The sequence below is a fragment of the Vibrio sp. J383 genome, from assembly GCF_023503985.1.
Lineage (GTDB): Bacteria > Pseudomonadota > Gammaproteobacteria > Enterobacterales > Vibrionaceae > Vibrio > Vibrio splendidus.
This window is the reverse complement of the sequence record NZ_CP097294.1, coordinates 227,284-284,954: the sequence shown is the minus strand read 5'-3', so window position 1 is coordinate 284,954 and position 57,671 is coordinate 227,284. Positions and strand designations below refer to the sequence as shown.

Sequence of the window (57,671 nt, the reverse complement as noted above, 5' to 3'; positions counted from 1 at the left end):
CAAGGTTGTTGCATCGCGGCTTGCAGGTTGACCCCTTTTGCCAAAGTGGTGACTAAGATCCCCGTCATGGCATAGCTGGTCGCCATACCCAAAACGTAAGAACTGGAGAGTGCCGCGCCTTTTTTGCCTGTCATCGCTTTTTCGCCACCGATGATGCTAGCCAAAATCGGAATCATCGGCAGTACACATGGCGTTAGGGACAAGCCTAGACCAAGTAAGAAGAACACAAGAAGCGCTTGTAACTTACCGGCTTGAGATAGGAACGAAGATAAGCCATTCGTATCCTCGCTGATCTCACCTAGGGTTTGATATAGAGAGTTTGATGGCTCCTCAATTAGGGTTTCAGCTACGGTTTCGAGCATAGGTAAATCGAGCTCTAACTTTTGCGGCAGATAACAAAGTCCTTTGTCTGCGCAGCCTTGATAACGCACGGTGAGTTTGCCACTTCCCGAGTAAGGAACAGTAACGGTAACGGGCTCGTGAAATACGATGACGTTACCAAAGTTAGGATCCTCTTTCTCTTCACCTGGCAGTGAATAACTCGGTTCTAACGTAGATAATGACGACTCACCTTTGAACGAAAATCGAGATTGATACAGGTAGTAACCCTTGTGGGTATCAAAGCTGATTACCGCGCCTTGAACTGTGGCTTCCCAAGATACGGGGAAAGCTTCTTCAACAGGAAGAAACTCGTTTTCTTGAGCATGTAACAATCCGCTAAACAATAAAATTAACGTAAGTAGGTAGCACTTCATGGATGAAGGAACTCCGTGTTTTGGTGAATGTGTAATTGATCGTCGATGTAGATAACAGCGCTATCTTCAGGTACTGATATGTTGGGATTCAATGTCAGTGAAGTACTGAGCACGCCGGCTTCCAATGTGGACGACGAGATAGCGGTAACAGAAAGGATCTTCTGCTCGACATCTTGCTTTGACAGAATATGAGAGGTGGTCTTGTCACCAAATTGCACTTGGCGTTCACTGTGAGCTGAGGTCGTGAGCGCTGCGTTCGTTAACGGAACGGCGAAAAATGGGGTCTTGTTGTCTCTTGGATCTAATACAGCAATGTTAAATGCCGAGCCATCCGGTTTGGTGCCTAACGCATAGATGTCACCGCCAAAATTCACTAACATCGACGTCGCGCCGAGTTGTTTTCCGATCGCTACGGCTTGGTCGACGGCGTACTCTTTGATGACGCCGCCAAAGTCGAAGCGAGTACGGGAATCAGGGACGTGTAGCCTTGTCCCTTGTAGAACGACGGCCCCTTTTTGATCCATTGTCCCTTTCAGCTCCCACGCTTGCTTACCCAAAGCAGAAGACAAGGCTTGGAAAGCATGGCTGTGCAACATCTTCGGCTTTTGTTTTAAAAGATGTTTGATACTGCCGACCGTGGTATCAAAGGTATCGAACGTCAGTTGACTTAATCGGTCGAGATGTTGAAAAACCTCGGCAGATTCAGAATCGAGTTCGACATCACATGACGCTCTTTGATTAATGCATTGTGTTAACCACGAGTCGTTGCAGTAGAAGTTATATTTGTCTTCTAATCGGCGTGTGTTTTGCTCTATCTCAGTCGCTATTGCTGTTGCGCTTGCCTTTGGAAAATTAGCCAAATCCATCGACAAAATTTGCACTTCACACGGTACGGTCATGGCATGAAAGCGATGTACAAAGGGCAGGTTAGAACTCATAGGTTGCTCCAACAGCCCACCACTGTGCTTCAAAACCGTTGCTTTGTTCGTAGTACGCAGCAAGCGCATTTAAGCGTAATTTCTTATGTACCTTGATACTCGCCCCCAGTTCATAAGCATTAGCTGTGAAGTTGCCTAAGCGAAGGTCTGAAGTCGCGTAGCCTGACGATGCAAAAGAAGGATCCGCACTACTTGGGTCGCGATAGAAATCGGCTGCATCTTGCGTGTACCAAAAATAGCCCGGTGCCAAGGTTAACCATTCACTCACTCGCCAAGATAATTTGCCGCCTAACTGGTGAGACATTACGCCCCAATCATCCATAAACCATTTGTATCTTGGTCGTATTTTTAGACTGTCGGACAATGAGTAAAAAGCTTGGATATTAATACCGCCAGAGAGTCGCGTATCCGGTCGAGAATCTTGTCCCAAGAACACTTCATCATCATCGATCTTTCCGTCGTCGTTGATATCGACTTCACGCAGAACCGTTAAATAGTGATTGCTCAAATAGCCACTACGGTAACCCGTGTAAGCAGTAAAAATGCTGTATAGATTCGGCGTGAAGGTTTGTGATAATCCGGCTTCTAAACTGCCCGTGAAAATGTCTTCCCAGCTCTGGCTGTTTGATGAAGCCAACGAGTATTTGCCGAACGCTTGAGTCTGATCGAAAAGGGCAGAGCCACCTAGACTGTAAGAGCGGTTTTTAGTGCTATCGGCATAGACCAAACCTTTGGCATTGATACCAAGGCTTTCGTAATCTTCTTCTTGAGAGGCGTTACCACCGAGAGTCCATTCATTACGTAAGGTATCGCGATAGGTCGCGCTTAAGCTGATGGATTTTCTGGTGTCTTCAAGGCCTACTTTTTGGATTTCATAGCCACTGCGGTGAGGATCATAGCCTGCACGAATAACCTCGTCGGTTTTATTCTGTGCTTGTTGAGTTTTCAGGGCGCGGTTTACCTGATCGGCATTGGAAGCAGGAGGTGTTGTAGGCCCCCATGCTGGAGAGGCGCCTGAAACACTGTCGTAGCTTATCTCTGCGTTGAGTGTCCAATCTAAGCCGATACTTTTCTCGATCGAAACCATGGTGTCATTGGCTGATACTCTGTCATCGTATTCCTCATAGCTAAGGTAATGAACAGAGATATGATCTTCAGCTAATGCCACGTTAGCCACTGCCGCTGCACTCAGCAGCGTAATTGGTAATTTTTTCATTTTTTTCTTATTTTGTTTTTTTAAATACTGATTTGTTCGTTGATGGATCGGTTAGTTACAACCACAGCCACCGCCACCAACACCACTGCCGCCGACGGAACCTTGTTTGTAAGCGAACACCTTTTCAGAAAAGACGTCGAATTCAGGCACCGTGCCACCGGGTTTCATCTCTTTTTGAGCCAATGTGCCTTTTTCCCAAGGCTTTACGGGTTCAATACCAAGGAACTCATCAACGAAAGCCAAAGCAGAAGGTTTGTTACTCTCTTCTGGTGCTTTCTGTTCGATAATCAGTTGCTTTGCCTTGGGTTTAACCATTTCAATGTTTCGTCTGGTTGCACGTTTTGCTTCTTGGTTTGAATAATCACCGCCACTTGAATAAACGGTGCTGGAGATGATCTCCTCTTCAACGAGAGGACCTTCGTTTTTGTCAGTGGCTTGCTGCTCAACGGGCTTTTTGCCCAGACCACTGAGGTCGAGTTCTAGCGTGGCATTAGCCGTCATTGGAATAGCGAGTAGCCCAACAAGGGTGACTTTGATTAGCATTACAGTGGCACTCCCATCTTGGTGAGGTCGTCAGTAATCACGTCACTAATGTGGTTAATGGCACCAAAACGAATCTTGATAACCTTGCCTTGATAGATGTAGTAAAGCGCAGGCATGCCGATAGGTTTAAATTCTGCGATCAACGCTTGTTCAGGGTCGTTAACAACAGGGAACTCCAGTCCGAGTTGTTTTTGAAACTCCAAGCCAACCTCAACATCTTCATCCACATCAACGCCTTTAAACGTGACGCCTGTGCCTTTGAGTTCGGTGTAGAGTTGATTGACTTCTGGTAGCTCTTCGCGGCAAGAGACGCACCACTCTGCAAAGAAGTCGATAATGGTCAGTTCATCCTTGTTAAGTTGCAGTTTCTCGATAACGTCTGGTGATAAAGAATCGCCTTCTTGATAAGCCAATGCAGGTAAAGAAAGGCACAGCGCCAATAGCGTTAGGGCTCGTGTAAACATGTTTTTCTCCATATTGTTTTTAACTTGTTTGTTTTTAATTCAATGCTTAAATTCAGGTGTTTCGAATCAAACGCTTTGTTTGGATTAGCGAGTGAGTTTGATGGTTGCCGAGTATTCAACCGCTAAAATATCGGAAAAGTACTCGTTGAGTTGAGCCGTGCTGGTGGCACTAAACACGCGTTGTGGATCCCCGGCACAGTTCTCGAATTGAGCGATTCGAGAAGGGCTGACGCCATAGCCGATGAAGTTCATTTCGATGCCATATTGATTGATTGCGGTAGTACAGAACCCGGCGTTAACCAGTTGGTCAAACGTGTCTCCTTCGTCAGCACCGTCGGTGAAGAGCACTAGCTTTCTTCTGGTTTCAGGTACTGTGCTGACGTTGATTCCCCATGCTTGTTGCCAGCTAGGGATCAGTTGTCTCACTCCCCATAACAAACCGTGAAAAGAGCGAGTACCGCCATTTGCTGTTAGGCTGTTTATCGAGTTTTGGACGCGAGAAAATACATTGGTCAACGGCAGCATTGGCGAATCTTGATTGCAGTCGCTTAACCACTTACTCGGTGGTGTAAATTTCACTGGTCGCTCTGAGTGAAGCGTTGCGAGGTTATCGACGGTCAGTGCCGCAGAGAAATTGCCATTACGATAGCTAAGCCCATCGATACAGTAGATTCCGGCTGCTTCTTTGGATAACCAAGGTGGGCGCTGCGCTGAAACTCCAGAGTCGAAAGGAACGATTGAAATTCTTACTGAGTCTAAATCGTTAGCGTTCTTACTCTGAGATTGAATCGTATTCAAGGCATTGGATAAAATGGATTTCAACGACTGGATGTTTGAACCCATCGACCCAGACACATCAAGTACTAAAACCAGCTCCGTTGGAATCGAAGATTGCTTGCTTTCAACCACACTTTTATAACCACCACCCGTCGCCGTTACCTTGGTTGCATAGCTCTCATATTGGAAGTTGGGCAGTAAGGGTGACAATGAATAACCTAGGCTAATACGGCATTCTGAGCCTATGATTTCTGGTTCTAAGCCACTCACACCTTTTAGGGTTGGCTGATAGTACTCTTGGTAAGCCCGCATCATTGGGAGTGTGGCTGTATCAGCAAAGGCACAAGCTAATGCGGCAGAATCGGCGGCTTGCGCTGCTCGGTTTGAAACCATTACTTGAGCCGAGATCATCAGGGTGCCAACGGCAATGAAAAGCGCTGGAAACAGTAACGCCAAGAATGAAATGGTCATGGAGCCTTGCTGTTTTTTAAGCGCAATGCTGCCGAATATTGGTTTAACCATAATGCTTTCCTATCACGGCTGATGAACTTGAGAGTGTTTTAGGAAGATTGAGTCGCTTGTAGTCAAACGGTGTATTCACACATAAAGTGAGTTGAACCAAGGTGGATGGTCTTCCAACTAACGCAGGGTCGCCGCTACCCTCAACGATAAGTGTCTCTAGTTGATCGATGGGTGTGTACTTTTGACAGATGATCCCGGCATGGATGTGCTTGTATTCCCAGTTCGAAGCAGTGGTATCAAATACACGGCTTTCAAGTACCAACCCAATATCGCTGCGCTTGATGTCTTGCGGAAGATAACGTTCGGCGAGATCGAGAAGCTGATCCTTTAACGTATTAGGTAATCCGTTTGGGCCTTGCTCTGGTTTCAGTTGCGTTAGTGAAACGGCGTTGACTAGGTTATATGTTACGTTGTCGAGCTGAGTCTGTAGGTTGAATAAGCGGTAGGTAGCAACAAGCCCCCACAAAATGATCATGAGTGCGAGTACAACGAAGGGGAATTCAATCGCTGCTGAACCCGCTTGTTTTTTTCGAGGTGTTTTATTTGTTGTCATAACTAACCAGTACCTTTCTTTTCAAGGTTGTCATGTTGCCGATAGACTCAGAAAACTGAGTTGATAGATTAGGTAATAAGGCAAATGAAAATGAGTAAGACACCTTGTACTCGCCTAACACTGCTCTGCTTTTGGATACCGGTTTCTCATTAACTAAATCTGAGAAGTTTTCGGCGTATAGCGGCGATGGATCCAAGACGAGCTTGCTCTTATCTATCAGTGGGAACTTTGCGATAGTCTCGGCAAACGCTTGGTCTGAAATAGGACTAATCGGCCGTGTCTTGGCCTCACGAACACCCGCATTAACGGCTACATCAAGGATGATGTTGACTAGCAGCAGACGGCAGATCTCAAAGAAACCGATGATCAGTATCAGGAACGGTACCACCAACATTGCAAACTCGACGCTCTGCGCACCTTTTTGACGAGAGAGCATCACAGTTCTCCTTGCTCAGTTTTAGCAGCAAGCTCTTGGTAATACAGACTATTGTTGGCGAGCTCAGGTTGAGATAGATGTGCACGAGCGATACTTTTCGCGGACGCACTGTCTCCAGAAAGCGCATAAGCCAGTGCTAGATTGAGTTGCAGTTTTACGCTCGCTTCACCTCGGACAAAGATCGGGTGCAGAATTCGAATCCCTTGCTCTGGTTTACCATCGAGTATCCAAGCCATGGCTAAGTTGTTGCGATACTCATTACTGGATGGCATCAAGCTGAGGGCATGAGAGTAAGATTCACGCGCTTTTGAATACTGCTTATTGAGCGAGTAACTTACGCCTAAACTGTTGTGGGCGACATCATCAGTTGTAACTAATCTGACAGATTCTTCGAGTGCTGATGTGGCTTGTTCAAGCTCACCAAGCGCCAACCACGCGCGGCCAAGTTCTCTGTAAATCGCGCTCGATTGATTAAGCTCGATACCGTGCTTTAGATAATGCAGTGCCTCATCATAACGACTGGCTTGATTCGCAGCGGACCCCATTAGCAATAGTAACTGTGGGTCATCAGGCTTCGATATCAGCATCTTTCGGTACAGATCCATGGCACTTTCTGGTTTGCCATTCATCAGTGCAACCTCGGCGACTTTCATATCTTCAGAGGTCTCTTTTTCAACGTTATTCGTTGACTGACAGCCAACCAAAACCAGCGCTAAACCCAAGAGAATAATCTTGTTCATAAGCCCCCCAGAGTTTGTTTAAGGGATAACATGATTGGCACGACAATAATGCCCACGACAGGTAGCATGATGAAGACCACTAAAGGGAATGACATCTTGGCTGGTATTTTTCCTACCCACTCTTCAAGCTCTAAGAAGTGATATTGGCGGCTATCAGAGGCAATCAGCTTTAACGCTTCAGCGAGAGGCGTACCGTATTGAAGCGCTTGATTCATGGTGGTCACAATATTGTTGATGTCAGGAAGCTGGACTCGTTTGTCTAGGTTTGAAAGTGCCGTTTGTGGTGAATCAAGAACCGATATCTCAGTCGCAGTGAGTAGCCATTCACGTGACAATGCTGGAGAGATAGCACGCATCTCTTCACCGACACAGCGAAATACCGCTTCGAGTGTTAGACCTGATGCGACACATACCACCATCAGATCGACTGCATCAGGAATAACGCGGCTAATTTGCATTCGGACTTGGTTCACGCGCCAATCTAGAATGCGGTCGAACAGGATGCCAACCACAATGGCGATTGCGATACATTCGGCCACAGAGTTCATGTTAAGCACTTGGATTCGAGTGACATACCAAGCAATAGATCCCGTCACCATCGTCAGTAGTCTTAAGCCAAGAAAATAGATCTCTGCATTAGGACTCAACCAGCCAATGAGGATTAACTTCTGGCGTCGTGGTTTTGCACCTTGGAAGCGCCATTTGCTAGAAGCGGTCGTGTACTTAGAGGAGTAGCTCGATACGCGAGTCAGTCGCTCAGCGACAACATCTCGTTTGAAAGAAGACAAGTGTGCGACAACTGTCAGTAGTAATGCGCATCCCAACAGAAGCAAGGCAACATACATCATGATGAGAACCTTTTGTTACGAGTCAGAGCGTTCAAAATGAGTGTGCCTGAGCTAATACTAATGATGGCGTAGGTCAGTACACGCTGTCCCGACTCTGTGTTGAACAATTGGATTATCATGGTGGGTTCCATCAAATAGATACCACCCAATAACCCCAAGGGTAAGATAGAAAGAAAGAGGGCTGTCATACGAGGCTCCGAGGTTAAGCTCTTGACCTTTTTTCTCATCGCTCGATTGTCATGCATGGTTCTGCTTAAGCTTTGAAGAATGTCGCGCAGTTGGCCACCATTGGATTGATTCAGGATTAACGCGACCGAGAAGTAGCGGAAACTGCTGTAAGGAAGGCGAACGCATGCATCATCGAGGCTTTGGCGAAGGCTTAAACCGAGCGTTAAGTTATCGCGAATATAGGAGAACTCACGTCCTAATAGCCCTGGTTGGGTTTCTGACACTTGTTCAATCGCTTGTGGGACTGAGAGCCCCGCAGCCACCGCTCTAGAAATTAAGCCAAGTACATTGATGATGCCTTGTTCGAACTCTTCTACCTGCATTTTTCGGCGGTACATCACCAAGGCACATGTGCATACAAACCAAAGTCCAACAGCGGCGAAAAGTTGATGATGCATTGCCAGCTGGGGAAACAACATGTGGCCAGATGCAGGGAAGCCGATAGCTGATAAGGCAATAAAGTACTTATCCCAAACTGGCAGCAATGCATTCATTCGTAAAAAGAAAGCATGCAGTTTGTTGCTACGCTGGTGGTTGGTTTTTTTGATTGAAACGTCAGCTGTAAGCGAGCGTTGACCACGACCCACCAACAATAAGCGCTTATTGACGATGGCTTGCTTTGAGCTCAACTTGATTAACCCGATCGCGATAAACAAAACAAAAACAGTGAGAACTAGGATCATCAGGCTTCAAGCTCCATCGCTACTCTTAGTTGAGCATCGAGTTGGTGGTATTTGGCTTTTTCATTGAAGCTTGGTACGCACTTAGCACTCTTATATTCGCCAATCAGGTTGCCTTGTTGATCTTCCGATAAAGGTTTGAATCTGAACAAGTCTTGAGTGATGTATTGTTCTCCTTCTAACCCTTGCACCTCGGTGATCGAAACAATGCGTCTTTTGCCATCACGCATTCTTTCGACTTGTATAACCACATCGATGGTGTCTGCGATTTGGCGGCGCAATGAGAACAGAGGCAGAGTCGCTTGGCTCATCATCAACATGTTTTCCATCCGAACGAGTGCGTCAGTCGCCGAGTTTGCGTGCAATGTACACAGTGAACCATCATGGCCGGTGTTCATTGCCTGCATCATCTCAAAGGCTTCATCGCCACGAACTTCTCCTAAAATGATACGATCTGGTCGCATACGTAGAGAATTTCGCACCAGTTCTCGCTGGGTAATTGGTGTTAAGCCTTCGGCATTGGCTGGGCGAGTTTCAGCACGTACAACATGAGGTTGCTGTAGACGCAGTTCTGCGGTGTCTTCAATGGTAATGATGCGTTCTTGAGGTGAAATGCTAAAAGACATCGCATTGAGCAGTGTGGTTTTACCTGCACCAGTGCCTCCCGCAACAAGCACATTAAGGCGTGAGCGAACAATAATATCGATAAGTTTAACCATCGATTTCGACATTGCACCAAACTGAGCCAATTGGCTGAGTGTTAGCTTATTCTCATTGAATTTTCGGATGGAAATGTAGGTTCCATCAAGCGCTAGCGGTGGGATCATCACATTGACACGGCTACCATCATCCAATCGAGCATCGACTAATGGATTCGATTCATCGATTCTTCGCCCGACCTTGCTGACGATGCGTCGCGCTAGGTTGAGAAGTTGTTCTTCATTGCGAAATTGAACGGCCGTTTTTTGCAATTTTCCTGAGCGTTCTACGTAGACTTCACGGTACCCATTGACCATGATGTCGGTAATGCCTTGGTCTTCAATTAAGGGCTGTAGTGGACCTAATCCTAGAAACTCATTGAGCAGTTGTTCTACTGAGTGAGCGACGTCATTGTGACCAAGTGGTAACTGCTTAGAGACCACGATATCTGACACCATTTCGGCAATTCTAGCTTCAAGATCGGGTGCACTTAAGCTCACTACAACCGATGGGTCGATCGCCTTGATGACCTCTTCATGAATCACATGATAATGCTCACGAACCGAAGGTGTTGATGTTAGGGCTTCATGTTTTCGAGCTCTATTCGCTTCAATCGGATCTATGGCTTGTGTGTTCTGACCAAACATTATGCGCCTCGCTTCCAAAAACGGCGGCTGCCTTGTTGCGGCTCACCAGTGACTAGTTCAAGTAGAGAGTTAAACGCGAGCTTCACTTTCCTATTGCCTTTATGGGCAGGCTGACCAAGCGATGACTTGCTCAGGAAATGGTTAGGCAAAAACGGGATCACGACGTCTACGGATGTGCCGAGTGATTTCTTCACATCATTGACCGAAATAAGGGATGCGGAATCGGACTTACAATGGTTCAACACCACAATGGTTTGTGAAGCCGCTTGGTTTTGAAGTCGTTTGATTATCTGACCGGCATTGCGAATGGAGCTGAGTGTAGGCTCCACTACAATGATTCGGATATCGGCACTTTTAAGCGCTTCAAAGCCAACCTGGTCACGCAATGAATAGGTCGGGATGTCGATCAGTAAGTAGTCTGAACTTTGCAGGCAGAACTTTGTAAACTGATCGAATGCACTCTTTTGTGGCCAAAATGGTGTGGTGTCTAAAGGTAGATAACCGGTAAAGAGCGTGTGCTCGGGTGACACACTGATCCCACTGCGCTCAAACACGAGAGGTTCTAATCTTTCTGGGTATTGTAAAAGCTCTACCAACGCCGTGTTGCCTTCGACATTGAGTAGCAAATCCAAATCACCCATCGAAAAATCGAGGTCCATACAAGTTACTCGTTTATCGAGTTCGGCAAGCTGCTGCGATAACGTCGCTATAATGGTGCTGCTTCCTGAGCCACCTTTTGCACTGACAATGGAAACGATTTTTTCATTTCGTTTTTCGTTGTTGAGTTGCAAAGCAGCAAAGGAGACGTGTTCAAGATCTTGTGGTGTCACAGGGTTGACTAAATAGTCACTGGCACCGGATGCGAGCATTCCACGGTAAGCAAAAATTTCGGTTGAATGACCAATCGCGATAACTTGGCACCCAGTACGTTGTATTAAACGTTGCACAACCTGTTTCGACTCTGGCAATTCGCTATTCAATACATCGAGGAAGATGGTTTTAACGTCATTCTTAAGTACCTCTCTCACCACGTCATCTTCTTGATTCGAAGAGGTTGTGATGTTGTTGATACCGAAATCATTCAGTGTGTATGTGAGCGCTAATGTATCGAGTTGCTCCGATGCCGCGATCAGTACCGTTAAGTTGTGTACTTGATTCATTGCGAACCTCCTAGCGTGGTATTCGAAGAGCCAGAGTTTGTCTGTTGGTTTTGTGCTGGTGGCGCAAAGTAGTTATCGATGCTAGACACCGCTTTTTGTCCTTGTGCACTGTCGATGGGCTGACCAACTATCAGGTCTTTTGGATTTGCGACCATTTGCGCCAGTGCATTGGCATTCGCACAGCCAAAATTGCGCTGAGTACGATAAGCGTTGAGTGTGGTTCTTGGTGTTTTACCCGCGTCACATGCCGTTACTTTGGCACGATAAGATTCAACAAAAATCGTGATGTCGCCTTTACCTTGCGCCGCAGTGTCTGACACTGAAATTTGCGAAGGGTAGAGGCCTGACTCGATCAGACGAAGCCTAACTTTTTCACTTTGGCCTTCTCCTTTCTGAGTCGTATTTTCAATCTTGACCATTAAGTTGGATAGCGTGCCTCGGCGAGCAATAAAGTCAGAGATATCAGCTTTCTCTTGAGCCGATAACGTTTTACCCGACAGTGTTAAAGTCAGCTTGTTTGTCACGGACACCACATCCACAGAAGGTTGTTGGGTTGTAGGCGTTGGCGCGCAACCCGCAAGCGCAAAGAGAGCGGGCAGTAATAAGGATAATTTGTTCATGATGCCCTCAGTAGTAGAACCCGTTGTCACCCAGTAAGCGAGGCTTCTGGTTGTCGGTATAAGTCGCTTTATTATTTGATGTTTTTTGTTGCTCTCTTGGCCATGCCAGTAAACGTTCAACATCGCTCAATGGGATTAAGCCATCGGTTGGGAGTGGCATTGAGTCCGAACGAGCTGGCTGAACTAGGTAAGCCGTTACAATGATGATCAGCTCTGTTTCTCTACGAGTGAATTCAGTCGAGCGGAACAGGCTACCGAGTACTGGTATCTCACCGATGAGCGGTACTTTTTGTAGTTGTTCGATGTCTTCCGATTTCAATAGCCCACCTAAAGCAAAGCTCTGCCCACTTGCCAATTCAATGGTGGTGGACGCACTGCGAGTGGTAAAAGAAGGGAAGTTAGTTCCGTTTATCACTTGTTGGCTCTCGATTGAGATGTTACTGACCTCGGGATTTACTTTTAAGCTGATACGGTTTTGACTGAGCACGGTTGGGGTGAAGTTCAGTTTTACACCGAAATCCTTGTATTCGATTTGAGTGGTGTCAGCCGTAATCAGTGGCAGCGGTACTTGCCCACCAACCAAAAACTCCGCATCTTCGCCTGACATCGCGGTCAAGTTAGGTTCAGCAAGCACAGACATCATGCCGTTGGTTGCTAGCGCATCAATCAGAGCAGTAATGCTCGGCTTGCCCCAACTACTGACATTAGGCAGCTTTGAAAATGAAAATTGCCCCACACCGCCAGCGATTGAACCCCATTTGATGCCCAACTTATTGGATACATTTCTTGAGACTTCAGCGATTTTTACACGAATGTTGACCTGATTTGGCATGGTGACAACCAATTGATTGATCAGCTCATCATCATTGAGTTGAGTCTGCTGATTTTGATTGGTTGAACTACTGCTGTTGTTACTGTTTCCCTGTGAATTCGAGCTCTCTTGTTGTTCGGTAGAACCGACAATAGGGGATAAGTAGCCTTTCGCGAGCGACACGATATTGTGTGCCATCATCGGAGAGGGAACGCGTCCTTTAAGCCATAACTTTCCGCCCAGAGATTCCGCGTTGACTGACGCTTCTGGGAACTTGTTTTTAACCAGTTCATTGAACTCGCGGCTGTTATGCGTGACGCGAATCTTGTTGGTATAAATCACGCGTTCTTGTTCATTCAAAACGGTGATCGTAGCGCTGCCAGCTTGCTTACCGAATATCATCACTTTGGTATTGGTTAAGGTTTGGTAATTAGCGATATGGGTGTTAGAGATGAAAATGGATTTCGCTTTTTCAGGTAAGCGAATCATTCTCGCCTCATTGATCGTCACATCAAATGTTGATGCTGTAGATGCAAAAGAGACACATAGGCTTGATAGTAGGAGAACACCCCACCAACGACAGATGTTAGCCATTGTTATCAGCTCCAGTTTTATTATTGACGGTTTTACTTTCGGCTCTAAATTCCACCAAACCCACGTCAGGTAATACCTGAGTTGTGTCTGGAGAAATGACTTTCAGCGTCACGGCATTTGCGTGTTGAGGTTGATCTTGAGCCTCGTTTTGCCCGCGTAATACAAGCGTTAACTTTCCTAATTGTTTCGCAAGTACCACTTGGTTTGCTTGCTCGGGTGTCACTTCTAAAGAGACACTGCTGTCGTCAGGGATACCATTTTCGAAACCATTAGATTCCCGAGCCTTTTGATAAGATTCTGCCGTTTGCTTGTTATTAAATGCCAAGACTCTTGCGTCATGAACTATCGTTGTAACGTACAATCCTTGAGATGAATTGCCATAACGAAGTAGCTCACCATCTTGTGAACCGAGTAGGAGAATATCCACTCTGTCGCCCGGCTCAATGAAGCCTGAATTAGACGTGACTTGATCGACAGGGACTGAAATCGCGCGATAGCCTGGTTGCAACTTCAATGAAAGCGAGTAGCCACCTTCCGGCTCGGTAATGTCTGCTTTCGACAATATCGAGTCTTTGACGAGTTTGGTGCGTGCTAGCCCTGACATCGTGTGGTCGGCAGAAATATCTTCCGGTGTCACGTGGTCGATGTAGTTCTCCAACTCTTGCTGTGGAACTTCTTTCCATCGGAACGAGTTTGGTGTGTAGGCTTGACCTATCTCGATAGTGCGAGTTGGAACCAGCACTTTGACCGTTTGCTTAACGGCTTGTTGAGAAGAGGTGGTCGCAGACTCGTTATTAGTTTGACTTAACAGTAAAACGGATAATCCGAGCACCGAGCAAAATAACGACAGCAACATGAGTCGCTTGGCAGTCATAACTATTCCTTTAATTTACGGTAAACGGACTTATTCTGATTCTTGAGCTTCTTTGAGCTGATCTACGACAGTTTGGTAAGCGCCAGTAATGGCTTCGGTTAGATCTCCATTTTCTCCGCCTACAAAATTAAGCAAGACCACAGACATTGCTGCTGCGAGGATTGCGTATTCGATAGCGGCCGCGCCGCGCTGCTTTTTCTTGTTCAACATGTTGTTATTTCCTAGATGAAAGCAGCCTCAGCTGAGGCTGCTGTGGTAATAAGTAATGGTGTCGTTAGTCTGCAACTAATCGATATAGATAAGCTGATGAATAGCTCGCGGTAGACACGTCAGTCTCCGTCATGGTTGTCATATTTAACCCTTTGAAGCGGCCATAAGGTGCAGGGTCGCTGGTGATGTAGTAGCCATAGCTACCACCAGTTGCTTCGTTGAACTCAAACACTTCGTTGTTAAGTGGCAATAAGCTATAGAGTTCAGCTTTTGTCGGGTAACGCCAATTAGCTTTGCCACAAATACTCTTGGTATTTTGTGCTGTGATAAGAGGGGCAATATCTACGTATTTCTTGAAACGGCTACTATTACCTCGAGAGAAGAGTTGCCAAACCAAGTTGCTGTCTGTGTCTTGAGCACACACTGCATTTTGTCGGTTGGTTACTACCGTTCCTTGCGCATTTAGATACTGATAATTAGCAGACTTTTCTCTGAATAATCGAGCTAAGACGACTTTGTCTTCAGAACCATCGGTACGAGCTTTATCTAAGGTTTGGCTACTTTCTTTAGTGTCGTAACTTGTGATGTATTGTTGATCACCGCTTGCTGCACTCGACCAGTAATAAAACGTGGTTCCATTATCGAAATAAGATTTGTCGTATTCTGGCTTGAGTCCCAAGTAATTTGGAAATACGTCTGTATCCAAGGTCATTTTCGAATTTGAACCTTCGACAGCCTTGGTGTTAATCGACAGCAGCTGTGCTAAGTGCGGAACTTCCCAGTCACTAAAACCACACAGCTTGTTGTTATTAGTGCTAGCGAGTAGTTCGTTGCTGCCTAGTATGCTGGCGTATCCGGTCGCTGAAGCATCATAGGCAAGATCGTCAGCACCATGCGGTAGTCCATCTTTGAGAAGCGCCCATACTCGACGTTTTCCTGAAATTTTCGTGTCTTCAACACAGCGCCAACCTTGTTGATAGGTTGTGTCGCTTGTCAGGTAGTTTCCTAGTTCATCCAACTTGGCGAAGCGATTACTTACCATTGCGTTGGCTTGGGAAACACTAAACCCATTGTCTGCCGCTTGTTTTAGCCCATCTTTTGCTAACACTTTGGATTGAGCAAGATCGTGGAGTGTGGCTGTTGTGCTCATCTCTTTGATGAGTGTTTGATATAGAGCGATGAGCGAATCAAACTCAGAGCTAATTCCGTTAGTTGCGGTATTCAGTTGGTTAATGAAGTCAGTGACTTGCGCATATTGGCTCTCTAATACTGAAATGGCACTGTAGAGGTCCAAACTTGCTTGATGCAGCTCTGAAGCCAATGAGGCTGAGCCTATTGCACTTGTGGCATCGGTTAGCATTACCGAGTTTTTCTGGATGAATGCCATTTTTTGAGCAAACTTAGCACCTTCAACTAGTGCATTTAACCCGTTCGAGTTTTGCTGTAGTTTCGCTGCTTTTTCTTTGTAAGCTTTTACTTTGGTAATGAACTCAAGGCTCTCCGCATCAGTACGGCTTTGAGCAACCGACACCTGAAAGTCGTAAATAGTGAGCTTCGTGGTCACTGCACTCAATTCGTCAAGCCATGGTTTAATAAAGGCCGCCAGTTCAACAGCTTTAGCTTGTGCTTGGGTTTCTAAAGCCGCGTAGCTTTGCGCCTTTTTCTGATTGTTCGCCAGCCATGTTGTTAGGTAAGCCTCAGCCGCCTTTACTATTGAACTTTGTGTATTGAGTAGGGTTTCAACAGCAGTTGTTGAAGCATCAATGTGACTGACTAGCTGCGGCCCAGACGGTAATTCCCACTTAGCGTATGCGTATTTACTGTAATACTGCTCTACAGATTCTTGCCCTTTGTTGATAGTGACAGCGACGCCATTTTTATCCGCTAACGTATTTGAAGAATTGTTCGATACTAAGTAACTTCTTAAGTTTGATGGCAGTGTTGCGGGGTCTCGCGTTGATAGCGTGATGACTTCGCCGCTCTCTGGAAGATTCCAACCTGCGATACCACAATCATCCAGCTGTGTGACTTTATCGAATACAGTATCGATTTCTGAAGAGAATCGTTCCGCCCAAAACGTCGGTTCCCCTTGTCCTTTGTCATCGTATTCAGCAATACAATTTAGGGAGTAGGAATTCCATGAGCCACCGTAACCAAAATCAGCGGCTTGCGAACGGGTTTTCATCGGTACGAATTTTAATGCAGTGAAGCGACTACTAGCATCTGTAGCCCAAAGGGTGTCACTGATTGAGTTTGATACACCTTGTTTCGCATTCTCTTTTAGTCGAACACCGACATTGGCTTTGTCGTACGCTTCTGGGCCAATAAATTGAGGAACCGAAACAACAGGTTGCCAGGTCAGGCCTTTGTCGTTGGTGAACTCATAGTATTCGGCTTCATCAAAGCGAACAGATTGACCATCAACGTTAGCCGTTAAGTAGTCCCACTCAAAACCATTGGTCTTGATTGGGTTTGAGCCAGTAAAAGTGTTGGTTATCTCAGGCGATGTTGGTGCTGGAATCTCAAACACTTTGGTGAAGGCTTGTGTGGTTAATGCTGCTACGCCATGAGGCATGCCATTCGTCTTGTTTTGAGCGACGCGTATTTGAACCTCACCGATACTTTTGTCGATATTACCAATCACTACAGGCTTAGCGGTTACTTTTGTCCAAGTTGAACCGGAGTCGAGTGTGACTTCGAAGTGCTCGGGCTGAGTGAATTCGCCGAAGTATGTCCAATCGAGAGTATTGTTTGTGTCGTTAACCACCAGATCCGCCGGGGCAATTGGTGCTGACGGACGAACAGTAAACGCCATATCGTTCGTCAACTCTGAACCACTAGGGCGACCCGTAATCGGATCTCGTTTAACGCGTACTTGGATTGAATCAATAGCGTAAGCTTGGTCATTTAGCTGATATGGCTTTGTGGTAACGACTGTCCAACCTGTGTTAAGCGCATTGATCTCGTAATCCGTTACCTCTGAAAACCCGGTAACAAACGTCCAGTCAAATGTATCTAATCCGTCATGAGAGATTGGTGATGTCGGTGCGGCAGGCATACTAGGAGTAACAGAGTGTAGTGGCATAGTTAATTTGGCCACCTGATTAAGAGGTGATGTATGATCATCTCGATACTAAAACAGGTGACATTATGACTAAGCGTGAAAGACGCACTTTTAACCCAGAATTTAAACTTGAATGCGCTCAGCTAGTGCTTGACCAGGGACGTTCCTATAAAGAAACCTGCGAAGCAATGGGGATTGGAAAAACTACGTTAGAAAGCTGGGTAAGGCAACTCAAAGCTGAAAGAGCTGGTAAGACACCAAATTCATCACCACTCACTCCAGAGCAAAGAGAAATTCGTGACCTTAAAAAGAAAATCAAACGCATTGAAGAAGAAAAGGAAATTCTAAAAAAGGCTACGGCTCTCTTGATGTCAGACTCCCTGAACGGTTCTCGATGATCGAGAAACTCAAGAAGAGTTATGCTGTGAAACGGCTTTGCGAAGTGTTCGGGGTTCATCGCAGTAGTTATCGTTATTGGGCAAATAGAGATAAATCTCTGTCGTCAGAGCATGTGCTTGTTCGTGCCGAAGTTCGCCGATCTTATGAGCTGAGCAATGGTTCCGCTGGAGCGAGAACCATTGCTGACATAGTCACAGCAAGAGGTATTCGACTTAGCCGTTACCGAGCAAGTAAGTTCATGAAAGAACTAGACTTAGTCAGTTGCCAGCTAGCAAAACATACGTACAAAAAAACACAGCAGGAACATGTTCATATACCTAACCGGTTAAATCGTCAGTTCGCGGTGACTGAGCCGAATCAAGTCTGGTGTGGCGATGTGACTTATATCTGGACGGGGGAGAGATGGTCTTATCTAGCCGTTGTTATTGACTTGTTCGCACGAAAAGTCATCGGTTGGGCAATGTCTAACTCACCAGATAGTGTATTGACTGGCAAGGCGCTGACCATGGCCAATGAGAGCCGCGGAAGGCCGTCTGGTGTAATGTTCCACTCGGATCAAGGTTGCCACTATACGAGTAAAAAATATCGTCAGTTGCTATGGAGATATCGAATCACTCAAAGTATGAGTCGTCGAGGGAACTGTTGGGATAATAGTCCTATGGAGCGAGTGTTCAGAAGTTTAAAAACGGAATGGGTACCAAAGAATGGCTATAGAAGTTTTACAGAGGCACAGAAAGCAATAACGGATTATTTGGTTGGTTATTACAACCAGCATCGTCCACATCAATACAATGGTGGATTAACACCAAATGAGTCGGAACGACAGTTTTGGTTCCCTTATAAAACTGTGGCCAGTTTTACTTGACCACTACACCGTAGCCCTTGTCTGAACACAGCGCTTCGCCAGGATCATGTTGAGGATCGGTACCTGCTTTTACTCTTACACAGATTTGCCCTTTGGCAAACGTCTCATCTGGGATAGCCTGTGGGTTGCTAGTTACAGGGGTAAAAGTAATGCCTCTATCGAGAGAGTATTCGTAGAAATCACTTCCCGTAAATCCTTCAACGTCTGTCCATGCGAATGTGTTTTCTGCATCGTCAACAATCGGTGAGGTTGGTGCTATAGGTTGATTTTCTGAGCGAGTGAATACAGAGCTGATAACCAACGGAACTCCCGCGGGGCGGGCATCCAGTGCATTTGACTTAACGCGAACCGAAATCGTGTTTGCAGGAAGTGAAACATTGCCAACAAGATAAGGCAGTGCGGTGACGTCCTGCCAACCATTACCTAGATTAATCTCGTAGAAAGATGGGTCGTTGTATCCATTAACCCAAAGCCAGTTGATCTGATTGGTGCTGTCGTTAGCAAATTCCAATACCGGTTTTACTGGTTGGATTGGGGTTACCGTCATCGATTGTTCTGATGCTGAACTTAATCCTGTTGGGTGACCTAGCGAGTCATCTTTGGCTACACGAACTTTTAGATGTCCAACTGGAATATCTAGATCTGGAATGTCTTGAGGCTTTTCAGTCGCTTTTGTCCAGTTTGAGCCGTTATCTAATGAATATTCATACAAACCTAGTTCATTAAACGAGTCGACAAATGCCCAGTCAAATTGATTGATCGCGTTATTCACAGTAATCCAAGCTGGAGCAGCAGGCACGGTAGTTAGCGTAAATGCTTTGTCTGAGAGAATGGGCTTTCCGGCAGGGGTATTACGAACGCTAGACGCAGCAACTCGAACTTGAACGGCTCCTTTGTCGAACGCCAGTTTCCCTACAACAATCGGCTTACGAATTACCGTTGTCCAAGTGTTACCTGAATCTAGCGAATATTCGTAATCTGTGTTGTGGTTGAAGCCACGTACAAACTGCCAATCGAAGGTGTCTGAGGCATCATTGACTTGACCATGCTTAGGCGCTGGCGGCCTAGTGATGATTTCATTTCCATCGATGTCTTCTTGGGAAACTTTGAGTTGGTCTCGGTATTCCTTACCAAGTTGTTTCAATGCGCTATCGGTTCCTGATGCGCCATGAGACAGCAAATCGGTCTTGGCTTTAAATTCTGCTAAATCAAGCTCTGCCAGCTTGTACATAGATCCTTTTCGAGCATTTACTTGGTCGACACCTGCATCAACAGAAGCCATTTGTGCTTCTTGAAGTACGCGAGTAACACCACGCGCAAACATGTGTACTTCACGGCTTTTGGTTGAGTTTGATGCGGAATAATCACCAACAGCCAGTTGTTTATCGATGCCTAAGTCGCTGGCTACAAGCTGGGTCGCTTCATCAAAACTGATTCCACTGGTTATCGATACACTTGCAATGAGAGACGTCACGGGGCTAATCACGTCCGAATTGCTACTCGGTACTTCTAGCGTAAATCCGGATTCAATAGGCTGATTCGGTGAATCCATATCGATAGTTATACCGGCAACCGCTTCGACCAATATTGGGTATTGGGCGACATCATTGTCGACGTCTAGTTGGAATCGTCCTTCGGCGTCCGTAGTGGCAATTTCTCCATCAGCAGAATCACACATGGCATTGCTGTTTCTGTCTAAACAAACCTTCGCGTTGCGTAAATAACCATCCAAAGCTATGCCCGAAATATTCTGAGAACTTGGCTTAGTTTGTGACTGTTTAAGCTTCGGATCTGACTCTGCTCCGCCACAAGCAATCAGCATTGTGGAAACGAGTGAAACACTCATTAATTTGTATGGATTCCTTACCACCTGAACTCCAAATAATTTATAAATTACCCATGGGAAAGGCGGAGGATATTAATTTAAATGATAGTAATTATCAATATCATTTGATCTTTTATTTCGTTAAGTGATTTAATAGCAAAATAAAATACTATCAATCAAATCATAAACTAGGTGAATCGGTCGAAAAAATGCACAATAAATTCTTAATATGCAAATTGTCACTAGCAATATCTAGTGTCTTAATGGTCTCTGGATGTGGTGGCGGTTCGGACGGGGATAGTTCGGTTGGAACATCGGCTTCAGGCTACGCCTATCAAGGTTCATTAGTATGTGCTGATGCAGATCTGAACGGCGTATGCAGTGACCAAGAGAAACAGCTTGAAGAGGTTTCTGGGTACGCGAAACAGAGGCAATATGATGGTGCAATTTTGACCGCTTCTCCCAATATGGAATTGGTCACACCTTTCACGACCTTGATTCATAGTGAGATGATGTTTAATCCCGGCGTAAGCAACGATATTGAACAAGCAAAATCATCACTTCAAAGTAAGTTGGGTGATCATGTTGGTATCAATTTCAGTACGCTCGATACCACCTATGGCCCTAAAGATTCATCTGATTTGTTGCTAAATTCTTTGAAAAAGGCACAAAGTGACGGCAAGCAAGCGCCTTATACTAATATTGCTCATGCGTTAGATCTAATGATTGAACACAAGACTCTAGATTTATCAGCTATCGATGTGGCTGGGGCGGTTTCTAGACATCTGCAAATTGAAGATTCATTGATCGTGAGAGGCTCCCAATCAGTGCCAGAATTATATGGTGCTAAATCGATAGCGTTGAACCCTGCGAACAGTCAGATTGTGTTTTTAACGGCTAATGATGTGGTTATGCAAATTGATAGTTCTTCACGTAATAAGCCGGTGACAATCAATGGTGATCCTGTATCTCAAACGGCTTCTGGTTTAGTTAGCATCCGTTCGCACGACGACGATGATGATTACGACGACCATGACGATGATGATGACGACGATGATTACGATCACGGAGGTGGTACTGGAGGCGGAGAAATACCGGTAGACTCGAGTGAAATCATTCAGTTAGTTCCTACGTTAAATGGTGTTCAGGCATACAAGGTTTACAAACCAACCGCTTACGTTTCACCCGCATCGAGTGATATTTGTAATAGCCAAGGCGCTAATGGTGTTTTCCTCACGAGCCTCAATGGTTCGAATAACAACAATGTTGGCGTGAAGGCTTTTGCGATTGATACATACAGCAGTCGTAGCGGAGGCACACTTCCACCCGTTCCAAAACCTAATCCAGCCGTGCAGCCTAAATAGAGTGAGTCGTGCATCAATGATAACTTTGCGGCAGTGGTCCCTCTTTTACAAAGCGGCTCGTTGTTGGCGATTAAAAATACCGGAAGCTCGATATACTCACAGCAAGAACTCAAATTGCTAAGTGCTAATAAGCTTGATATGAAAAGCTGGAGTCACGTATTGAAAGCTTCCTCACCGCAAGTCATGTCATCTTATGACGAAAGTGAAGCATTAATTGTTTATAAGAATTACTTTTCAAACAGTAATTTAGCGGCAGAAGTTATCGATACGGCTAACCTATCCACTAAGATGACGATTGATAAGTTAAACCTTAAAACAGCCAATATTGTCGTGAATCAGCAGATATTGTTGGGGTTGGATAGCAATAAGGTTGAGTGGGTGCCTAACTCGATACAACAAACCGTACTTGGGGAGCTGACTGTTGATTCTGCTATTAGTAAGATAGCGACATCGCGAGACGGAAAAACCAGTGCTATTACCACAGCAAGTGCTCTTTATATTGTTGATAACATGGCGAGAACCTTACTTGTAACAGAGCCTCTGAGTAACAATGCGATCAAGTCTTTGTATGTGTTAGAAGATAAGGTGATTGCGTTAACTTCTTCGGGCGCGGACTATTATCAGTTCCGAAATATTAGTGGCCCGGCTCTAAAAGTTGGCAGCCAACTGGTGACCAAAGAACTCCTCAAAAAGTGGGAAGACAGCGGCAATTCAAGTTGGAGTTCAACCAACTTGGGTTACGTTCTTTCTCAAACGGGGACAACAAGTGAAATCTCCGATAAATTCAAAAACGTAAACCTCTCGTTTTCTCCGACCAATGCGACAACTTCAAGTGGCATCTCTGGGGTACATGTAAGCGGCTTAGAACGTGGTGAATGGCTAACTTTTTATAAGGCGCTGTAAGCCTAATAGTTCAATGGAAGGGGAACATTTTTTGTTGAGCTAGGAAGTCAACTTATGTGTTTGGTTGACTTTTTTCCTTGCTACTAGTTCTATCTGAAATTAAAAGCGTGGTATTACTTAAGTGTTGTATTGCGCTTTTCTGTTTTAGATATTGCCTTTTTTGGTGTTCTTTGAACCTATTTACCTTATCGGAATTCAAGGTAAGTTGTTGTGTGAAATTTCCTCCTGATCTTTACTCCTCCCAAAGTTCTACTACATCCAATATGGTGTCTATATCATTATTATTTTTGTCCTCTTTATTCTCCAAAATGACGTATAAAGATGATGATATCTTATCCATGTTAGAAGTTTTGTCCGAAGAGAATACGAGGTTTTCCTCTTTATCGTACTGGAAGCTAGTATTTTCTATCGAATGCTTACAAACGATACTAGAACAACTTCTATCTAGGGGGAGGTATTTTTCATTATCAGCATAGGCTGTATTTATCCATAACATGAAAATACAGCTAGTAGTAATGACCGATATTCGAGTGAGCATGGCTAAAACCTTGGATTTTGTTGGCGTTGAATTTTTTATTGTACTATTCATTATCGATTAAATGAAACTGTGACTTAAAATAAATATCGAAAATAGTACTTCTTACGTCATTAAATTTGATGTTAATAAGTGGTTCTCTCACCATTGATAGTTCAACGTTGTAGGTGGATTCTTTGATTTCTTCATTAAATATATAATTTAATGAAAGTGAATTTAATAAATTTTATATTCAGTTGGATTCTATCTAATATTTACTGGTCGCACATCTTACCAGTGTCTGTTAACTTTCTTGAATAAATGGAATTAAGTCTAGTCATGAGTGGTTATTAACAGGATTAACGTGTTGTTAGGATATATTTCAAATTGTGATGAGTTGTTAATGAGATTTAATGTGAATACATACAAAATATCATTGAATACACTCTAACTAAGTTGTACCTTAGCCTTGATTTATAAAATGTATATCTGGATGTATAATGAAAAAAATAAGTAAAATAATCATTGCGTTACCTATCATGTTTTCTAGTTTCGCGCATGCTGAGCAGAATTACTTTAATAGTTTCAGTTTTGGCCTTCAAGGTGGGCAAAATGAAGGTTTGGACCAATATTTAGGATCCAAGTTTTCAGAAAAAGAAGAACAAGACCTTGTGGGCGCATATGCTTCATTATCTTTCTCATTGACTAACAATGTATTCGTGGAAACTGAATTCTCTGGGATGAGCACCGGAAAAACTCAGTTTAGAGATCATTATGCTGGATTAGGGTTTAACGGTAACTATGTCAATGGAGTCGTGCCTTTTTTATCTGTTGGCGTAAATCGTATCGATGCAGAGCGACGCAAACTTGAGTTTAGTGAATATGCTCCTTCTGCGCATGTTGGTTTCAAATATACCCCAATTAGCTTTCTGACTTTTACTCCTAGCTATCGTTACTCTTACGTTGATAAAAATACGATGAATAAATACTCGCTAATGGGCGAGATAAACTTTACTGATTTTTTTGCGATTGAGTTAGGTGCAAGCTATAAAACTTATAAAGAATCTGAACAATGGTCTGGGGTAACAGGTTTAAAGTTCTACTTTTGATTTAAAAGTAAACCTGATTCCTTTCAGGGTTGCTACTTTGTAAGTTAAGAATACAGATCCTCATAGAATTGTTCTATGAGGATTTTTTCGTTCTTGCTGCTTATCTATAATACCCATTCAGTCTTCAGTCATTGTAGAGCTATGAGGATGCATTATGTACACCGAATGAATGCTACTCATCACTTATTAAGGTCGATATGGTGTAATTCATAATTCATAATTCATAATTCATAATTCATAATTCATATTTTTTTCGACATTTAAAGCCTCCTCGTTTACCGCCACATTCTAATTTTACTATCAAAGGTTTCGTTGCTCACCTTGTAAATGCCGAGTTAATCATTTGTTGATTCTAATGAAACGAGAGTATGATGTTGGATTAATGATAAGGAAATTCTACTCATGAGTGAACCTGTTACGAATTGGAAAACGCCGCAAAACTTCTTATTACTGATTTCGATTGTTGTCCCTATTGCGTTTTCGAGCTGGATGGCTTTGCTGAATAACTTCGTGATTGAGAAAGCGAACTTTGATGGTGCCGATATTGGCTTGCTGCAAAGTGTTCGTGAGATCCCAGGCTTCTTAGCGTTTACCGTGGTGTTTGTATTGGCATTCATTCGTGAGCAACGCTTTATGTTGATATCGCTGGCGATGCTGACTGTAGGCACGGCGATTACCGGTTTATTTCCTACACTCACAGGCTTGTTGCTGACTACGGTTTTGATGTCTACGGGTTTTCACTATTTTGAAACGCTGAAGCAGTCTCTGTCACTGCAATGGTTGAGTAAAGAAGAAGCGCCAGAGATGCTAGGTAAGATGATCTCCGTTGGCGCGTTAGCCTCGTTAATCACTTATGGCTCGATTTGGATGATGCTAGAGCAATTTAAACTCGACTTTGCTTGGGTGTATGGCATTACCGGAGGCATCGGTTTTATTTTAGTTTTGGTGATGACCTTTGGTTTCCCTGAGTTTCAAACCAAGACTCAGCAAAATAAGAAATTGGTATTGAGAAAGCGTTACTGGCTCTACTACGCTCTCACCTTTATGAGTGGTGCAAGAAGACAGATCTTCACGGTGTTCGCAGGCTTTTTGATGGTAGAGAAGTTCGGTTACTCGGCTGCTGATATAACGCTACTGTTCTTAATCAACTATCTGTTTAATTTTTTGTTTGCCAAACGTATTGGTCGATTTATTGGTGTAGTCGGTGAGCGCAAAGCGCTGATCTTTGAGTATGTGGGTTTGATTGGTGTGTTTGTTGGTTATGGCTTGGTGCAAAGCGCTGAGTGGGCGGCAGCACTTTACGTGGTCGATCATCTGTTCTTTGCGTTGGCATTGGCGATCAAAACCTACTTCCAGAAAATTGCGGATCCTGCTGACATGGCATCAACCGCGGGTGTCTCTTTCACCATCAACCATATTGCAGCGGTTGTTATTCCAGTCGCGTTTGGTGTGATTTGGTTATCGTCTCCCGCAACGGTTTTCTACATTGGTGCAGTGATGGCGGTGGTTTCTTTGGCACTGTCTTTAAACATCCCTAAGAAGCCTGAAGAGGGTAATGAAGTTCGAATGTTTAGCTGGCGCTAAGTTGGTTTCAATCTGATGAGATAGACAAAAAGCTCCAATAGCGATATTGGAGCTTTTTGTATGTGCTATTTGGAATACCTAATTAACTTTCAGTCGGATTAGCTTCTTACGGTTTTTAATCCACCACGCAGCTTGAAGATTCCCTTTGGCGCCTTGGTTAGCAAGATGCCACAAAGTAGAGGGATCATCATAAGCAGAGACTGTTCAGATAGAACCTCACCATTGATGTAGCAAGAGATCAGCAGCGCAACCACTGGGAAGATTAGGAAGCAGATAGACGCTTGGAAAGGGGTCGAAACCTGTCCTAATTTGAAGTAAGCCACAATGCCGCCAACACTCGCCACAAAACCTAGGTACACGACTGCTGAGATTGAATCCCAAGTGAAGGATTCAACATTAACGCTCTCACCCATCGCTGAAACTGCGAACAAGAATAGAGAAGCAATTAAGCTCGGAACGGCGTTGTAGGTAAGTACTTCGATGCCTTTACAGTGCTTTTGAACTAAAACATACATCACTGCGTGAATGGCAACAGCAAGGCCTAAGCAAACCGTGCCAATAAGGTAGTCATCACCACCCATTTGCATTTCATTGCCAAGGATTAAACATAGGCTCACAACAGCTGTGACCAAACCGAAGATTTGGTGCTTCGCTAATCGTAGGCCTAGGAATAAACCCGACATCAGCATGACAGCGACTGGCATGTTGGCGAAGATGATCGACGCTAGACCAGAAGAGATGTATTGCTCACCATAGATCATCAAAGTGAACGGAATAGCAAAATACATCAGTGCCACAATAAGCAGCCATTGACGTTTACCTTTAGGGAAAAGCAAAGGTTGGTTGAAGACTTTTGCTAATACCGCAAGCAGAGGTGCTGCAAGTAAAAAGCGTAACGCAGTGGCAAAAATAGGTGGGATAGAATGCAATGCCACTTCCATAGCGAACCAAGTGGTTCCCCAAATTAAGCAAACAGAGACAAAAAGCAAGATAGTTAGCGACTTCGAATTCATGGTGACTACTCATTAATAATTATTTTAAATCATAGGCTTGTGGCGCCTTAATGACGTGGCACAGTATAGAAAGGTAGTCGGAGAAAAGTTTTGCCTTTTTATCTCTAATTTGAGCTTTTTGTGGAAATAAAATCTCTAATATAGTTACTTTTAAGAAAATTATTCCATTATAGATAACTCAAACAAAGTCATTGTTCTTTGTGAGGTTTAATGCTGGTCGATAAATCGCCAGTTTAGCGACGTATGGCAATTTGATTGAAAGATATTAAGAATAAGATTCAGCGTGTTGTTTTAGGTGTTCAATAAAGGCGCGAATTCTGACTGGCACCTGTAACCCATAATTATGTACGACATAGAAAGAGGCTTTAAGAACTTGATCTTTGGGCAAGATGTTTACCAATGTTCCTTTTTTCAGGTCTTCTTCAATTGCTTGTTTAGGTAAACAGGCAATCCCCAACCCATTTAAGGCCATCATGCGGATGGTTGGAACGCTATCTCCGATTCGACTTGCCCTGAATTGATACGTGCTTACTTTGCCCTTATTAATTTCAAAGCTTCTTTGGCTGTTGATTCCTTCCCACTGATTGGCAATGTAGTCATATTGGGAGAGGTCACTTGGCGTGATTGGCTGCGGTATTTGCGCCTTAGTAAGATAATCTGGGTGACAACACAGTACCTGATGAAGCTCTCCGAGCTTAATTGCACGAGACGTTGAATCAGGAAGAGCCCCAACAGTGACCGACAGGTCTATGTATTTCTCGATAAGATCTATGCGCATATCGTTGGCCAATAGTTGAGGCTCGATACGAGGGTGGCTTTTCATAAACTCACACATTGCAGGTCCAATAAGGTGTGTCATCAATGTGTGTGGGGATGTGATGGTGATAGTGCCTGCAAAATCAGAACAGGACTCGCGCACTTCTTCTTCCGCAAGCGACATTAATTTTCGCATTTCTAAGCATCGTTGATAAAAACGTTGTCCAGCGTCGGTTAAGGATTGGCGACGTGTTGTTCGAGTGAGTAATTTCACACCAAGGTGTTGCTCAAGCCCTTGTAAGTGATGGCTAACGACAGACTTTGAGAGATCTAGCTTATCAGCTGCTTTCGTTATGGAGCCCGATTCTACAATTTGGGCGAACACTTGCATGCGATGCAATTCGTTTTTCATGGTGGTTTATTGTCTTATTGAATCGAACTATGTTTCAAATATTACTGTATTTATCTATTTTAACAAACAAGTAAGATTCTCCTCGTACCTTAACAAAATAAGAAAACGGAGAGAATGATGACTATTTTAGTGCAATTTACCTTGAGCCATACTGAAAATAAAACGGCAGAGATCGGTGAGTTTTTTAACGAAATATTGCCAGATACTCGTACTTTTAACGGCAACCTTTCTGCGGAGCTTTATCAAAAAGATTTGGCAGAAAATTCCTTGGTTTTATGTGAAGAATGGGAAAGTACCGCTCACTTTAATGAATACATTGCTTGGCGCAAAGATATTGGTGATTTTGACCGTTTAGGCGCGATGCTTACGGATATGCCAATTATCACCGTCATGTCAAAAATCGTCACAGCCTCTGAGGGGTAATGATGAATAAGATATGGAGCCCTTCTTCAGTACCCGCTCCAGCCGCTAATTATCATCAATGTGCGTTGATCCCCGCAGGTTCAACGCGGTTGCACATCGCTGGGCAACTAGGGATTGATAGCGAACGGATGGTGGCTGAAAGTGCGGAACAACAGATTGTACTGGCTTGGAAAAATCTGAGAGGTGTGCTTCAGGCAAACCAAATGGATATCGAAGATTTAATCAGTGTAAGGCTGTACTTAGTCGACCGGAATGATATGTCTGACTATCAAGCCGCAAAGCAGCGATTGCCTTTCGATGTTGGTGGTCTCCCAACGACATTACTGTTTGTACAAGGGCTCTTTGACGAGCGATGGAAAGTTGAAATTGAGGCCGAAGCGGCGAAACTGATTTAAGTCGATCGCTGTATGCTCAATTGATACGAAAGACATGATATGAAGCAAAAAGCCCCTTTATTTAATCAGACTATAAAGGGGTGGTTTCTTATCTAGAAATATTGCTACTCAGCGACGCATGGTGATTTGGTTGAAATCGATCCAACCATTCGCCAGCTGCTCAACTGGATTAACTGTTTTAGCATAATTGAGTTGCTGTTTTACGTGGAAAATCGGTCTATAAACACCGAACTCTATTAATTGTGCCTCAAGCTCTAGAAAGACCGATTGTCGCTGGTGGTAGTCATTGAGAACCCATAGCTGTTCAAGGCTTTTGTTACGCCACTGTTTTTGCTCGTCAGTTAAACAAACCTCTAAGGCAATAGAACTTTGTAGCCATCCCATCCAGCTGCTGTCGAGATTGTCTGAAAACACTTCACCACTGATCAATATATCCGCATTTTGTAGATTGCTTTGTTGGCAAAAGTCCGGGAATTCGAGCACTTGATATTCGCAAGCAAAACCAAGTTCATTTAATCGCTCACAATAATGGCGAGCCATTTTGATGTGATCAAACAATTGGTAGGTCAGAATCTTTATTGGTTGGGTCGGTTTAGTTAGTGAGTCAGCTAGATGCTGGGCGGCTTTCAATACGTCTTGGTCACTGTTGTTAATAAGTTTAGAGCTTGATGGCTGGTTAGTCGTAGCAAGCATTCCGCAGGCGTAGCCGACAGTGTCTAGAGGAATATCTTTAGCGACACCAAGTATGCGGAGTAATTCATTTAGTGATTTAACGCGCTTTGCTTCTCCGAACCAAGGATGGCGATGTGGGTTTATCAATGCGTGTTCACAACCTTTTTCCCACTGTTCCATCTCTTCAAGCTCGAACGATATTGAGGAGTGTCGGTAATGCGGGTGCGAATGAACAATATCGCAGTGCATCTCATAGTCTTTGGCTTTATCGCCGACATTCCATATCTCTATGCCATCTACCCAAGGGCGGTGACCATGATAGTGTTTGAATGCTTCCAGCCTGGTAAGCCATTCAGATTGTTCGACCAATTTAAAACTGCCACTACCAACAATCGTATCTCCTACCTTTTTCGTAATACCTGCAGCAGATCCAGATAACAGTGATGGAAGATATCCAGCGTTGGCATTGATATCAAAATAGAGGTGAAGAGGGTCTACAACCGTGACTTTTGAGATGCATTTAAACTGCTGGCTATTATGGTTATAGTTGCCTAGCAAACGTTGGAAATGGGTTTTGATGTCCTGCGCTAGAATCGGTGAACCGTCATGAAACACTAAGCCTTTTCGCAAAGTGAAATACCAACGACTTTCAACTTGGTACCAATCGATTGCAAGGTCACCTTCAAACGAGTGAGTACGCGTGTTGAAACGCAGTAAGTTACTGAACAGGTATCGGGTGATATGTGCTTCAGTGCGTCGTGTCACTTCAATCGGGTCTAGGCTATGTGTGCCTCGATAGAAAGGAACTTGCAGAATATCGAGCGTAGTCGGCAAGCTCTGATAGCGACTGATATAACCAAGTAGAAACTGATCGCGTTGCGACTCTTCAATAAGCTCTAAAGCTTGGTCGACCTTGTTTTCCGATAGTAATTCATCAATCCGCAGTTCTAACTCATAGTTCACGTTTTTGAGTAGAGTGAGTGTGGGTAGGTTGCCCCGTCCAACGCCTGACTTCCACCCAATCCAGCCTTCGTTTACTAGCTTTTTGATAACCAGTTGTGCGTTACGTTTGGTACAACCCAGAGCTTCAGTAATTTCTGCAAGCGAAAGTTGAGTTGGTTGGTTAATGAGTACCCGAGAACGTAAAAATGCCAGTGCCTTCCAGTAATGCATAAAGGTGAAATCCTTGCTTAATCTTTCTATTTTTCTTCATCTTTTAATCTCGATAATAGGGTTATTCGATTGTTTTTAAAAGGAATGAAAAATGGAAAGTGTAAATAAAGCAGAGGCGACGTCCTCTATTTGGAAAAGCTCGAGCTTTATTGTGTTGTTTTCGACGGCGTTCTTCGTCGCTTTTGGGACCAAGGTTTATGACCTTGCTCTACCGTTGTTGGTGTACGAGTTAACGCAGTCTTCAGAGATGATGGGCTGGATGAGAGCGGTCGAGTTTTTACCCAATCTTTTATTGGCGCTGTTCATTGGTGTGTGGGTTGATAAATTCAATAAGAAGCAGTGGTCGCAATGCATGTTACTTGGGCAAGTGTTGGTGTTGGTTGTCTCATATATTGCAGTGCGTTGGCTTTCTAACCCTCTATATGCTTTATTCCCGTGTGCATTCTTGATGATGGCGTTTAACTATGGTTATCACAATGCGCGTATCGGGATGATGAAAAATGTTTTACCTCAGCACATGCAAAATACCGCCACCGCGAGAATGAGCTCCTTGTACAGTTTGCTAGAAACGGTCGGTCCGGTTTTGTCAGGTGGTCTGCTTCTGTTATCCGCGTTACATAATGTGTTTTTACTTATTGCAGTGATGTATGTGCTAGCGTTTTGGCAGCTCAATAAATTGGAATTCAAGCCGTCTACGCCCGTTGCTCATCAGTCGGTGTTTAGTGCACTGAAAGAGGGTTGGCTGATCTTGTATGCGAACAAGAACATGTGGCACATTACCTTAGCGGTGATGGTGATAAATACCACGGGAGCGGTATTTTGGATTCAAGCTATCTACTTTGCAAAAGCAGAGCTGGCTTTAAATCATATGGAGGTGGGCTACCTGATTGCAGCATCTGGAATCGGAGGGCTGTTAGGTTCGTTTACTGCTGACAAAGTTCGTCAACGCATTGGCTTAGGTGTTTTACTTATGGTCTCTATTGCACTTGAAGCGGTCGGTTTTATTATTCCTGTATTATTCATAGACGGCGTCCAAGCTAGCGGACTTTTAATGTCATCTTTTGTTGGTGATGGGCTGTTTAGTCTTGATGGTAAATGGGCATTAGTGGGCGCCTTTATGTGGGTGAGTGCGATTGGCGTGTACAGCAGTATTTGCATCTGGAGTTACCGCCAAGAAGTTTTCGATGAGCAACATTTAGGCCGAGTTGCAGGTATTACGGGGTCTCTGTTTAAATTATTGATGCCCTTTGGTTTGGCGGTTTCTGGTTATTTGGTATCAGAATTCGGCGTACCCAATATCTTTGTTCTCTGCTTCATTATTCAATTATTTACTGCTTTAGCCCTGTTGATGACCAAGGTTCGACATATTGAGTAGGGCGTGATTCTTTGGTTCACCGATGGCCTGGCCACCAACAAAAACGCGCCTATGTAAGGCGCGTTTTTATCAATACGTTTAGGAAACAGTATCTACTGCGTAACAGGCTTAACTTGTTTGGTTTGTCTTACTGCAAGGATTAGCTGCGGTAGTAGCGACATCACGATCATGCCGGTCATTAGTGAATATTGGACTGGAGTAAATGATTCACCCATTAACACCATACCGGTCACGATGCCCGCAACTGGGTTTGCAATACCGCCGAAGGTGAAATCAACCACCGACATACGTTGTAGCAACCACACATACATGCCGTAACCTAGTGCTGTGTTCAGCCCAATCACCCACAATAGACCCATAGCGTTGCGAGTATCGAAATGAGTGACAGCATTAACATAAGGTTGTGGGTCGATGAAGGCATGAACGCCAGAAGCGACAGACAAAATCGTACCACCCAAAATCAGTTGCCACGTTAATACCTTCCACCAGTGCATGCGATTACCCAGTGATTTAGTAATGCTGCTGCCGATGACAATACACATGATTGCCGCGAACATGGCGCCTAAACCGATTGGATTTAAAGCGATCTGACTTGGGTTGAATAATATCCACGCTAAGGTGATCAAGCCAATACCAGACAGCGCTTGAATCAAATGTGGGCGTTGCTTTTTCACTACCCAGTGAAAGATCATCGCGAACACAGGCACGGAGATCATGCCCACGCCAGAGATTGCCGAAGGCAGCGTTAACGCCATTACGAAGATCAGGCCAAAGAAGGTCGCAATATTGATAAGACCCAATGTGAAAATGATCTGCCACTCGCCTTTTTTAGGCAGCGTTGGTTTTACCGCTAGCAATAACAAACCAGCAGGTAACGCACGCAAAGCACCCAATAATAATGGTGGCCACTCCTGTAGCGTAAATTGCGTCACTGCATAGGTTGTTCCCCAAAAGAACGCGGGGATCATTGCTAATAATATGTTCATCTGAAATATCTTTACGTTAAGATAACTATTGTGTGAACTGTATACTGAGAACTAGTGGTTGTAAAGTATCTTTATGTTAAACTAGTTGAAGTAATCAGACTAATAACGGAGCGAGATCGCAAATGGATGCTATCGACCGCGTAGTAGAGCAATGGGCAAAGGAAAAGCCTGAGCTAGAAACTGAGCCTATGGCAATGATGGGCCGGATCATGCGTATTGCCAAGTATATGGAGACGCAAGTTGCTGAGCTTCATAAAAAATACGACATGAAGCTGGGTGAGTTTGATGTGCTGGCGACGTTGCGACGTTCTGGAAAGCCTTACCGACTGACTCCGTCAGAACTGATCGGGTCGATGATGCTGACATCAGGCGCGATGACCAATCGCCTTGATAAGCTAGAAGCCAAAGGGCTGATCAGTCGTGAGCACAGTAAAGAAGACAGACGTAGCGTGAGTGTTCAGTTAACCAAAGATGGTCTCATTCTTATTGATCAAATGATGACCGAACATGTCGAAACGCAGAAAAAGCTCGTTAAATCACTGTCTACTAGCCAGAAGAAAAATACTAACCAGTTGCTTAAAACATGGCTGAGTGCTTACGAGTAATTGACTGGCTGGATCGGCTTGTTGAATTTATTGAACTGAGTTAACTCAAACTGATTTGAAAACCGAAGTGATGAGCTTCGGTTTTTTTGTGTTTGTTAAACGGGGTTATTTCTCTGACTCATTTAGATGGCTTAGGCTGAGCCGAGGTTCTCTAGCTTTTTCAAAGCAAGTGTTTCAATGAATTTAAGGCAATGGTAACAGCATTGAGGTTGTTCAATCTTCGGATTTAGTCAGTAATTTGTATGCGAGTATGTCTACTAAAATTTCAAACAAGTTGTTCTATTTTTCTCGTTATCATCTTAATGCTAAGTCGAATAACCTATCGGCAATGAAACTTATCAAGGCTTAGAACTATGAACACTAGATTGAACGACACACTGACTTTTTTCGCTCGTATTTTATTGGCTTACTTGTTTATTCAAGCGGGTTGGGGAAAGCTATTTAGCTATGAAGGAACGGCGGGGTACATGGCATCTCAAGGGGTCAGCGTTTACTTGTTGCCTTTGGTTATTTTGCTTGAACTCGGTGGTGGACTTGCGATTCTAGCTGGATTCATGACTCGCTTTACTGCGTTGTCGATTGCGTTTTTCTCTTTGGTTTCTGGTGTTATGTTTCACTTCGACCCAAGTTCGTCGGGGCAAATGATTCATTTCTACAAAAACGTCTCTGTTGCTGGTGGGTATCTAGCGTTAGCGGTACTTGGCGCGGGATCGTTTAGTGTTGATTACTGGCTGTCTAACAAGCTAAAGCAAGACACCAAATGGACGCGCTTAATGGTTCTTGTACGTTAGCGTTCTTTGTCTAATCACACCTTATTCGTTAGTGTTGTTGGCGCAACTTATGAATAAAAAACCGAAGCTCAAAGCTTCGGTTTTTTGTTTCTGAATCAGAATTTAAAGTAATGTTTTCAGTATGGTTTGTTTTAAATATGGTGCTAAGTGACGGATTAAGCTTGCAGCATCTCGTCACTGAACAGTTCTGCGCAGCCAATACCATTAATGGCGCAGCTTTCATCAATGTCTGAAATGTCACCGCTGACGCCGATAGCACCCAGTACCGTTTTATCCTTGTCTCGAATCAGTAGCCCCCCTGGAACTGGCACCATGTTTCCGTGTGCGAGCACGTTTACGGCGGAGATGAATGCTGGTCGGTTGTCAGCATCTTGGGCGAGTTTTCTAGAGGAACAACCCAGTGCGAGTGCCCCCCACGCTTTAGCAATCGCGATGTCTGGTCGCATCATGCTAGAGCCGTCTTGACGTTGCAGAGAAATCAGCTTGCCACCGCTGTCTAAGACCGCGACCGTCAAAGGCTCAGTGTGGATCTTGTTTCCTGCTTGTAAGGTGCCATCAATGATGGTTAACGCTTGTTGTAGAGTCAAACTTCCCATGTTATCTCCTAGTTTTTCAAGGGGCCGTGTACCAAGCTAAGTCAGCCAATCATGACTCTTGTTGGTGAGCATCATTGACTGATTCAGTTCGGTACAAGAGTCCTAACTGGACTCTTGTAATAGCCCATAGCTGGGTAAAGTTAGGAAGGCAGCGAACTCTTCGGCTGTAGAAAGTTGATAGAAAAGATCGGCTGTCTCTTCAAATCGACCTGCTGCATAGCGCGAGTCTCCGACTTCATGTTTTATCGTGTCTAGCTCTTGGTAAAGCCAAGAGTGGAATAGTGATTTAGTAAAGGTTTGGCCATCATCGAGTGTTACCCCGTGGTGGATCCACTGCCAGATATTGGCTCTTGAGATCTCTGCGGTGGCGGCATCTTCCATCAGTCCGTAGATAGGCACACAGCCGTAGCCTTGGATCCAAGCTTCGATGTAATACAGCGCGATGCGTATATTTTTACGTACTCCTGCTTCGTCGCGACTGCCCTCACAAGGCTTGAGTAGCGTGTCGGCGTTGATCACATGCTCTGGGCTTTGGAAATCCATTTGGTTTACTTTGCCATCAAGGTGCTTATCAAAGATCGACATTGCCAAATCAACCAGTGCAGGGTGCGCGACCCAAGTTCCATCGTGTCCGTTTTGAGATTCTCTCTGTTTGTCTTCAATTACTTTGGCAGTCACACGCGCCATCTCTTGCGGGTCTTTTGCTGGAATAAAGGCCGACATACCACCCATCGCCAGTGCACCGCGAGCATGACAAGTACGCACCAACAGTTGGCTATAGGCGTTGAGGAATTCTTGATCCATGCCGATCCCGTGTCGATCTGGCAGGATGCGGTCTTTATGGTTCTTCAGCGTTTTGATGTAGCTGAAGATGTAATCCCAGCGACCGCAGTTCATCGCCACGATATGATCACGCATTGCATACAAGATCTCTTCCATCTGGAACACGGCTGGTAGCGTTTCGATCAATACTGTCGCGCGAATGGTGCCTTTTGGTACATGGAAATAATTTTCGGTGAAGCTGAAAATATCGTCCCACCATTGCGCTTCTTCCATGCTTTCAAGTTTTGGAATGTAGTAGTAAACCCCTAAACCTTGTTGTGCACGTGATTGATAGTTATGGAAAAAGTACAAGGCGAAGTCCATCAAGCAACCGCCGATAGGCTGATTGTTGAATTGAATGGACTGCTCAGGAAGGTGAATCCCTCGTGGGCGGGCAATCAGCAGTGCAGGATCGTTGTTTAACTGGTAACTCTTCTGCTTTTTCTCATCGAAGTAACTAATGGTTCCAAGGTTGGCATCTCTTAGGTTGATTTGCCCTTCGACCATATTGGCCCAAGTAGGAGAAGACGCATCTTCAAAGCAGCACATGAAGACTTTCGCGCCTGAGTTTAGCGCGTTGATCACCATCTTTCTTTCGATGGGGCCGGTGATCTCTACGCGGCGATCAAGCAGCTCTGGCGGCGGTGTTGCTACCTTCCACTCTTTATTCTGACGAATGGAAATGGTGTCTTTTCTGAAATTGGGTAGCTCTCCCTCGTCATATTGAGCTTGTTTTGTGTCGCGGTCACTTAGCAGGGTATGACGGCGATCTCCAAACTTATTGACGAGAGCTTCTAAGAATTTTAATGCATCTTTAGACAAGATCTCTTTGTACTCGGAGTTGTCCATCTTCCCAAGTACCTGCATACATTGTACTTCTTCTCTCTCTTTTACGTCATTCATCATTGTTGTCTCCTTTAAACAATACGATGCCACTTTGTATACAAAATGCTCTTTTTAAGGATATTTATATTGTAGAAATTGTAAACAAGCAAACTGTATTTAACATTTATTTATCATTTGGTCTTTTTGTAATTTATTTTTACGTAAAGATATTTTATGTAAAGCAATGAATTGTAAGCTTTTCAGGATGAGTGCGTACTTAATGTGATGGGTTGATGTAACAAAATTGTTTCATTCTGGGGTTGATAAATAGCGAGGATGGTTCATAGTACACAAAAGTTAGTTTAATTGTATACAATCTGAACTGGAGGTTCGAATGGCAATTATGAAAGCGATTGAAGCAGCGGTAGAGGTGCTTAAACGTGAAGGTGTAGACATCGCATTTGGTGTTCCCGGCGCAGCAATTAACCCTATGTATGCGGCTATGAAAAAGCTCGGAGGAATCGACCACGTCTTAGCTCGTCACGTAGAGGGTGCATCCCATATGGCTGAAGGGTACACGCGTACTAATCAAGGCAATATAGGTGTGTGTATTGGTACTTCTGGTCCTGCGGGAACGGACATGATCACGGGTCTTTATTCTGCGACTGCAGATTCGATTCCAATTCTATGCATCACCGGCCAAGCGCCACGTGCTCGTCTTCACAAAGAAGATTTTCAAGCGGTCGATATTGAATCTATCGCTAAACCAGTGACTAAGTGGGCGACTACGGTGCTGGAACCTGCACAAGTGCCACGCGCATTCCAAAAAGCCTTTCATTTAATGCGTTCGGGTCGCCCGGGTCCAATCCTGATTGATCTACCGATTGATGTTCAGCTGGCTGAGATTGAGTTTGATATCGATACCTATGAACCGCTAGAACCTTATAAGCCACAAGCAACCCGCGCGCAGGTTGAGAAAGCATTAACCATGATGTCTCAATCGGAAAAACCGCTGATTGTATCGGGTGGTGGCGTGATTAACGCTGGCGCATCTGAATTGCTCCAACAGTTTGCAGAAATCACCGGAGTTCCTGTGATTCCAACCTTGATGGGTTGGGGCTCGATCCCAGATGATCATGAATTAATGGCAGGCATGGTAGGGCTACAAACTTCCCACCGTTACGGTAACGAAACCATGCTCAACTCCGACTTTGTGTTTGGTGTCGGTAACCGATGGGCAAACCGTCATACCGGCTCTGTCGATGTTTACACCGAAGGCCGAAAGTTTGTTCACGTTGATATTGAACCGACCCAAATCGGTCGCGTGTTCTGCCCAGATTTAGGCATTGTCTCTGATGCGAAAGCAGCGCTAGAGCTGATGGTTGAAGTGGCGCAAGAGTGGCGTGACGCTGGCAAATTGCCGAACCGAAATGCTTGGGCAAGCGAGTGTCAGGAACGCAAATCGACCATGCTGCGTAAAACCAATTTCGATGAAGCACCAATGAAACCGATGCGTGTTTATGAAGAGATGAACAAGGCATTTGGCCGTGACACTTGCTATGTGAGCACCATTGGTTTGTCGCAAATCGCTGCCGCTCAGTTCCTGCATGTTTATAAGCCGCGTAACTGGATCAACTGTGGTCAGGCTGGCCCATTGGGTTGGACAACACCAGCCGCATTAGGTGTACGAGCGGCCGATCCAGATCGCGATATCGTTGCTATCTCTGGTGACTACGATTTCCAATTCATGATCGAAGAACTGGCCGTTGGCGCGCAATTCAACCTGCCATATATTCATGTGTTGGTGAACAACTCGTATCTAGGTTTAATTCGCCAAGCACAGCGTCAATTTGATATCGATTATTGTGTACAACTGGCGTTTGATAACCAGAATGCGCCAGAGCTTGAAGGCTACGGTGTTGACCATGTCGCGGTTGTTGAAGGTTTAGGCTGTAAGGCGATTCGAGTTCGTGAACCAGAGCAAATTGCCGCTGCGTTTGAGCAAGCCAAAGAGCTGATGAACAAGCATAAGGTACCGGTTGTTGTTGAGCTGATTCTTGAGCGAGTAACCAACATTGCGATGGGCGTAGAGATCAACGCTATTAACGAATTTGAGCCACTTGCTGAAAGCCGCAGCGATGCCCCAACGGCGCAGGCGTACAAGTAATCATTAAGTCATGTGTATCCGTAGAGCTGAGGTTTAGCCCTACGGAAAGCCTCCGATAGAGCGAGGCTTTACTACAAACAACCAGATTTTTACAGATAAAGAATAAGGACAGAGTCATGGCAAAATTTGCAGCAAACTTGTCAATGTTATTCACGGAAGTTGATTTTATGGATCGCTTTGAAGCTGCCGCTGAAGCGGGCTTTCAAGGCGTGGAATATCTTTTCCCTTACGCCTTTGATGCTCAGGCACTCAAAGTAAAGCTCGACGCTAATAACCTAGAGCAAGTGCTATTTAACTTGCCTGCGGGTGATTGGGACGCTGGCGACCGTGGTATCGCGGTAGACCCAGCAAGAGTTGAAGAATTTCAAGCGGGTGTACCTAAAGCCATCGCTTACGCAAAAGCACTCGGTTGTACTCAAGTGAATTGCTTGGCGGGGATTGTTCCGCAAGGTGTGACCCAACAAGACGCGCAATCGGCGTTTGTGATTAACCTGCATTACGCGGCGAACGCGCTAGCAGCAGAAGGCATTAGCTTAGTGATAGAGGCGATCAATACCCGTGATATTCCGGGCTTCTTCTTGAACACGACTGAGCAAGCCAAAGCGATCATCAAAGAGGTAGGGAGCGATAACCTTTCTATCCAATACGATATTTATCACATGCAAATTATGGAAGGCGATCTTACGCCGACCATGCAGCAGAACATTGGTCAAATCGCACACGTGCAATTGGCGGATAATCCAGGTCGACACGAACCGGGTACCGGAGAAATCAATTACCCATTCGTGCTCAACTATCTTGATGAGCTTGGTTATCAAGGCTGGGTGGGCTGTGAATACAAACCTAAAACGACAACGACAGAAGGCCTTGGTTGGCTGCACCAGTACCGTTAATTGCGTCTGGTAACCCTCAAACGTTAAGGAGAACAACATGTCTAAAATTGCATTTATCGGAACTGGTATCATGGGTAAACCTATGGCGAGTAACCTTCAAAAAGCAGGTCACGATTTGATTCTGTCGGACCACTTTAATGCAGCACCTGCCGATCTTGTGGCAGCGGGTGCAACGGTCTGCCACTCACCAGCGGAAGCGGCTGAAGCAGCAGATATCATTATCCTAATGGTGCCGAATACCCCTCAAGTTGAAGATGTCCTGTTTGGTGACAACGGTGTTGAGAAAGGCCTAATGGCGGGCGGTGCAGCTGGAAAACTGGTTATCGACATGAGTTCAATTTCGCCAATCGCGACCAAAGCAATCGCAGCTCGAATCAACGAAGGCGGTGCGTCATACCTCGATGCACCGGTTTCAGGTGGCGAAGTAGGCGCAATCAATGCAGCGCTGACTATCATGGTGGGCGGTGAGCAAGACGCCTTCGATAAAGCGCGACCTCTATTTGAAATCATGGGTAAGAACATCACGCTAGTAGGCGACAACGGTGCGGGTCAAACCTGTAAGGTGGCGAACCAGATCATTGTTGCTCTGAATATCGAAGCCGTGTCTGAGGCGCTCGTATTTGCTTCGAAAGCCGGTGCTGATCCAGCGCGCGTACGTCAGGCGCTATTAGGTGGTTTTGCTAACTCTAAGATCTTGGAAGTGCACGGTGAGCGTATGGTTGAAGGCACATTTGACCCTGGCTTTAGAATCTCGCTTCACCAGAAAGACCTGAATCTTGCGCTAACGGGCGCACAAGAGCTAGGGGTTGCGCTACCGAACACGGCAAATGCACAAGAGCTGTTTGGCGAGTGTGCCGAAATGGGTGGCGAAGGTTGGGACCACTCTGCGCTTATCCAAGCGATTGAGAAACGTTCTGACCACTCGATTCGTTAATCTAGTTAACGGTTTGTCCGTTTAGTGGTTGATCAATCAACCGATTATCCGTTAATTAATTAGGGCTGCTATCGATTCGTAGCCCAACAGTTTGTTTATAAATCGCGTAGTTTCGTCTCCTTTTATACGCGTTCCTGATACGAGGCAGAGGTTGAAGTTGTTCCTTTCCAACTTGATCTTAGCAGGCACCCTTTGGCCTTGTATCGGGGTTCTTTTTTTCTCCGTCAACTAAGGAGTGGCTGATGGACATTGATGCTAAGCAGTTTCTACAAACCCTTTTCTCAAGTGCTGTTAATCAGGCGCTACCTACAAATCACATCGAACCTTTTCTTCCTCAAGACATTTTTTACCGCTCAGCCAACCAAGCTGGGCGTACTGTGGTGATAGGAGCAGGAAAAGCAGCCGCGTCGATGGCCGCAGAGCTTGAAGCGGTTTGGCAGGCAAAGAAACAGCAAGATCTCGCACTGCGTGATCTTGAAGGCTTAGTGGTGACTCGTTATGAGCACACCGCACCTTGCGAACACATTGAGGTGATTGAAGCAGCGCACCCCGTGCCAGATGCGATGGGCTTAGAAGTGAGCCAACGTATGCTGCAATTGGTGAGTAGCTTGAGCGCAGATGACACGGTTATTTGCCTACTGTCGGGTGGCGGTTCCGCTTTGCTCAGTCTGCCCGGTGGCGACATCAGCTTGGCGGAGAAGCAACAAATAAATAAAGCGCTGCTCAAATCAGGCGCCGCTATTGATGAGATGAATTGTGTTCGTAAACATCTATCTTCGATAAAAGGGGGGCGACTAGCAAAAGCCGCGTATCCTGCAAGGGTTGTGTCACTGGCGATTTCAGATGTGCCGGGCGATGACATTAGTGTGATTGCCTCTGGCCCAACCGTACCCGACACCACCACGCGTTTTGATGCGATGGCCATTTTAGAACGTTATCAAATAGAAACACCACGCTCGGCATTTGAATGGTTAAATAATCCAGAGTCAGAAACCGTCAAGCCAGATGACGTATGTTGGAAAAATGCAGAGCACCATATTATCGCCACCCCGATGTCGGCATTGGAATCCGCTGCAGCAGAAGCTGAAGGCTTAGGCATTCCGGCTTATGTGTTGAGTGATTGCATAGAGGGAGAAGCGCGAGATGTTGCGAAAGTTCACGCTGCGCTGGCTAAGCAAGTGGCCAATCACAAGCACCCATTTGAGACGCCTTGCGTGATACTTTCCGGCGGTGAAACCACGGTAACCGTTAAAGGTAATGGTCGCGGTGGGCGTAACTGTGAATTCCTGTTGAGCCTATATAACGAGCTCAAAGGCCAAGACAACATATTTGCATTGGCTGCTGATACCGACGGCATTGATGGCGTGGAAGACAATGCGGGCGCGTGGATCACGCCTCAAACATGGCAACAAGGTTCGAGCTTGTCACTTAAAGCGCAAGACTACCTCGATGCCAACAACAGCTACGATTTCTTCAAGCAAGTCGATGTGCTGTTGACCACAGGGCCGACGCTAACAAACGTGAATGACTTCCGCGCAATATTGATTCTTTAACCTGAACAGTTCAAAAACACGGTATGGAATGGTCGCTTCTTAACAAATAGAGCGGCCATTTTATTGTTATCAATGCGGTGACCTTGAGTTCTGAGATTATCTTCTGGACTAATAAAGCACGTTGATTACTATGATTTTAGTAACGAGCTGTAAAGGATGCAATATGTCTAGGATCAGACAAAAGAATCAAGATTTAATCATCGAAGTCGCGTGTGAACAATTCGCCACTCATGGTTATGCCGCAACAAAAATGGCTGACATTGCAAAAGCGGCCGACATTCCCAAACCTAACGTATTTTATTATTTCAGCTCTAAAGATAAGCTCTACAATGCCGTGCTTGAAACCGTCACTCAGCCCTTACTAGAAGCATCTCGTCCTATTGAAGAGCTGAGCGATCCTATTGAAGCTTTATCTCAATATATTCAAACCAAGCTGATTATTTCTCGCGACCATCCACATGCCTCTAAAGTATTTGCCAATGAAGTGATGTCGGGCGCGAAAGTGCTGCCGAAAGAGATTGGCGATGAACTGTATAAGCAATCACAGATGATCCTCGATAAGTTCTCAACATGGTCGGCACAAGGTCTAATGGACGATGTTCCTGCACATCATTTAATGTTCACCATATGGGCGGCGACTCAAACCTACGCCGATTTTGGCTGGCAGATTTGCAGCGTGATGCAGAAAGAACAGCTCGATGATAAAGACTATGAAGATGCCGCTGAGTTCATCACGCAGCTAGTGATTAAAGGGTGTGGTGTGAAAAGCTAACGTTATTTGAACGTTTTTTTTGGTCTGCGATTGCAGGCCTTTTTTGTTTGTGCGTGTGAGCATATGTGCAAAGCTACTTTTGTGACCTGTTGTGCAATAACTTATTTATCTTGAATTTGGCTCGATTAGGTATGCCATTTTATTTAAAGTTAGCGTTATAGTATCGGCAAAAATTCAATTCCCTCATTTTTATCAAAGCTAGAAGCTAATATTAGACTTCTATATTTATTACACGCACAACATATAGGTTTAGCAATGACGCTTAAAAGCTTGGCATGCACCATCAGCGCAGTTTTACTAGCAGGCTGCGGTTCGACAGTCGCGACGCAAACATACAACGCCGATCTGATCATCACCAATGGACAAGTTCTAACAATCAACTCTGACATGGATGTGATTGAAGACGGTGTGGTAGTCGTAAAAAACGACCAGATCATCGCAGTCGGTAACGAGGATTTAATGACTCAATATCGCGCAGAAAAAGTGATTGATGCTCAAGATGGAATCGTCATGCCGGGCATGGTGAACGCGCACAACCATTTACCGATGATTGCGTTTCGTGGCTTAGGAGAAGAGGGCATCTCGAACCGCTTGTTCGCTTACTTCTTCCCTCTAGAAGCCGAAAAGCTAAGCCGTGAACTGATTTACAACGCAACCAAGCTTGGCTCTATCGAACTAGCACAAAGCGGTGTAACCACTTATGCCGATATGTATTACCACATGGATGAAATGGCTAAGGCGACCAAAGAAGTTGGCCTGCGTGCAGTGCTTGGCGAGACGGTGATTAAGTTCCCTGTGGTCGATGCTAAAGAACCTTATGGCGGAATTGAATATGCCAAAGGTTTTATCGAGAAGTACAAAAACGATGAGCTAATCACGCCGGCTTATGCGCCACATGCAGTGTACACCGTGAGTAAAGATAAGCTTCAAGAAATTAATAAGCTATCGGCTCAATACGATGTGCCAGTGCTGATTCACGTTGCTGAATTTCCGAATGAAGAAAAGCGCATCAAAGACGAAACCAAAGCCACGTCACCAGTCGAATACATGGATGAAATCGGCGTGCTTGATGAGCGTGTAGTGATTGCTCACGGCATCCACCTTTCAGAAAACGACCAAAAGCTACTGAAACAGGCCGATGCGGGCATCTCATACAATCCAATGGCGAACGCCAAAGGTGCGACAGGAATAGCTCCTGCGTGGGAGATGTACCGAGCTGATATGCGTATTGGTTTGGGAACCGATGGCCCAATGAGCTCAAACCAAGTTGATATCATGCGTACCCTAAGTTACGCAGCGAACATGCAACGCTTAAAGCATTCAGACCGCACCATCATGATTCCTGAGCAAGTGATCGAGATGGCGACATTAGGCGGTGCGAAAGCTTTGCACATGGAAGATCAAATCGGTTCTCTTGAAGTTGGAAAGAAAGCAGATATCGTGATTGTAGAGACACAATCAGCGAACATGATGCCAAGTTATGACCCATACGCGACATTGGTTTACCAAGCGAACCCAAGCAATATCGACACCACTATCGTTAACGGTCAAATCGTAATGGAAAACCGCGTGATGCAGACGGTTCAACTGGATGAAATCCGCCAAAGCGTCGATGAGTTTGAAACAGATATCAAAGCGTTTGCCAAAGAGCTTTCTAAGAAGGCGATTAAGTCTAAGAGTTTGATGGACTAAGACGTAAACTTGATCCCAAAATCGAATAGAATGAATAAGTAAGGCCGACATCATGTCGGCCTTTTTTGTTACGAACTCTCTCCAGAACCGCATTCCTTGAACCTCAGTTCTTTGGATGACAGCAACACTTGGTTAATTGAGGTTGCACTTGGTTAGTTAGAGAAGATCTTGATTAATTAAAGTAGCACTTGGTTAATTGGAGCAACTGTTGCCGTTAGGGATACCGCTACCTAAGAACTCGACGCGAATTTGTTCGACATCTTTTAGGTACTGGTTGTTCGTTTGCTCGGTTTTATCAAAGTTGTTGAGCGTGACATTCCATGATGAAAACGGAGTGGGTTGGAAGTAGGCGTATTCGAATTTATTCGCCACGGCACCATCGGTGATGATGCTAACATCGTTGGTGGTTGGATCATCTAGGCGGTAATAGAACGCGCGTGAAACAGGGTTAGAACTGAACTGATAGTCCTTGTTCTCATATCGGTCTAAATAGTTACCCGAACTTGAAACTCGCAGGTTGAGTTGCTTGCCATAAGGTAAGTTTTCACCCTCTAAGAACACTCGTACCGTGGATAGCCTAACGCGGTCAAACGAACAGAGTTGGACTTGCTCCAATGGAATAGAGAAGTTGAGTTGTCCTGTCGTTGCAAAGCTCTCGAGTTGCTCTGGGCTGGAAATGGTGTAGTTATCTATGGTGAAATCTTGTGGCGCGGGTTGGAAAGAAGTCAGAGCATTTACATACTCACTTTCGACAGTAGCCAAATCAAACTGGTAGTCCAAGTAGCTTTTATTCAGAGAAGGCGTAACTTCGCTTGGCTTCAATGCCCAATATTCGTATGCCTGAACATAGTTAGACAAAGCAACGAACATCGGACGTTTGAAGTGCATCAATACTCGTGATAGTTCACGTTCAATCGAATCGAAGCTGCCGGTGTCTACTTGATAACCCTCGATCGCATCGTTCAGTCTTTGCTGTTGATTGATAGTCACATTATTGGTGAGTAAGAGGTCTACCAACTTCGCTTGCTCGTGAGCAAAGTTAAGCTGCGTGATGTTAATTGCCTTACCGAGTAGAACCTGCTTTTCGAGTTCGAGTAGGTATTGTCTTGATCCTTTGATACCTAAGCTATCGGCATATCTTAAGTTGCTGCGGATCTCGGTGATCATAAGATCCCACGCTAGATTGCTTTCATTGATTGTTGGGATGTTGAAGTTAAAGCCATCCATCGCTTCAGATACCTTCTGGAGCTTGATGGTTGATTTAATATCCGCGGTTAACTGAGAAATGCCAGAAATCGTTTTGGTCACGCTATCAATAATGCCTGTGACGGACTTGATATTGGTGACGAGGTTTTTCGCTTTTTCTAATGCTTCAGGTGTTTTAGCCAATTGATCGGTTAGGTCATTCACACCAGAAAGGTTGCCTGTGAATACCCCACTCACGGCACTTCCAATTTCGGCTATTGCTTTGAATATTGCTAGAGCCGCATTGAGTTGTTGTTGGGTTTTCCAATTTTCCACACCAACTAAATAAGTGGTTCTTGAACTGAGAGTGACCAGTTCTTGTGCTTTATATTGGCTATCGACCTCGGTCAGGCTATCGCCTATCTTGTCTATGTTGGATTGGGTTTGTGTGATGATTGAGCGCTGAGCGCGTAGAACGTCTTCGATGTTAGCGAGTGCTAACTTAGCGGCTTCAATCTTGTCTTCAATGACCGTGTTTCTATCTTGAATAATGTCCCATTGAGCTTGATACGCGATCATAGCGTTCAAATAGGCTTCGTATTTATCTTGATATAACACCTTGTCGAGATAAGGAACGTAATTGCTCTCTTTGGTGCTGAAGCTAATGAATTGCTTGAACGCGACCGTTTGTACGTAAAGGTCGGAAAGAATCGGGTCGTCTTCAACTACTGAGCCTGAGTAACGCAAGCTCTGTTCAATCCAGTTTATGAGGTCGAGGCTAAGCTCTGGATTGGTGTCATATAAGCTGGCAGCCATATCAAAAGAACGATTAATAATGTCTGTAAAAGGTTCAGTAGCCAGTTTCATTTGCCCTGTGATGTTCGAGTCGATGGTGGTTCTTCGGTAGTGCTCTCCTGCTAATACTACAGATTCACCATCGCCAGTTTTTCCTGTTAGAGCGTCTCGTGTAATGCTGCCATCGCTTTGGAAAGCGAGCACATTAATCGGTGTCTCTATTTCGCCGGCAATCACAGAAATTGAGGCTGCAGAACCTTGTTGTCCGAGCACAAACGTCGGCGTACCTTGGCCAACGATTTTTCGTGCAAAAATAAGGATATTTTGGTTGTTTACAAGCAAGTTGAAGTTCTCTGGAACCTCAATCGTATCTGCAAAAATGACAACTTTTGAAGGCTTAGTGACATAGAGGTTCTGCTCTGCAATCCAGTCACTTAGGTTGATGTGTAAATCGGATGTTGAACGCGATAGGACGCCAACATCGAAATAGGCAGATTGAACCCAGGTTGGGTATTCGGTTGAATTGGGTAAATTGTTCAGTTCAAGCCAGTCGCTAGAAAAAGCCTGTGGAGAAAATGAAAGAGAAATAACAATAGGTAGAAGTCTCATATTTATGTCCTGTCGAAATTAGTAGTCACCAAATTTTGGGTAGCAGAAGCCGCCACCTTAATTTGCTTAAGGTGCGGCTTCTTATTCAGAAGGTAATTTGGCTATCTTGTTATATTTTTAGCAGTTTCGTTGCTGTGTATAGCATTTCTGTATATAGCGTCGACATTATCTGTCGCGCTATTTTTCGAGAGGTCTATGGACTATTCCATTTCTTGGATATATGCATTGTTTGCGAACGCTTTTGCTTTCTCACTAATATTACTCCAGTTGCTTTCTGCAACCGTTGTATTGGCAAGAGCGCCTATTGCGCCAAGCATTGCGTCGTCTTTCATGATATCGGCATTGCTCTGAGCTTGTTCTAAGGCAACGAGCAGTGACGTAAAGTCGGCATTCATTTTCTGCCAATTTAGTTTCAGTTTATTAATATGTGGAATCGCATTTTCTATTTGTTGAGAAATCATATCGATACTCTCTGAAGAGCGATGATAAGAATTATATATTTGTTGCGTATAAGTTAACTGCTCTTGAAGTTCTTTTACTTCACTTTGTAATTCGTTACGAAGCTTGCGCGCTTTTTCTGCTTTATCGCCGTATACACCCATGATTGGTCCTGCAACCAGAGGGAACCATGCATACGTTACTGCGGTAGAGGCGACCGTAACATAGTGAGTGTAATCTTTGTTGAGTTGAGTGATACGTGCGTTGATGTCATTCACTCGTTGTTGAAGCGCACTGCCATCATCGCTTAGGTAACCGTTGTGAGTGCCTTCTAATACATCTAACTGCAATTTTTGTGTATCTAATGTAGCTGAAAACTCCAATAGGTTACCGCCAACGTCAGACACTTCTTGTTGGTATTTCATGGAAAAGCTCTGCAGGCTTTTCAGGTAAGCGATTGCCACTTGTCTATTGCGTTCCACCGTTTCGATATCTTCCGGGAGCGGCGAGAATGCTTTGGCCAGCATTTCATTCAAAGCATTGCTAAGCGGGTTAAGCATGAAGTCTTTAATTTGGACGTAATTGGCCAAGCTTAATGAAAGGCCAACGATGCTTGGATAAAGCTCTTTTTTCCAATGGAAGGCGGTATCGTGAATATTTGAGTATTGCTGAACCAGTGCTTGGAAATTAGAGAAAGGAATGTCGTTAGGAATACTTAAAGTAGATTTCATACTGGCTTCTGTCACCGGCAGCGCTAAAGCGCCTTCGACATACGCTTGGATTTGATACCACTCTTGTTGCTTAAGAATAAAATTGTCGGTCTCTAGATCGATAAAGACCCCATTTTCACCGATGATTGTGTCGTAGGTGACTTGAGGTATGTTTTGTTCAGCTGACGCTTGGTTGATTTGAACTGGAGCTGCTTGAGAAGTGAGTGCAAAAGAGGAAAGTAGCCCAATCGAAATCGAAGATAATACGAGTGTTTTTGTGATTTTTTTCATTATTTAGCCCTGTTAGATTTGTTATTAGCTTTTTTCAAAGTCAATAATCCCCCTACCATATAGATGGTATTTTTAAATATTTATGAAGGGTTATTGAATATTTTAATATTGTTATTTTTGTGATTATTTTGTGTTCTTTAAAATTAACCTCTTTAATGTGTTTTTTGTTTTTATAAGATTTGGCCAATCTATAGTAGATTTATAATGAAAAGTTCTATTTAGATCACACATTTGGATTCATATTGATCGTTTGTTGATCTATTGAATTTAATGATATTTGAATCATTAGTTTTGTTTCTTTTGTCAGGCTAGGTATGGAAGGGTCTCGAGAGGTTTTCATTCTATTCATAAAGGTGGTAAGTGATAAAAATATAATTATCGCCATCATTTTTGTTATTACCGAATCTGTTGATTAATTTGATGAATATATAAATAGAACGAACGTTTTAAATTTGATCTGTGCCAAATAATGTACGGGTGATTTTATATTTGCCGAAGGGGTTATGAGTGATTTCTTATTAGCGAATGTTTTATTAGTCAATCTTATATTAGATAGAGTTAAATTAGGTTTTCTTTAATTATTGGCGGTTTATGTTTTTGGTTTATTGAGTCGAAATCAATTAGGAAATAGACTGAGATGCATCCGGTTTACATTTATTGGGATGTTTGCGGGTGTTTTCGCATCATTGCGGACGTTTATGGAGGTTTGCCCATCAAAGCCACTCGCTTTGGCTTGCAGTGTTTGATGGGCAAGTGTTTCAACTAATGGTTATTCATCGCTAACTTACCAAGCTTCATTGCAGCAGCATGGTGGCGGTGCATCAGTTGCTCCATGTCTACGCCAATCACGGCGCCATCGTTAACTCGCCATTTTCCGGCTACCATCACTTTATCCGCTTGTTGAGCGCCGCAAAGTAGTAGTGCAGCCAGTGGATCGTGGCTACCAGAGAAACGAATATCGTCGAGCTTGAACATCGCGATGTCGGCTTGTTTACCGACTTCTAGTGTACCGATATCCGTTCTACCCATTGCGCGTGCTGAGCCTGACGTTGCCCAGCGCAGTGCGTCGAAGTGTGAAACGTTGGCAGAGCCATACTGCAGGCGCTGTAAGTACATTGCCATGCGCACTTCGGCAATCATATTGGAGCCGTCATTGGAGGCCGAACCATCCACGCCTAGCCCGACTTTCACGCCAGCGGCTTCAAGGTCGTTGTTCTTACAAATACCAGAAGCCAGCATCATGTTGGAAGTAGGGCAGTGGCTGATGCCAATGCCTGCTTTACCCAAGCGCTTGATCTCTTCTGGATTGAAGTGAATGCCGTGTGCAAGCCAAGTGCGTTCATTCAGCCAGCCCACATCTTCTAGGTAATCGACAGGGCGTAGACCGAACTTCTCGATACAGAAGTCCTCTTCATCGAGCGTTTCGCATAGGTGAGTGTGCATCATCACGTTCTCACGCTCACTGATCTTAGCGGTCTCTTTCATTAGATCGGTGGTGACTGAGAACGGCGAACAAGGTGCGAGTGCGATTTGAATCATCGCCCCTTCATCACGCTGGTGGTAATCGCGGATCAAGCGTTGGCTGTCATCGATAATGGTTTGTTCGGTTTGAATGGTGTGTCGTGGAGGTAGCCCACCTTCATCTTCCCCAAGGCTCATGGAGCCGCGCGTAAATATCGCTCTTACACCTAGTTTCTCTGCGGCCTCAACTTGTAAATCGATGGCGTGCTCTAGCCCGTTTGGCAGCAAGTAATGATGGTCTGACGCTGTGGTACAGCCCGACATCATTAATTCAACCAGCGCCAGCTCTGTGGCAAGGCTCATCATCTCCGAATCGAGGTTGGCCCAAACTGGATAGAGGCTTTGTAGCCAATGGAAGAGTTCTTTATTCAGTGCGCCGGGGTAGGCACGCGTTAGGGTTTGATAGAAGTGGTGGTGCGCATTGATAAGCCCAGGAGTCACAACATGACGAGAGGCGTCGACGCTGTAATCTACGGGTAAGGTTGGTTCTTTGTGCTTACCAACCAATTCAATGATCTTATTACCTTTAATGACAATGCCGCCTTCTGCATCAGCCAGTGAGCCAGTGTAGATTGCGAGAGGATTCTTAATCCAGATGGTTTCCATTCATAGTAGTCCTTAGCCATCTCAGCCTTTTCAGGGAAGAGGGTCTTTATTGGTATTTGCTGTTGAAAGATAAATTCGAATCAGGGCGTTAAAACGTTCAATGCTCTAATCAGCCCTGATCCTACGGAAATCGGTTTTACGTTAGTCAGTGAACCAGCTAGTTCGTTTTTGGCTCAGGGTTTTCTGATGTCGCTTGAACGTCTGCTTCTGCACTTGCTTGCTGAATCTCTAATTGGTCGTTTGACTGTAACTCTTCTTCAGCTTGCTCTTTCATTTCAAGCTCAACTTGCGCTTGGCTTTCGGCCAGTGCCTCTTGCTCTTCTGCTCGTGAAGACTTTGGTAAAACAAGGTTCAATAGCACCGTCATGATAGTACCGGTAGTGATGCCTGAGTGAAGAAAGTTCGCAAGGTCATGCGGCAAGTGTTGCAGTAATCTTGGTTCGAAAGTGACGGCTAAGCCAGACGCCAAACCTACACAGATTACCAAGGCATTTCGCTTGGTGTCTGCGGCCTTGATCAACATGCGGATACCCGCGTAGGCAATCATACCGAACATCACAAAACCCACACCACCTAGAACAGGTTTCGGAATCGTGACGGCAATAGCGGCTAATTTCGGGAATAAACCGCCTAAAATTAGCAAACCACCGGTTGCAGCCACTACATAACGACTTGCTACACCTGTGATACCTACAATGCCGACGTTTTGACTGAACGACGCCAATGGCATTGCCGTCAAAATCGAAGATAAGGTACTACCAAGTCCATCGCCTAATAGACCACGTTTTAAGTCTTTACCGCTGACTTGGGTTTGGCAGTTGTTGCCTAATGCCATGAAGTCCCCCGTTGCTTCGGCGATAACCACGATGTACACCAAGCTCATGCTGATGATGGCACTCGCAGAAAAGGTAAAGCCATATTTGAAGGGTTCAGGACCGCCTACCCAAGCGGCAGAGCTGATTTGCTCAAGGTCGACCATGCCGAGCGATAGCGCCACAATGTAGCCGCCCGCTAAACCAATCACGATGGCCGAAGCGGCAACCGCGCCTTTACAGTAAACCGATACGCCAACCACAATCCCCAAAGAGATCAGTGCTAGAAACAGCTTTGGCAGCGTGGCGAATTGTTCTGTGTTGGCAGGAGAGTCTCCGACCCAGTTCATGGCAACCGGTAAAATGGTTAAGCCGATTAAGGTAACCACTACACCACTTACCACGGTTGGGAACAGCTTTCGAACCTTGTCCATATAGAAGCTGGCACCAATCACCACGAACGAGCCGATAAGCGCTGAGCCCATGATCGCGGCGACGCCACCTTCGTTACCAATCGAGATAGCGACGCCCAAAAAGGCAAAGCTCGAACCCATCACCACGGGTAGTCGAATGCCAACAGGGCCAAAACCGAGACATTGAGCGACGGTTACAATACCTGACGCCAGCAGCGCAGCATTGATCAGCGAAACGATCTCGGTGTTAGGCAAGCCAATTGACGCGCCGACAATAAGGGGAACAGCGACGATGCCACCAATCGAGGCGAGCATGTGCTGTAATGCGAGTAGGAAGGTTAAGCCGTGAGGCGGTCTTTCATTTAGGGTGTACAGAAGTTTCATTTGATATTCCTCTGCCTGTGTTTCCGTTTACAGGCGATTGGCGGTCAAATAATGACTTCTACAAACTGCGTAGGGTCATAAAAAAGGTGCACTAACCGAGCGGATATTTGTGTGTTCCGCTGATTAGCACAATTAGCTTTTTCTTAAAAATGTTGTTCGAGCATGTGTCTTGATAGCTCGGCCTGCGAACAAGCCAAGCGATAGTTACGTTGGGTGATTAACCGATGAACACGAGCTTCGCGACAAAAATAGCCGCTAAGAAGTACATCGAAATCGAGACGTCTTTTGTTTTACCTGTCGCCAGTTTCAGCACTGTGTAGGTAATGAAACCCAGTGCGATACCATTCGCGATAGAGAAGGTCAGAGGCATCATTAACGCTGTAATGGCTGCGGGAGCACCGTTGGTGAAGTCTTTCCAATCCACGTGCTGCATGCTGCTCATCATCACGAACGCCACATAAATCAGAGCGCCAGAGGTTGCGTAAGCGGGGATCATGCCAGCAAGTGGAGATAGGAAAATTGCCGCTAAGAACAACACACCAACCACAATCGCAGATAGGCCTGTTCGTGCGCCTGCTGCAACGCCCGCTGCACTTTCTACGTAACTGGTTACTGGCGGACAACCCACACACGCACCGGCCACACTTGAGATACTGTCGGCTTTCAGCGCTTTGCTTAGGCCTTCAATTTTTCCTGTTTCAGGGTTAGTTAGGTTTGCACGCTCGGCCACGCCCATCAAAGTACCCGCGGTATCGAACATGTTTACAAAAAGGAAAGCCAAGATAACGCTGATCATTGAAACATCGAGAGCGCCCATAATGTCCATTTTTAGGAACGTAGGCGCTAAGCTTGGTGGAGCCGCGAAGAAGCCGTTGTAATGCACTAAGCCAAGCATCATGCCGACGAGCGTTACACTCAAAATACCGATTAACACCGCACCAAATACTTTACGCTCACTAAGAACAGCGATGATAAGGAAAGCGATAGCGGCCAGTAGCGCTTCAGGTTTAGTGAAGTCACCTAGTGATACCAGTGTTGCTGGGTTTTCGACGACGATACCTGCTGTTTTAAGGCCAATTAGACCTAAGAACAAACCAACGCCCGCAGTCATGGAGTAACGTAAACTCACAGGGATACTTTCAATGATCCATTGGCGGACTTTGTAGAAACTCATCCCGACAAACAAGATGCCGGAGATAAACACCGCACCCAGTGCCACTTCCCAGGTGTAGCCCATTTCGCTTACTACCGTGAACGAGAAGAAGGCATTCAAGCCCATGCCCGGCGCAAGGCCGACAGGCCAGTTCGCAAATAACCCCATTAACAAACAACCGATAGCTGCACCAATACAGGTTGCGACGAATACCGCTCCTGCATCCATACCCGATGCGGCCATGATTTGTGGGTTAACGAAGATGATGTAAGCCATGGTTGCGAAGGTGGTGACACCGCCGACCAACTCATTTTTCACACTGCTTCCGTGTGCCTTAATTTTAAAGAGTTTCTCTAAAATTCCGTTATTCGCATCTTGGTTGAGTATTTCTGTTTTACTCTCACTCATGTCAGCAAGTCCTTTTATGTTGTGATCCATTTATTGAATACAGCGAGATTTCAATATTAAGTTTTAAGGTTTTTTCCTAGCCGCTATTTCTTTAGCTATCAGTTGATTAGTCATCAACTCTCTAACTAATAACGTTGTTAGTATTTTTATATGAGCGTGTTTAATGAGCGCGCATCATTTTAGATGCACGCACTAATCTGCTTAATATTTGTCGGTGAGCCTAGTTCAAAGCTCTAGGTCACGAGACTAACTGCCCCGATAGGTTGAGAAACTGTAAGGGGAGACGAGAAGAGGAACGTGATAATGCGCTTCTGGATCATCTAGACCAAAGCGAATAACAACATCGTCTAGGAAAGGCACGCCATCCAATTCCACGCCTTTACTTCTGTAGTAATCGGCTACGTAAAACACCAATTGATATTTCCCCGGTCGGAAATCATTCCCTGCCAGAATCGGCGCATCGGTTCGGCCATCGGAGTTAGTGATTACCGTCGCCAGCTTTTCTGTTGAGTCTTCATTGACCTTATAAAGCTCTACCTTGATCTCTGCACCCGGTAAGCCGTGAGTCGTGTCTAATACGTGTGTTGTTAATCTTCCCATAGTCCTTTAATAGCGCTTTTGGCGCTCCTCTGTTCCGTGGTTTATCTGTCTGTTTCGACCTTGCAAAGAATGCAACTGGTCACTTTGTTATCACTAACTATGTACGAACTGTACACAATTAGTAAAGCTAATTGTTGGGAAAATGTTAACTATTGTGTCGTTTTTTCTGACTTTATAGATCTTGATTATCGTTTTTTGGTGAGTTTTGGTTTTATTAAGTTGTTGTTTTTAATTGGTAATAGTGCGTAAATTTAACTTGAATAACAAAATCTTTACATTGAGATAAATAATTGTATACAATAAATGTACAGGGGTAAGGTTGCTCTGTTTATCGAGAATCCATTTGGTTGAATCATTTGGTGACTTACTTAAAGAGCGGCTAAGCCAACCACTTATGTTAGGAGTACTTGGATGAATAAGGATTATTCAAGAAATTTGATCGGTTACGGAGCTAACCCTCCAAACCCTCAATGGCCAGGTAATGCGCGCGTCGCGGTTTCTTTTGTATTGAACTATGAAGAGGGCGGTGAGCGTTGTTTGTTACATGGAGACGACGAGTCTGAAGCTTTTCTTTCAGAGATCCCGTCAGCACAGCCGATCAAAGGCGAACGTCACATGAGCATGGAATCCATCTATGAATATGGTAGCCGTGCGGGTGTGTGGCGTGTTCTTCGCTTGTTCGATGAATATGAAATCCCACTGACCGTATTTGCTGTCGCAATGGCGATTGAGCGTCACCCAGAAGTAGCCAAAGCCATGGTCGAAGCGGGTCACGAAATCTGTAGCCACGGCTACCGCTGGATAGACTATCAATACATTGATGAATCTGAAGAGCGCGACCACATGACCAAAGCGATTGAGATCATCCAACAAGTGACGGGTCAACGCCCACAAGGTTGGTACACAGGTCGAACGGGTCCAAATACGCGTCGCTTAGTCGCAGAAGAAGGCGGCTTTCTTTACGACTCGGATGCTTATGATGATGACCTGCCTTATTGGCACACCGAGACTGGTCATCCGCAATTGGTGATCCCTTACACACTTGATGTGAACGACATGCGTTTTTCAACGGCGCAAGGCTTTAACTCTGGTGAGCAGTTCTTCCAATATCTGAAAGACACGTTTGACACCCTTTATATGGAAGGCGAAACCGCACCGAAAATGATGTCGGTTGGGTTGCATTGTCGTCTGATTGGTCGCCCCGGTCGTATTGCTGCATTAAGACGTTTCTTAGATTACGTAAAACAGCACGACAGCGTGTGGTTATGTCGTCGAATCGATATCGCCAACTACTGGCACCAACATCATCCATATCAACCAAATAACGCTAATCATCAACAGCAAAAGTAGCAGTGAAGCAAGGAGGCTTAACGTGACTGAATTTCGATCATGCCAACCAACAACCATGGACCGCGATACCTTTGTCGCTCACTTTGCTGATGTCTACGAACACAGCCCGTGGGTTGCAGAAGTGGTGTATGACCAAGGTTTGAATGCCGAAGACGACCATATCGAGAATCTTCATCTGAAAATGGCATCGACCTTGTTAAGTGCAGACCAAGGCAAACAGTTGGCTTTGATCAACGCTCACCCGGATTTAGCCGGTCGAGCAGCAGTAAACGGCGAACTCACCGAGTCGTCGACCAAAGAACAAGCGGGGGCGGGCATCGACCAGTGCAACGCCGAAGAATTTGAAAAATTCACTTCTTACAACAACAGCTACAAAAGTCGCTTCAATTTCCCTTTTATCATGGCGGTGAAGGGAGCCAATCGTTACCAAATTCTTGAGTCGTTCGAGATGCGATTAGGAAATGATAGTGAAACTGAGTTTGCTACGGCGATTCAAGAGATCAACAAGATCGCGATGTTTCGTCTCTGGGATATGTAAGTTAACGGAGTTAACAGCTATCTCAGCCCAGTCTTAGTGCGCTAAGAGCACGCTTTATAAGCGAATAAGCCACTAAGTTCTCATTTTATTATTACTTGATTAATTGGATAGGATTACACGGACATGACCCATAAATTTGAACAGTACATAAACCTTGCAGACGAAAAACTCGGCGCAGAAGCTATCTTCGCAACAGACGATTTTTTCGCCGATAAAAGCCGTCTACTCAGCCACGCCGCACCCGAGTGGAAAGATGACTTATACGACGATAACGGCAAGTGGATGGACGGCTGGGAAAGCAGACGTAAACGCGGTGAAGGTTACGACTACTGTGTCGTTCGCCTTGGCCTAGCTGGCACCATTGCTGGCGTTGATATTGATACCTCATTCTTCACAGGTAACTTCCCACCTTCGGCATCAATTGACGCGTGTTATTCACCACAAGGTGAGCCAACAGACGCAACAGAGTGGCAAGAAATTCTGCCTTCAATGGCACTACACGGTGATCATCATCATCTTGAAGCGATTGAAAGTGACCAAGTATTTACGCACCTACGCTTGAATATCTATCCAGACGGCGGTGTTGCACGTTTACGTGTTTATGGCCGACCAAGTGTGGATTGGGACGCAATTGATTCTCAGCAACAAGTCGACCTAGCATCGGTTGAACACGGTGGCCGAGCACTCGCATGTAGTGACGAACACTACGGAAACAAAGCCAACATCTTAGGTCCCGGCCGCGGTGAAAACATGGGTGACGGTTGGGAAACAGCGCGTCGTCGTACACCAGGTAACGACTGGGTTATCGTGGCACTAGGCCACCCAGGTAACATCGAACGTATCGTAGTGGATACGGCCCACTTCAAAGGTAACTATCCTGATAGCTGCTCGATTCAAGCCGCTTACGTGAAAGGTGGTACCGACGACCAAGTCGAAACACAAAGCCTATTCTGGCGTGAACTGTTGCCTGCACAAAAGCTGCAAGCGCACGAGATTCACGAATTCATTTCTGAGGTAAACGACCTTGGTGCGATTACCCACGTACGTGCAAACATATTCCC

The 57,671-nt window shown here is 45.0% G+C and carries 46 protein-coding genes and 3 pseudogenes (2 of these 49 only partly in view); 18 read left to right on the top strand and 31 right to left on the bottom strand.

The features are described 5' to 3' along the window. The 18 genes and pseudogenes from dsbD to M4S28_RS17790 form a co-directional block, all read right to left on the bottom strand. Positions 1–755, bottom strand: the beginning of a protein-coding gene (gene dsbD, locus M4S28_RS17875) for a protein-disulfide reductase DsbD (RefSeq protein WP_249633397.1). It extends 1,042 nt beyond the left edge of the window; 755 of the gene's 1,797 nt are visible here — the first part of the coding sequence; the start codon lies at positions 753–755; the stop codon falls past the left edge of the window. After that, positions 752–1,693 (bottom strand): FAD:protein FMN transferase, encoded by a 942-nt coding sequence (locus M4S28_RS17870; RefSeq protein ID WP_249633396.1) that lies wholly within the window; start codon positions 1,691–1,693, stop codon positions 752–754. The genes dsbD and M4S28_RS17870 overlap by 4 nt, the downstream gene beginning before the upstream one ends. After that, complete coding sequence (locus M4S28_RS17865) at positions 1,683–2,909, bottom strand: DUF3570 domain-containing protein (RefSeq protein ID WP_004732807.1); 1,227 nt, start codon at positions 2,907–2,909, stop codon at positions 1,683–1,685. Before M4S28_RS17865 ends, M4S28_RS17870 begins: the two co-directional genes overlap by 11 nt. Positions 2,910–2,960: 51 nt before the next feature. Beyond that, positions 2,961–3,452: a DUF4266 domain-containing protein gene (locus M4S28_RS17860; RefSeq protein ID WP_017077000.1), complete on the bottom strand. Its 492-nt coding sequence runs from the start codon at positions 3,450–3,452 to the stop codon at positions 2,961–2,963. After that, positions 3,452–3,916, bottom strand: a complete 465-nt coding sequence (locus M4S28_RS17855; RefSeq protein WP_249633395.1) for a TlpA family protein disulfide reductase — start codon at positions 3,914–3,916, stop codon at positions 3,452–3,454. Before M4S28_RS17855 ends, M4S28_RS17860 begins: the two co-directional genes overlap by 1 nt. A gap of 84 nt (positions 3,917–4,000) precedes the next feature. Further along, positions 4,001–5,215 carry a vWA domain-containing protein gene (locus M4S28_RS17850; protein WP_249633394.1) on the bottom strand — a complete coding sequence of 405 codons (1,215 nt, stop codon included), beginning with the start codon at positions 5,213–5,215 and terminating at the stop codon, positions 4,001–4,003. Continuing rightward, positions 5,208–5,768, bottom strand: a complete 561-nt coding sequence (gene tadF, locus M4S28_RS17845; RefSeq protein WP_054541441.1) for a tight adherence pilus pseudopilin TadF — start codon at positions 5,766–5,768, stop codon at positions 5,208–5,210. The genes M4S28_RS17850 and tadF overlap by 8 nt, the downstream gene beginning before the upstream one ends. Next, on the bottom strand, positions 5,755–6,204 hold the full coding sequence (locus tag M4S28_RS17840) for a TadE/TadG family type IV pilus assembly protein (protein WP_076647370.1): 450 nt from the start codon (positions 6,202–6,204) through the stop codon (positions 5,755–5,757). Before M4S28_RS17840 ends, tadF begins: the two co-directional genes overlap by 14 nt. After that, positions 6,204–6,944: a tetratricopeptide repeat protein gene (locus M4S28_RS17835; RefSeq protein ID WP_249633393.1), complete on the bottom strand. Its 741-nt coding sequence runs from the start codon at positions 6,942–6,944 to the stop codon at positions 6,204–6,206. Before M4S28_RS17835 ends, M4S28_RS17840 begins: the two co-directional genes overlap by 1 nt. After that, a complete protein-coding gene (locus M4S28_RS17830) occupies positions 6,941–7,792 on the bottom strand; it encodes a type II secretion system F family protein (protein ID WP_017076994.1) in 852 nt (283 codons plus the stop codon). Before M4S28_RS17830 ends, M4S28_RS17835 begins: the two co-directional genes overlap by 4 nt. Beyond that, positions 7,789–8,703 (bottom strand): type II secretion system F family protein, encoded by a 915-nt coding sequence (locus tag M4S28_RS17825; RefSeq protein WP_249633392.1) that lies wholly within the window; start codon positions 8,701–8,703, stop codon positions 7,789–7,791. Before M4S28_RS17825 ends, M4S28_RS17830 begins: the two co-directional genes overlap by 4 nt. After that, on the bottom strand, positions 8,703–10,046 hold the full coding sequence (locus M4S28_RS17820; protein ID WP_249633391.1) for a TadA family conjugal transfer-associated ATPase: 1,344 nt from the start codon (positions 10,044–10,046) through the stop codon (positions 8,703–8,705). Before M4S28_RS17820 ends, M4S28_RS17825 begins: the two co-directional genes overlap by 1 nt. Beyond that, positions 10,046–11,206: a CpaE/TadZ family protein gene (locus M4S28_RS17815; RefSeq protein WP_081304131.1), complete on the bottom strand. Its 1,161-nt coding sequence runs from the start codon at positions 11,204–11,206 to the stop codon at positions 10,046–10,048. The genes M4S28_RS17820 and M4S28_RS17815 overlap by 1 nt, the downstream gene beginning before the upstream one ends. Continuing rightward, entirely contained in the window at positions 11,203–11,826 is a 624-nt protein-coding gene (locus M4S28_RS17810; protein ID WP_249633390.1) for a CpaD family pilus assembly lipoprotein, read from the bottom strand. Before M4S28_RS17810 ends, M4S28_RS17815 begins: the two co-directional genes overlap by 4 nt. A gap of 7 nt (positions 11,827–11,833) precedes the next feature. Further along, positions 11,834–13,231, bottom strand: a complete 1,398-nt coding sequence (locus tag M4S28_RS17805) for a type II and III secretion system protein family protein (RefSeq protein ID WP_249633389.1) — start codon at positions 13,229–13,231, stop codon at positions 11,834–11,836. Continuing rightward, positions 13,224–14,105, bottom strand: a complete 882-nt coding sequence (cpaB, locus tag M4S28_RS17800; protein ID WP_249633388.1) for a Flp pilus assembly protein CpaB — start codon at positions 14,103–14,105, stop codon at positions 13,224–13,226. The genes M4S28_RS17805 and cpaB overlap by 8 nt, the downstream gene beginning before the upstream one ends. 30 nt (positions 14,106–14,135) lie before the next feature. Then, positions 14,136–14,315: a Flp family type IVb pilin gene (locus tag M4S28_RS17795; protein ID WP_249633387.1), complete on the bottom strand. Its 180-nt coding sequence runs from the start codon at positions 14,313–14,315 to the stop codon at positions 14,136–14,138. Positions 14,316–14,379: 64 nt separating this feature from the next. Beyond that, a pseudogene (locus M4S28_RS17790) lies at positions 14,380–17,391 on the bottom strand (Lcl C-terminal domain-containing protein); the annotation flags it as partial. 74 nt (positions 17,392–17,465) lie between these two features. Between M4S28_RS17790 and M4S28_RS17785 the strand changes: the two are divergent. Further along, a protein-coding gene (locus tag M4S28_RS17785; RefSeq protein WP_249631935.1) for an IS3 family transposase occupies positions 17,466–18,643 on the top strand; the annotation gives its coding sequence in 2 pieces (ribosomal slippage) (positions 17,466–17,724 and positions 17,724–18,643; 1,179 coding nt in all). A 4-nt stretch (positions 18,644–18,647) separates the two neighbouring features. On the opposite strand, the pseudogene M4S28_RS17780 reads toward M4S28_RS17785, so the two are convergent. Next, positions 18,648–20,489, bottom strand: a pseudogene (locus tag M4S28_RS17780) (DUF1566 domain-containing protein); the annotation flags it as partial. Positions 20,490–20,731: 242 nt separating this feature from the next. Here M4S28_RS17780 and M4S28_RS17775 point away from each other — a divergent pair. The 3 genes and pseudogenes from M4S28_RS17775 (at position 20,732) to M4S28_RS17765 (ending at position 25,942) form a co-directional block, all read left to right on the top strand. After that, positions 20,732–22,735: pseudogene (locus M4S28_RS17775) on the top strand (hypothetical protein). Between the two features lie 1,014 nt (positions 22,736–23,749). Beyond that, positions 23,750–24,358, top strand: a complete 609-nt coding sequence (locus tag M4S28_RS17770; RefSeq protein WP_102344501.1) for a hypothetical protein — start codon at positions 23,750–23,752, stop codon at positions 24,356–24,358. A gap of 402 nt (positions 24,359–24,760) precedes the next feature. Next, entirely contained in the window at positions 24,761–25,942 is a 1,182-nt protein-coding gene (locus tag M4S28_RS17765) for an MFS transporter (RefSeq protein WP_249633386.1), read from the top strand. A 98-nt stretch (positions 25,943–26,040) separates the two neighbouring features. Here the strand turns inward: M4S28_RS17765 and M4S28_RS17760 are convergent, their stop codons facing one another. Both M4S28_RS17760 and M4S28_RS17755 read right to left on the bottom strand, forming a co-directional pair. Then, positions 26,041–26,955 (bottom strand): DMT family transporter, encoded by a 915-nt coding sequence (locus M4S28_RS17760; protein WP_102538114.1) that lies wholly within the window; start codon positions 26,953–26,955, stop codon positions 26,041–26,043. Positions 26,956–27,220: 265 nt separating this feature from the next. Continuing rightward, positions 27,221–28,123 (bottom strand): LysR family transcriptional regulator, encoded by a 903-nt coding sequence (locus M4S28_RS17755; RefSeq protein ID WP_249633385.1) that lies wholly within the window; start codon positions 28,121–28,123, stop codon positions 27,221–27,223. Between the two features lie 114 nt (positions 28,124–28,237). Here M4S28_RS17755 and M4S28_RS17750 point away from each other — a divergent pair, with 114 nt between their 5' ends. Both M4S28_RS17750 and M4S28_RS17745 read left to right on the top strand, forming a co-directional pair. Further along, positions 28,238–28,546, top strand: a complete 309-nt coding sequence (locus M4S28_RS17750) for a putative quinol monooxygenase (RefSeq protein WP_017076979.1) — start codon at positions 28,238–28,240, stop codon at positions 28,544–28,546. Beyond that, positions 28,546–28,941, top strand: coding sequence for a RidA family protein (locus tag M4S28_RS17745; RefSeq protein ID WP_249633384.1), 396 nt, complete (start codon positions 28,546–28,548; stop codon positions 28,939–28,941). Before M4S28_RS17750 ends, M4S28_RS17745 begins: the two co-directional genes overlap by 1 nt. Before the next feature lie 108 nt (positions 28,942–29,049). On the opposite strand, the gene M4S28_RS17740 is transcribed toward M4S28_RS17745, so the two are convergent. Then, positions 29,050–30,786, bottom strand: a complete 1,737-nt coding sequence (locus tag M4S28_RS17740; protein WP_249633383.1) for an ABC transporter substrate-binding protein — start codon at positions 30,784–30,786, stop codon at positions 29,050–29,052. 91 nt (positions 30,787–30,877) lie between these two features. On the opposite strand from M4S28_RS17740, the gene M4S28_RS17735 reads away from it, so the two are divergent. Further along, positions 30,878–32,161, top strand: coding sequence for an MFS transporter (locus M4S28_RS17735; RefSeq protein ID WP_249633382.1), 1,284 nt, complete (start codon positions 30,878–30,880; stop codon positions 32,159–32,161). 92 nt (positions 32,162–32,253) lie between these two features. Here M4S28_RS17735 and M4S28_RS17730 read toward each other — a convergent pair whose 3' ends face one another. Further along, positions 32,254–33,147 carry a DMT family transporter gene (locus tag M4S28_RS17730; protein ID WP_017088615.1) on the bottom strand — a complete coding sequence of 298 codons (894 nt, stop codon included), beginning with the start codon at positions 33,145–33,147 and terminating at the stop codon, positions 32,254–32,256. Positions 33,148–33,269: 122 nt separating this feature from the next. Between M4S28_RS17730 and M4S28_RS17725 the strand changes: the two genes are divergently transcribed. Both M4S28_RS17725 and M4S28_RS17720 read left to right on the top strand, forming a co-directional pair. After that, positions 33,270–33,752, top strand: coding sequence for a MarR family winged helix-turn-helix transcriptional regulator (locus M4S28_RS17725; RefSeq protein WP_004732835.1), 483 nt, complete (start codon positions 33,270–33,272; stop codon positions 33,750–33,752). Between the two features lie 353 nt (positions 33,753–34,105). Then, positions 34,106–34,543: a DoxX family protein gene (locus M4S28_RS17720; RefSeq protein WP_249633381.1), complete on the top strand. Its 438-nt coding sequence runs from the start codon at positions 34,106–34,108 to the stop codon at positions 34,541–34,543. Between the two features lie 155 nt (positions 34,544–34,698). Here the strand turns inward: M4S28_RS17720 and M4S28_RS17715 are convergent, their stop codons facing one another. Both M4S28_RS17715 and aceB read right to left on the bottom strand, forming a co-directional pair. Then, a complete protein-coding gene (locus tag M4S28_RS17715) occupies positions 34,699–35,139 on the bottom strand; it encodes a GlcG/HbpS family heme-binding protein (RefSeq protein WP_004732837.1) in 441 nt (146 codons plus the stop codon). 102 nt (positions 35,140–35,241) lie between these two features. Continuing rightward, positions 35,242–36,867 carry a malate synthase A gene (gene aceB / locus M4S28_RS17710; RefSeq protein WP_249633380.1) on the bottom strand — a complete coding sequence of 542 codons (1,626 nt, stop codon included), beginning with the start codon at positions 36,865–36,867 and terminating at the stop codon, positions 35,242–35,244. 313 nt (positions 36,868–37,180) lie between these two features. Between aceB and gcl the strand changes: the two genes are divergently transcribed. The 6 genes from gcl to M4S28_RS17680 all read left to right on the top strand — a co-directional run bounded on the left by gcl (position 37,181) and on the right by M4S28_RS17680 (position 44,797). After that, positions 37,181–38,953: a glyoxylate carboligase gene (gcl, locus tag M4S28_RS17705; protein ID WP_249633379.1), complete on the top strand. Its 1,773-nt coding sequence runs from the start codon at positions 37,181–37,183 to the stop codon at positions 38,951–38,953. A gap of 116 nt (positions 38,954–39,069) precedes the next feature. Then, positions 39,070–39,846 carry a hydroxypyruvate isomerase gene (gene hyi, locus M4S28_RS17700; protein ID WP_249633378.1) on the top strand — a complete coding sequence of 259 codons (777 nt, stop codon included), beginning with the start codon at positions 39,070–39,072 and terminating at the stop codon, positions 39,844–39,846. Between the two features lie 37 nt (positions 39,847–39,883). After that, positions 39,884–40,780 carry a 2-hydroxy-3-oxopropionate reductase gene (locus tag M4S28_RS17695; RefSeq protein ID WP_017067345.1) on the top strand — a complete coding sequence of 299 codons (897 nt, stop codon included), beginning with the start codon at positions 39,884–39,886 and terminating at the stop codon, positions 40,778–40,780. A 242-nt stretch (positions 40,781–41,022) separates the two neighbouring features. Further along, the gene (locus tag M4S28_RS17690) at positions 41,023–42,333 is read left to right on the top strand and encodes a glycerate kinase type-2 family protein (RefSeq protein WP_249633377.1); all 1,311 of its coding nucleotides are present in this window, start codon (positions 41,023–41,025) and stop codon (positions 42,331–42,333) included. A 163-nt stretch (positions 42,334–42,496) separates the two neighbouring features. Next, entirely contained in the window at positions 42,497–43,105 is a 609-nt protein-coding gene (locus M4S28_RS17685; protein ID WP_249633376.1) for a TetR/AcrR family transcriptional regulator, read from the top strand. Between the two features lie 255 nt (positions 43,106–43,360). After that, positions 43,361–44,797: an amidohydrolase gene (locus tag M4S28_RS17680; RefSeq protein WP_249633375.1), complete on the top strand. Its 1,437-nt coding sequence runs from the start codon at positions 43,361–43,363 to the stop codon at positions 44,795–44,797. Positions 44,798–44,989: 192 nt separating this feature from the next. On the opposite strand, the gene M4S28_RS17675 is transcribed toward M4S28_RS17680, so the two are convergent. The 6 genes from M4S28_RS17675 to uraH form a co-directional block, all read right to left on the bottom strand. After that, the gene (locus M4S28_RS17675) at positions 44,990–47,386 is read right to left on the bottom strand and encodes a hypothetical protein (protein ID WP_249633374.1); all 2,397 of its coding nucleotides are present in this window, start codon (positions 47,384–47,386) and stop codon (positions 44,990–44,992) included. A 200-nt stretch (positions 47,387–47,586) separates the two neighbouring features. Further along, on the bottom strand, positions 47,587–48,825 hold the full coding sequence (locus tag M4S28_RS17670; protein WP_249633373.1) for an alpha-xenorhabdolysin family binary toxin subunit A: 1,239 nt from the start codon (positions 48,823–48,825) through the stop codon (positions 47,587–47,589). Between the two features lie 762 nt (positions 48,826–49,587). Next, entirely contained in the window at positions 49,588–50,952 is a 1,365-nt protein-coding gene (locus tag M4S28_RS17665) for an 8-oxoguanine deaminase (protein ID WP_249633372.1), read from the bottom strand. Between the two features lie 157 nt (positions 50,953–51,109). Continuing rightward, entirely contained in the window at positions 51,110–52,561 is a 1,452-nt protein-coding gene (locus M4S28_RS17660) for a nucleobase:cation symporter-2 family protein (RefSeq protein WP_249633371.1), read from the bottom strand. 217 nt (positions 52,562–52,778) lie between these two features. After that, a complete protein-coding gene (locus M4S28_RS17655) occupies positions 52,779–54,122 on the bottom strand; it encodes an NCS2 family permease (RefSeq protein ID WP_102496163.1) in 1,344 nt (447 codons plus the stop codon). A 246-nt stretch (positions 54,123–54,368) separates the two neighbouring features. Then, a complete protein-coding gene (gene uraH / locus M4S28_RS17650) occupies positions 54,369–54,722 on the bottom strand; it encodes a hydroxyisourate hydrolase (RefSeq protein WP_017083063.1) in 354 nt (117 codons plus the stop codon). A 411-nt stretch (positions 54,723–55,133) separates the two neighbouring features. On the opposite strand from uraH, the gene puuE reads away from it, so the two are divergent. The 3 genes from puuE to alc all read left to right on the top strand — a co-directional run. Next, entirely contained in the window at positions 55,134–56,072 is a 939-nt protein-coding gene (puuE, locus tag M4S28_RS17645; protein WP_249633370.1) for an allantoinase PuuE, read from the top strand. A 22-nt stretch (positions 56,073–56,094) separates the two neighbouring features. Further along, positions 56,095–56,610, top strand: a complete 516-nt coding sequence (gene uraD / locus M4S28_RS17640; RefSeq protein WP_017067791.1) for a 2-oxo-4-hydroxy-4-carboxy-5-ureidoimidazoline decarboxylase — start codon at positions 56,095–56,097, stop codon at positions 56,608–56,610. A gap of 123 nt (positions 56,611–56,733) precedes the next feature. Continuing rightward, a protein-coding gene (alc, locus tag M4S28_RS17635) for an allantoicase (RefSeq protein ID WP_249633369.1) crosses the window boundary here: on the top strand, positions 56,734–57,671 show its 5' portion. It continues 49 nt past the right edge of the window; only the first 938 of its 987 coding nucleotides appear in the window; its start codon is at positions 56,734–56,736; the stop codon falls past the right edge of the window.

Excerpts from the sequence above, each read along its gene's own strand:
- M4S28_RS17870 (WP_249633396.1), bottom strand. The coding sequence starts at position 1,693 with ATGAGTTCTAACCTGCCCTTTGTACATCGCTTTCATGCCATGACCGTA.
- M4S28_RS17855 (WP_249633395.1), bottom strand. The coding sequence starts at position 3,916 with ATGTTTACACGAGCCCTAACGCTATTGGCGCTGTGCCTTTCTTTACCT.
- M4S28_RS17755 (WP_249633385.1), bottom strand. The coding sequence starts at position 28,123 with ATGAAAAACGAATTGCATCGCATGCAAGTGTTCGCCCAAATTGTAGAA.
- M4S28_RS17820 (WP_249633391.1), bottom strand. The coding sequence starts at position 10,046 with ATGTTTGGTCAGAACACACAAGCCATAGATCCGATTGAAGCGAATAGA.
- M4S28_RS17695 (WP_017067345.1), top strand. The coding sequence starts at position 39,884 with ATGTCTAAAATTGCATTTATCGGAACTGGTATCATGGGTAAACCTATG.
- M4S28_RS17810 (WP_249633390.1), bottom strand. The coding sequence starts at position 11,826 with ATGAACAAATTATCCTTATTACTGCCCGCTCTCTTTGCGCTTGCGGGT.
- gcl (WP_249633379.1), top strand. The coding sequence starts at position 37,181 with ATGGCAATTATGAAAGCGATTGAAGCAGCGGTAGAGGTGCTTAAACGT.
- M4S28_RS17715 (WP_004732837.1), bottom strand. The coding sequence starts at position 35,139 with ATGGGAAGTTTGACTCTACAACAAGCGTTAACCATCATTGATGGCACC.
- M4S28_RS17850 (WP_249633394.1), bottom strand. The coding sequence starts at position 5,215 with ATGGTTAAACCAATATTCGGCAGCATTGCGCTTAAAAAACAGCAAGGC.
- M4S28_RS17745 (WP_249633384.1), top strand. The coding sequence starts at position 28,546 with ATGATGAATAAGATATGGAGCCCTTCTTCAGTACCCGCTCCAGCCGCT.
- M4S28_RS17750 (WP_017076979.1), top strand. The coding sequence starts at position 28,238 with ATGATGACTATTTTAGTGCAATTTACCTTGAGCCATACTGAAAATAAA.
- M4S28_RS17825 (WP_249633392.1), bottom strand. The coding sequence starts at position 8,703 with ATGATCCTAGTTCTCACTGTTTTTGTTTTGTTTATCGCGATCGGGTTA.
- M4S28_RS17815 (WP_081304131.1), bottom strand. The coding sequence starts at position 11,206 with ATGAATCAAGTACACAACTTAACGGTACTGATCGCGGCATCGGAGCAA.
- M4S28_RS17660 (WP_249633371.1), bottom strand. The coding sequence starts at position 52,561 with ATGAAACTTCTGTACACCCTAAATGAAAGACCGCCTCACGGCTTAACC.
- M4S28_RS17720 (WP_249633381.1), top strand. The coding sequence starts at position 34,106 with ATGAACACTAGATTGAACGACACACTGACTTTTTTCGCTCGTATTTTA.
- M4S28_RS17770 (WP_102344501.1), top strand. The coding sequence starts at position 23,750 with ATGAAAAAAATAAGTAAAATAATCATTGCGTTACCTATCATGTTTTCT.
- puuE (WP_249633370.1), top strand. The coding sequence starts at position 55,134 with ATGAATAAGGATTATTCAAGAAATTTGATCGGTTACGGAGCTAACCCT.
- M4S28_RS17665 (WP_249633372.1), bottom strand. The coding sequence starts at position 50,952 with ATGGAAACCATCTGGATTAAGAATCCTCTCGCAATCTACACTGGCTCA.
- M4S28_RS17865 (WP_004732807.1), bottom strand. The coding sequence starts at position 2,909 with ATGAAAAAATTACCAATTACGCTGCTGAGTGCAGCGGCAGTGGCTAAC.
- M4S28_RS17730 (WP_017088615.1), bottom strand. The coding sequence starts at position 33,147 with ATGAACATATTATTAGCAATGATCCCCGCGTTCTTTTGGGGAACAACC.
- M4S28_RS17840 (WP_076647370.1), bottom strand. The coding sequence starts at position 6,204 with ATGCTCTCTCGTCAAAAAGGTGCGCAGAGCGTCGAGTTTGCAATGTTG.
- M4S28_RS17830 (WP_017076994.1), bottom strand. The coding sequence starts at position 7,792 with ATGATGTATGTTGCCTTGCTTCTGTTGGGATGCGCATTACTACTGACA.
- M4S28_RS17680 (WP_249633375.1), top strand. The coding sequence starts at position 43,361 with ATGACGCTTAAAAGCTTGGCATGCACCATCAGCGCAGTTTTACTAGCA.
- M4S28_RS17805 (WP_249633389.1), bottom strand. The coding sequence starts at position 13,231 with ATGGCTAACATCTGTCGTTGGTGGGGTGTTCTCCTACTATCAAGCCTA.
- M4S28_RS17670 (WP_249633373.1), bottom strand. The coding sequence starts at position 48,825 with ATGAAAAAAATCACAAAAACACTCGTATTATCTTCGATTTCGATTGGG.
- M4S28_RS17655 (WP_102496163.1), bottom strand. The coding sequence starts at position 54,122 with ATGAGTGAGAGTAAAACAGAAATACTCAACCAAGATGCGAATAACGGA.
- aceB (WP_249633380.1), bottom strand. The coding sequence starts at position 36,867 with ATGATGAATGACGTAAAAGAGAGAGAAGAAGTACAATGTATGCAGGTA.
- M4S28_RS17675 (WP_249633374.1), bottom strand. The coding sequence starts at position 47,386 with ATGAGACTTCTACCTATTGTTATTTCTCTTTCATTTTCTCCACAGGCT.
- uraH (WP_017083063.1), bottom strand. The coding sequence starts at position 54,722 with ATGGGAAGATTAACAACACACGTATTAGACACGACTCACGGCTTACCG.
- cpaB (WP_249633388.1), bottom strand. The coding sequence starts at position 14,105 with ATGACTGCCAAGCGACTCATGTTGCTGTCGTTATTTTGCTCGGTGCTC.
- M4S28_RS17765 (WP_249633386.1), top strand. The coding sequence starts at position 24,761 with ATGAGTGAACCTGTTACGAATTGGAAAACGCCGCAAAACTTCTTATTA.
- M4S28_RS17795 (WP_249633387.1), bottom strand. The coding sequence starts at position 14,315 with ATGTTGAACAAGAAAAAGCAGCGCGGCGCGGCCGCTATCGAATACGCA.
- M4S28_RS17835 (WP_249633393.1), bottom strand. The coding sequence starts at position 6,944 with ATGAACAAGATTATTCTCTTGGGTTTAGCGCTGGTTTTGGTTGGCTGT.
- M4S28_RS17740 (WP_249633383.1), bottom strand. The coding sequence starts at position 30,786 with ATGCATTACTGGAAGGCACTGGCATTTTTACGTTCTCGGGTACTCATT.
- M4S28_RS17760 (WP_102538114.1), bottom strand. The coding sequence starts at position 26,955 with ATGAATTCGAAGTCGCTAACTATCTTGCTTTTTGTCTCTGTTTGCTTA.
- M4S28_RS17725 (WP_004732835.1), top strand. The coding sequence starts at position 33,270 with ATGGATGCTATCGACCGCGTAGTAGAGCAATGGGCAAAGGAAAAGCCT.
- M4S28_RS17690 (WP_249633377.1), top strand. The coding sequence starts at position 41,023 with ATGGACATTGATGCTAAGCAGTTTCTACAAACCCTTTTCTCAAGTGCT.
- M4S28_RS17685 (WP_249633376.1), top strand. The coding sequence starts at position 42,497 with ATGTCTAGGATCAGACAAAAGAATCAAGATTTAATCATCGAAGTCGCG.
- M4S28_RS17735 (WP_249633382.1), top strand. The coding sequence starts at position 30,878 with ATGGAAAGTGTAAATAAAGCAGAGGCGACGTCCTCTATTTGGAAAAGC.
- hyi (WP_249633378.1), top strand. The coding sequence starts at position 39,070 with ATGGCAAAATTTGCAGCAAACTTGTCAATGTTATTCACGGAAGTTGAT.
- M4S28_RS17860 (WP_017077000.1), bottom strand. The coding sequence starts at position 3,452 with ATGCTAATCAAAGTCACCCTTGTTGGGCTACTCGCTATTCCAATGACG.
- tadF (WP_054541441.1), bottom strand. The coding sequence starts at position 5,768 with ATGACAACAAATAAAACACCTCGAAAAAAACAAGCGGGTTCAGCAGCG.